We start from the raw sequence: 55400 nt of genomic DNA, 5'->3' as shown, positions 1-55400 counted from the left end.
AACTTTATTTTTTTGATTCAACGAATTGAGTTCTTGGTAAAGCTCTTGGCAAGTCGTCGGTTCAGCTGTGGGCAAAAGTGTGTAAAACGCGGGATTGTCGGAATTGGGTGAGTTATCCACAATTCATCAAAAGGAAATCCCGTCGTTTTTCCATACGTTATTCACCCCTTGATGGTCTGCAACAGCACATGCAGATCGTTGTTGAGCTGAGTATCCCGCGTACGTAAATCGATAATGGTACGGCAAGCGTGCAGCACTGTGGTGTGGTCGCGGCCGCCGAAGGCGTCGCCGATTTCCGGCAGGCTGTGGGCGGTCAGTTCGCGGCACAGCCACATCGCCACCTGGCGCGGCCGGGCGATGGCGCGGGTGCGCTTCTGGGAATACATTTCGGCGACCTTGATCTTGTAGAAATCGGCCACGGTCTTCTGGATCAGTTCCAGGGTCAGTTGGCGGTTGGTGGCGCCGATCACGTCCTTCAGGGCTTCCTTGGCCACGTCGATGGTAATGGCCTTGCCATGGAAGCGGGCGAAAGCCACCACGCGGTTCAGTGCTCCTTCCAGTTCCCGGACGTTGGAGCGCAGATTCTTGGCGATCAGGAAGGCGACGTCGTCGCAGACGTCGATGTGCGAAGCCTCGGCCTTTTTCTTGATGATGGCCACCCGCATTTCCAGTTCGGGCGGTTCGATCTGCACGGTCAGGCCCCAGTCGAAGCGGGAAATCAGGCGGTCTTCCAGGCCCTGGATGTCTTTCGGGTAGGTATCGCAGGTGATGACGATCTGCTTCTTGGCTTCCACCAGCGCGTTGAAGGCATAGAAGAACTGTTCCTGGGTGCTGTTCTTGCCATTGAAGAACTGGATGTCATCGATCAGCAGCAGGTCCAGGGTACGGTAGTAGCGCTTGAAGGCGTCGAACGACTTGTTCTGGTAGGCACGCACCACGTCGGAGACGAAATCCTCGGCGTGAAGGTAGCGCACCACGGCGCCAGGGTTGGCGGCGATCACGGCGTTGCCGATGGCGTGGATCAGGTGGGTCTTGCCCAGGCCGACGCCGCCATAGACGAACAAGGGGTTGTAGGAAACGCCGGGATTGATCGCCACCTGCTGGGCGGCGGCGCGGGCCAGATCGTTGGCCCGCCCGGTGACCAGGTTGTCGAAAGTGAAATCGGGATTGAGCCGGGTCTTGTCGTAGGCCGGATCGGACAGGTGGACGAGGGTGGCGCCGCCGGAGACTGGGGTGACGGGGATTGCGGCCGCCGGTTCGGCGACGACTTTTTTGCCTTGGGTCGAGGCTGCGCCATCGGCGCGCAACACTTCGCTGACGGGGGGGGTGTTGCTGTAGATGTTGAGGCTGACATTGACCTCTTCGCCGAAGAATTCCTTGCCGAGGGCTTCGATCTGATCCAGATAGCGGTCGCGCACCCACTGCAACACGAAGCGGTTCGGCGCGTACAGGCGCAGCTTCCCTGTCGAGGCGCCTTCATCCTCAATGCGGAGTGCCTTGATCCAGGTGTTGAATTGCTGAGCGGAAAGCTCATGTTCAAACCGGCTCAGACAAGTCGCCCAGAAATCGCTCATAAATCCAGATAGGTCGGAGTCCCCTGTGTTCCGGGGGAATCGTTGTTTTCGAATCGTTGATGGCCCCGAGAGAAGCACCGCGGGGGGCGGCTTGGAGAAGAAGCATTGTAGCCACTAAACGGCAGGTTATCCACAGCCGGGATCGCATCCCGAATCATCGCGCGGAATAACCCCTGACTTGACAGAAAAGACCGGAAAATATCTAATCACGCGTTTAACTTCTGCCGAAGGTAGTCTCCAATGAAACGCACATACCAACCGTCCGTCGTGCGCCGCAAGCGTACCCATGGTTTCCTCGTTCGCATGCGCACCCGCGGTGGTCGTGCGGTGATTCGTGCTCGCCGCGCCAAAGGCCGTCATCGTCTGAGCGTCTAAGGAGTCTGTCGGGTGGCGGGAGAATATCGCTTCCGCCCCGAGCACAGGTTGCGTCAGGCCGGAGAGTTCGGGGCGGTGTTTGCCTACCGTCGCGTATTGCGGGGCGTCCGGTTTGATTTGCACTATCGTCCCAACCTGCTGGATTCGCCGCGGTTGGGATTGGTGGTACCCAAACGGAATGCTCGCCGCGCCGTGCAGCGCAATGCCATCAAGCGGGTGGTGCGCGAGCTTTTCCGATCCCAGCGTTCCCGTTTGCCCGCTTACGATTTGATTTTCCGGTTGGCTCGGCCAAGCCAGACGCCCGACGACCGGGTGCTCTGGAAGGACGAGATTGAAGCTCTCCTGGGGCGGCTCCCCAGGAATGGTTCGACATGAGAACCCTGTCGGCTATTTTGACGACCTCCCTGGTAGCGCTGGTTCGTGCCTATCAGTGGGGCTTGAGTCCGTTTCTCGGGCAGAATTGCCGATTTCACCCCAGTTGCTCCGAATACGCCGTGGAAGCCTTGCGCCGGCACGGGCCGGTCAAAGGACTCGGCCTGGCTTTGCGGAGGGTAGGGTGCTGTCATCCCTGGCATCCCGGGGGGACTGACCCTGTTCCGTAGACTTATCAAGCTATTGAGAAATATTGAGCGCAATGGATAACCGACGCCTGATCCTTCTGCTGATTTTCAGCTTTTCCATTCTGATGCTTTGGGATGCTTGGCAAAAGCACACCATGCCCAAACCGCAGGCGGGCAGTACGGTGGCCGCCAACTCCGCTGCCGCAGTCCCGGTGCCGTCGGCGTCCAAGCCGACACCCGGTGTCGTGCCGCAGGGGGCGACAGCGGCGGCGAGCGCCAATGTGGCCAAGGTGACGGTGCGCACCGATCTGTTCGTCGCCGAGATTTCCGCCCAAGGCGGTGACTTGACCCATCTGGAATTGAGCAAGCACCTGGCGACCGATGATCCCACCCGGCATTTCGTGTTGTTCGATTCGGACGGTCAGCATACCTATCTGGGGCAGGGCGGTTTGATCGGCGAGGGCCTGCCCAACCACAAGAGCCTGTGGCAATTGAAGCCCGGACCGGTGGAACTGGCGCCCGGCCAGGATACTTTGCAGGTCAGTCTGGAAGCGCCGGCGAGCGAGGGGACGGTGGTCAAGACCTACACTTTCCATCGCGGCAGCTATCTGATCGACGTGGCCTACCAGATCAGCGGCGATGCCCGCGCCGACCACGCCTATTTCCAGACCGTGCGCGACGACAAGCCGGCGGAGGCGAGCAGCAAGGCCATGGGGGTCAGCACCTTCACCGGTCCGGCGATCTACACGGAAGAAGGAAAGTTCCAGAAGGCCAGTTTCGAGGATATTGCCAAGGGCAAGAACAAGCATGTGGCCAAGGCCAACGACGGTTGGATCGCGATGGTCCAGCACTATTTCGTTTCGGCCTGGCTGCCGGAAGGAAATGGCGAGCGCGAGTTCTATACCCGCAAGCTGGAGGGTTCCCTCTACGCCGCCGGCGTGATCGTCCCGGTCAGCGGCGGCAAGGCCGAGGTCAAGCTGTATGCCGGCCCCCAGGAGCAGGACAAGTTGAAGCGGATCGCACCGGGCCTGGAACTGGTGGTCGACTACGGCTGGCTGACGGTGATCGCCTCGCCGATCTTCTGGCTGTTGGGCATGCTGCACAAGGTGATCGGCAACTGGGGCTGGTCCATCATCGCCCTGACGGTGCTGATCAAGCTGGCCTTCTTCCCGCTTTCCGCCGCCAGCTACAAGTCCATGGCCAAGATGAAGGTGGTGACGCCCAAGCTGATGCGCCTGAAGGAGCTGTATGGCGACGACCGGGCGCGCCTCAATCAGGAAATGATGGAGCTGTACAAGAAGGAAAAGATCAATCCCCTGGGGGGCTGCCTGCCGATCCTGATCCAGATCCCGGTTTTCATCGCCCTTTACTGGGTGCTGCTGGGGGTGGTCGAGATGCGCAACGCCCCGTGGCTGGGTTGGATCGTGGATTTGTCGACGAAGGACCCGTACTACGTGCTGCCCTTGATCATGGGCGCCACGATGCTGATCCAGACCAAGCTCAATCCGACGCCGCCCGATCCGATGCAGGCCAAGGTGATGATGATCATGCCCATCGTGTTCACCGGCATGTTCCTGTTCTTCCCCTCCGGCCTGGTGCTCTACTGGATCGTCAATAACGTGCTGTCCATCGCCCAGCAGTGGCAGATCACCCGGATGATCGCGGGCAGTGAAAAGAAGGACGGCTAGCGACGTCATCGCCGCCATCGCCACCGCACCGGGGCGGGGCGGCATCGGGGTGGTCCGGGTCAGCGGCCCGGATCTGCTCTCCTTCGCCGAAGTTCTTTGCGGCCGCAGGCCAGCCGCGCGCCAGGCGACGTTGGCCAATTTCCATGACGCGCAGGGCGCGCTCATCGACCAGGGCATCCTGCTGTTCTTTCCGGCGCCGCATTCCTTCACCGGCGAGGACGTGCTGGAGCTCCAGGGTCACGGCGGCCCGCTGGTGATGCAGTTGCTGTTGGGTCGTTGTCTGGAGCTCGGCGCCCGGCTGGCGGAGCCGGGGGAGTTCTCGCGGCGCGCCTTTCTCAACGAGAAACTCGATCTGGCCCAGGCCGAAGCGGTCGCCGATCTGATCGAGGCCAGCACCGCCGCCGCCGCCCGTTCCGCGATGCGGTCGCTGAGCGGAGAGTTTTCCCGGGCGATTCATGCCTTGGTGGAGCGCCTGATCGAGTTGCGCCTGCTGGTCGAGGCGACCCTGGATTTTCCCGACGAGGAAATCGACGTCATCCGAGATACCGATGCGGCACAGCGCCTGGAAGCGTTGCGCGAACAGCTTGCGGCGCTGCGCGCGCGCGCCCATCAAGGCAGCCTGTTGCGCACCGGATTGCATGTGGTTCTCGCCGGCCTGCCCAATGCCGGCAAGTCCTCGCTGCTCAACCGGCTGACCGGCGAGGAGCGGGCCATCGTCACCGAAGTCGCGGGAACCACGCGCGACGCTCTGCGCGAGACGATCCAGATCGAAGGTATCCCTTTGCATGTGATCGATACCGCCGGCCTGCGTGAAACCGACGATCCGGTGGAACGGATCGGCATCGAGCGCAGCTGGCAGGAGATCGAGCGCGCCGACGCGGTGCTGTTGCTGGTCGATGCGCGCGCCGGGGTGACGCCCGCCGATCAGCACGTGGCCCAGCGCTTGCCGTCCGGCAGGCGTCGTTTGGTGGTGCATAACAAGTGCGATCTGGCGCAGTCGACACCGGCGCGTTGGGAAGAGGGGGACAGCGTTCATCTGCGGCTGTCGGCCAAGACCGGTGCCGGCATCGAATTGCTGCACGACGAATTGCTGCGTATGGCGGGCTGGCAGGGACACGGCGAGGATGTCATCCTGGCGCGCGAACGGCATCTGGAAGCATTGGTCGACGCGCAGGCGCATCTGGATGCGGCGGCCGCCCAACTGCAGCAGATCGAGTTCTGCGCGGAAGAACTGCGCCTCGCTCAATCCGCGCTGTCCCGCATCACCGGCGAGTTCACCGCCGATGATCTGTTGGGAGCCATCTTTTCAAGGTTTTGCATCGGTAAATAGTTTCACGTGAAACAGGAGGGTGCTGGTTTCACGTGAAACACGATTTTGCTGATGGGAGGCGTATGATTGCGCCTCTTTTTTGCGGTCCCTCAAATGCTGTATCCCACCCGTTTCGATGTGATTGTGGTCGGCGGCGGCCATGCCGGTACCGAGGCCGCTTTGGCCGCGGCGCGCGCCGGCGCCAGTACCTTGCTGTTGACGCACAACATTGAGACGCTCGGCCAGATGTCCTGCAATCCGTCGATTGGCGGCATCGGCAAGGGCCACTTGGTCAAGGAGGTGGATGCCCTGGGGGGCGCCATGGCGGCGGCGACCGACGAGGCCGGCATTCAGTTCCGCATCCTCAATGCCTCCAAGGGGCCGGCGGTGCGTGCCACCCGCGCCCAGGCCGACCGCCAGTTGTACAAGCAGGCGATCCGCTCCCGTCTGGAGAATCAGTCCAATCTGACCCTGTTCCAGCAGGCGGTGGATGACCTGACCCTGAACGGCGACCAGGTGAGCGGAGTGGTGACCCAGATCGGCATCCGTTTCGAGGCGAGGGCGGTGGTACTCACCGCCGGCACATTCTTGAATGGCTTGGTGCATGTCGGGCTGGAAAACTTCCGCGCCGGGCGCTTCGGCGATCCGCCGTCACTCTCCCTGGCCCAGCGCCTGCGGGAATTGAAGCTGCCGGTGGGCCGGCTCAAAACCGGCACGCCGCCGCGCCTCGATGGCCGCACCATCGATTATTCGGTGATGGAGCGTCAGCCCGGCGACGACCCGGTGCCGGTGTTTTCCTTCCTCGGTTCCGCTGTCCAGCATCCGCGCCAGGTGCCGTGCTGGATTACCCACACCAATCCACGCACCCACGAGATCATTCGCGCCGGCCTCGACCGCTCGCCGATGTTCACCGGCGTGATCGAGGGCGTGGGGCCGCGCTACTGCCCATCGATCGAGGACAAGATCCACCGCTTTGCCGGCAAGGACAGCCATCAGGTATTCATGGAGCCGGAGGGCCTGAATACCCACGAGATCTATCCCCAGGGCGTATCCACCAGCCTGCCCTTCGATGTGCAGCTGGCATTGGTGCGTTCCATCCGCGGCCTGGAAAACGTCCACATCCTGCGCCCGGGTTACGCCATCGAGTACGACTACTTCGATCCCCGCAACCTGAAGGCCTCGCTGGAGACCAAGTCCATCGCCGGCCTGTTCTTCGCCGGCCAGATCAACGGCACCACCGGCTACGAGGAGGCCGCCGCCCAGGGTCTGCTGGCCGGCGTGAATGCCGTCCGCTATTGCCGGGAGTCGCCGGCGTGGTGTCCGCGCCGCGATCAGGCCTACCTCGGCGTGCTGGCCGACGATCTGATCACCCGTGGCGTCTCCGAGCCGTACCGGATGTTCACCAGTCGCGCCGAATACCGGCTGTCGCTGCGGGAGGACAACGCTGATCTGCGCCTGACCGAGATCGGCCGCGAACTGGGTCTGGTGGATGACGTTCGTTGGGATGCCTTCAACCGCAAGCGCGACGCCATCGGCCGCGAGGTGGAGCGGCTCAAGTCGGTCTGGGTCAATCCGCGCCTGCTGCCCGAGAGCGAGGCGCGGCGGGTGCTGGGCAAGCCCATGGAACGCGAATACCGCCTGTTCGACCTGCTGCGCCGGCCCGAGGTGTCCTATGCCAGTCTGTTGACCCTGCCTGGTGCCGGAACGCCCTTGTCCGACGCCCAGGTGGTGGAGCAGGTCACCATCCAGGCCAAATACCAGGGCTATATCGATCGTCAGCAGGGTGAGGTGGAAAAGGCCCAGGCCAACGAAACCCTGGCACTGCCGGCCGACCTCGACTATCGGGAGGTGAAGGGCCTCTCCATCGAGGTGCAGCAGAAGCTCAATCAGCATCGGCCGCAAACCCTGGGACAGGCGTCGCGCATCCAGGGGGTGACCCCGGCGGCCATCTCCCTGCTGTTGGTTCACCTCAAGCGGTACTCGCTGCGGGAGGGACAGGCGTGAGTCTGGCTGCGATGCTGCACCAGGGGGTGGGCGCCTTGGGGCTGGAGTTGCCCGCCGACGCCGAGGCACGCCTGCTGACCTATCTGGCGTTGCTGAAAAAGTGGAATCGGGCCTACAACCTGACGGCGGTCAGGGACGAAGCCGCGATGGTGAGCCAGCATCTGCTCGATTCGCTGACCCTCGTGCCTCATCTGGCGGGTATCGCGAGCCTGGCCGACATCGGCAGCGGCGCCGGGTTGCCAGGCATTCCCCTGGCGATCGCCCGGCCCGCGCTGGCGATCACCTCGATCGAAACGGTACAGAAAAAGGCCGCCTTCCAGCAGCAGGCCCGGATCGAATTGAAGCTGGAAAATTTCACGGTCCATTGCGGCCGGGTGGAGGACTTTGCGGGACAATTCGATGCAGTGACGTCCCGCGCCTTTGCCGAACTGGCGGATTTCGTGCGTCTGGCCGGCCACCTGGCCGTGCCCGGGGGCCGCCTGCTGGCGATGAAAGGCGTGTTCCCGGCCGAGGAAATCGCCCGTCTGCCTGCCACCTGGCGGGTGGCGGCAAGCCATCCGCTGCGGGTGCCGGGGCTGGAGGCCCGAAGACATTTAATCGTACTGGAGAGAAGCTGACGATGCATATCTTCGCCATCGCCAACCAGAAGGGCGGGGTGGGCAAGACCACCACCAGTGTCAACCTGGCCGCGGCCCTGGCCCAGCAGGGGCAACGCACCCTGCTGGTGGATCTGGACCCGCAGGGCAATGCCACCATGGGCAGCGGGGTGGACAAGCGCAGCCTGGACTGCTCGGTCTATCAAGTGCTGCTGGGCCTGGCCGGGTTGGGCGACGCGCGTCAGCCGTCGCCTTCCGCCAAGTATGAGGCCCGCTTCGACGTGCTTCCCGCCAATCGGGACCTGGCCGGCGCCGAAGTGGAAATGGTGAGCCTGGAGCAGCGCGAAATGCGGCTGAAGCAGGCGCTCCACGCGCACCGCGACGATTACGACTTCGTCCTCATCGACTGCCCGCCCTCTTTGTCGATGCTGACCTTGAACGGCCTTTGTGCGGCGCATGGCGTGATCATTCCGATGCAGTGCGAGTATTACGCGCTGGAGGGCCTGTCCGATCTGGTGAATACCATCAAGAAGGTCCATGCCAATCTGAACCGGGATCTGAAGATCATCGGCCTGCTGCGGGTGATGTTCGACAACCGCAGCACGCTGTCCAAGCAGGTCTCCGACCAACTCGAGCAGCACTTCGGCGACAAGGTGTTCAAGACCCTGGTGCCGCGCAATGTGCGCCTGGCCGAGGCGCCCAGCTACGGCATGCCCGGCGTGGTGTTCGACAGGACCGCCAAAGGCGCCCAGGCTTACCTGGCCTTTGCCGAGGAAATGGTGGAACGCGTCAAATCTTGGAAGGAAGCTGGATGAATCCCCCGAAACTCAAAGGCCTCGGCCGCGGGCTGGATGCCTTGCTGGCCGCCAACAACAGCCCCGAAGGTAGCCGTCAGGACACGCTGCCGGTGGTTAGCCTGCAGCCGGGCAAGTACCAGCCGCGCACGCGCATGGACCCGGGTTCCCTGGAGGAACTGGCGGCCTCGATCAAGTCCCAGGGCCTGATCCAGCCGATCTCGGTGCGGCCCGTCGGCCTGGTCGGCGGCCAGGAGCGCTACGAGATCATCGCCGGCGAACGGCGCTGGCGCGCTTCGCAGATCGCCGGTATGGCCGAAGTGCCGGTGCTGATCCGGGATATTCCGGATGACGCGGCACTGGCCATGTCGCTGATCGAGAACATCCAGCGCGAGGACCTCAACCCGCTGGAAGAGGCGGCCGGCCTGCAACGCCTGATCGACGAGTTCGGCATGACCCATCAGCAGGCGGCCGATGCCGTCGGCCGTTCCCGTCCCGCGGCGACCAATCTTTTGCGTCTGCTGCACCTGGCCAAGCCGGCGCAGGACATGCTGATGGCGGGCGACATCGAGATGGGCCATGCCCGGGCGTTGCTGCCCCTGCCCAAGTCGGAGCAGGGTCGGGTCGCCTCCCTGGTGGTGGACAAGGGGTTCTCGGTGCGAGAAACCGAGCGCATCGTGAATCGGGAGTTGCATCCGGTGGAAAAAAAGCCGGCCGACCGCGGCGCCGACCGGGATCTGCTGCGCCTGGAAGAGGAGCTTTCCGACGGGCTGGGGGCGATGGTCAAGATCGCCGCCAACCGCAAGGGCGCCGGCAGCGTCACCATCCGTTTCGCCAGCCTGGATCAATTGGACGGAATTCTGTCGCGTCTGCGTTGAATCATTTCCATCAATCCTTGAAAAAGTGGTTCGAACCGGGGTTTTCAGGTCGATGCAGGTATTTGTCGAATGCCGTTGGCGGCATTCCAATTTGACTTTGGGTGCTGTAACCCGTATATTGCCGGGCTTTTAGCGTGGCAGGGCCTGCGCAAGGGGGGAAGGGGCGTGCATAAAGTCCTGTTCCTGCAATTGGGCGCTGTGGCACTGGTGACGGCAATAGCCGGTATGTGGGTCGGCGCGGTGGGAGCGGCGTCGGCCGCGGTCGGCGGCGGCGCCTACGTGTTGCCCAATCTGGTCTTTGTCCTGCGTCTGAAAATCGCGACCGCCAGCGGTCGCGCAAGCGCGGCGACCTTCTTTGCGGGTGAGTTTTTCAAGGTTGCCGCGACGATCGGAATTCTTGCCTTGGCGCAACGATATTTCGACGTGCATTGGCTGTCATTGCTCGTCGGGCTGTTCGCGGCGTTGAAGGCGAACTTATTTGCATTTTTGCTGAAGACTTGAATATGGCGACCGGTCACGAAGAAGCTGCCGCCCAGGCACCCAATGCGGGCGATTACATCGTCCACCACCTTACCCACCTCAATTCCACGGGCCACAAGCAGGCCAGCATCATCGACTTCTCGGTGATCAACGTCGATACCCTGTTCTACTCGGTAACCCTCGGCCTGATCACCGTGTTCGTGCTCTGGCTGGCGGCGCGCAAGGCCACTTCCGGCGTGCCTGGCCGTTTCCAGGCCGCGGTGGAGTTCCTGGTGGAAATGGTCGCCGATCAGGCCAAGGGCATCATCCATTCCGAGGAGTCGCGCAAATACGTGGCGCCCCTGGCGCTCACCGTGTTCGTCTGGGTGTTCCTGATGAACGCGATGGACTTCCTGCCACTCGACATGCTGCCCAACCTCTGGCAGGCCATCACCGGCGACCATCACGCCTACATGCGCGTGGTGCCCACCGCCGACCTCAACGCCACGCTCGGCATGTCCATCGGCGTGTTGCTGCTCTGCATCTACTACAACGTCAAGATCAAGGGTGTCGGCGGCTGGGTGCATGAGCTGTTCACCGCCCCCTTCGGCAGCCACCCGGTGCTGTATCCGATCAATTTCGCGATGCAGCTGATCGAGTTCGCCGCCAAGACCATTTCCCACGGCATGCGGTTGTTCGGCAACATGTATGCCGGCGAACTGGTCTTCATGCTGATCGCGCTGATGGGCGCCGCCTGGTCCGCCAACGGCACCGGCGTGGCGCTCTGGGTCGGCCACATACTGGCCGGCTCCATCTGGGCCATCTTCCACATTCTGATTGTCGTGCTGCAAGCCTTCATCTTCATGATGCTGACGCTGGTCTATATCGGCCAGGCTCACGAAGGTCATTGATTCGTTTTCGCAGTTCCCTTTTTTCACTTTGATTTTCAACTAAAGGAGTTGTCATGGAACACGTTCTGGGTTTTGTTGCTCTGGCCGCCGGTCTGATCATTGGTCTGGGTGCCATCGGCGCCTGTATCGGCATCGGCATCATGGGCTCCAAGTATCTCGAGGCTTCCGCCCGTCAGCCCGAGCTGATGAACGCCCTGCAAACCAAGATGTTCCTGCTGGCCGGTCTGATCGACGCCGCCTTCCTGATCGGCGTCGGTATCGCGATGATGTTCGCCTTCGCCAACCCGTTCATCCTCAAGTAATCGCCCACCCTTAGAACACGCTTTTAAGGAGCGAATACCGTGAATCTGAACGCAACGCTGTTTGCCCAGCTGGTTGTGTTCTTCGTGCTGGCCTGGGTCACGATGAAGTTCGTCTGGCCCCCCATCATGAAGGCGCTCGACGAGCGGGCACAGAAGATCGCCGACGGGCTCGCGGCTGCGGACAAGGCAAAAGCCGATCTGGTCCACGCGGAGAAAAAGGCCACCGACGAATTGCGCAAGGCGCGCGAATCCGCCGCCGACCTGCGCGTTGGTGCCGAAAAGCAATCCGCCCAGCTTCTGGACGAAGCCCGGGTCGAAGCCGCGCGCATTGTCGCTGCCGCCCGCGAAGCCGCCGAAACCGAAGCCGCCGCCGCTTCCCAGCGGGCCCGCGAAGCCCTGCGCGAGCACGTGGCCCAGTTGGCCGTGGCCGGCGCCGAGAAGATCCTCCGCAAGGAGATCAACGCCCAGGCCCACGCCGACCTGCTGGCTCAACTCAAGTCGGAGCTTTGATCCGCCATGGCCGAGAACGTCACCCTGGCGCGTCCCTACGCTGAAGCCGCTTTCCAGCTGGCCAAGGGCGCCGGCAACGGCGCCGTCCTGTCTGCCTGGTCCCAGTCCCTGGGACGCATGGCGGCGGTGGCCGCCACGGCCGAGATGGGCGAGTGCGTCGCCAATCCCCGCCTGACGCCCGATCAGCTGGCCAAGCTGTTTGCCGACGTGGTCGGCGAGGGACTTTCGGCCGAGCAGCGGAACTTCGTCCATGTCCTGGTGGATAACGAGCGTCTGTCCGTATTGCCGGAAATCGCCCAGCTCTTCGAAGAACTGAAGAACAGCCACGAAGGCAGCAAGGATGCCGACGTGGAATCGGCTTTCCCGATGGATGACGCTGCCGTGCAATCCCTCGTGGCCGACCTGGAGCGCAAGTTCAACTGCAAAATCAAGGCGACCGTCCGCGTCGTGCCGGAACTGATCGGCGGTGTACGCATCGCCATCGGCGACGAAGTCATCGACGCCTCCGTCCGCGGCAAGCTTGCTGCCATGGCCACCGCGCTAAAGAATTAGGAGCAATTCCATGAACCTCAATCCCTCTGAAATCAGCGACCTGATCAAGAGCCGGATCCAGAACATGCAGTTGGCCGCCACCGCCCGCAACGAGGGCACCGTGGTTTCGGTCACTGACGGCATTTGCCGCGTTCACGGTCTGGCCGATGTGATGCAGGGCGAAATGCTGGAGTTTCCCGGCAACACCTTCGGGCTGGCACTGAACCTGGAGCGCGACTCCGTCGGCGCCGTGGTCCTGGGTGAATACGAGCACATCTCCGAAGGCGACACCGTCAAGTGCACCGGCCGCATCCTGGAAGTCCCCGTCGGTCCGGAATTGCTCGGCCGCGTGGTGAATGCCCTGGGCGAGCCGATCGACGGCAAGGGTCCGCTGAACCACAAGATCACCGACAAGGTGGAAAAAGTGGCGCCGGGCGTGATCTGGCGCCAGTCCGTGTCCCAGCCCGTGCAGTCCGGTCTCAAGGCCATCGACGCCATGGTGCCGGTCGGCCGCGGCCAGCGCGAGCTGATCATCGGCGACCGCCAGACCGGCAAGACCGCCGTGGCGGTGGACACCATCATCAACCAGAAGGGTCAGGGCGTATTCTGCGTCTATGTCGCCATCGGCCAGAAGGCTTCCACCGTCGCCAACGTGGTGCGCAAGCTGGAAGAGCACGGCGCCATGGAATACACCGTGGTGGTGGCGGCTACCGCCTCCGAATCCGCCGCGATGCAGTACATCGCGCCGTACGCCGGCTGCACCATGGGCGAGTACTTCCGCGACCGCGGCCAGGATGCGCTGATCGTCTATGACGATCTGACCAAGCAGGCCTGGGCCTATCGCCAGATCTCCCTGTTGCTGCGCCGCCCGCCCGGCCGCGAAGCCTATCCCGGCGACGTGTTCTACATCCACTCCCGCCTGCTGGAGCGCGCTGCCCGCGTCTCCGCCGAGTACGTGGAAAAGGTCACCAATGGCGAAATCAAGGGCCAGACCGGTTCCTTGACCGCGCTGCCCGTGATCGAGACCCAGGCCGGCGACGTGTCCGCCTTCGTGCCGACCAACGTGATTTCGATTACCGACGGCCAGATCTTCCTCGAGACCGACCTGTTCAACGCCGGCATCCGTCCTGCCATGAACGCCGGTATCTCGGTGTCCCGCGTCGGCGGCGCCGCCCAGACCAAGGTCATCAAGAAGCTCGGCGGCGGCGTGCGCCTGGCGCTGGCCCAGTACCGCGAACTGGCGGCCTTCGCCCAGTTCGCCTCCGACCTGGACGAAGCCACCCGCAAGCAGCTGGAGCGCGGCCGGCGCGTGACCGAACTGATGAAGCAGCCCCAGTACGCCCCCCTCTCGGTGGCCGAAATGGCGATCTCCCTGTACGCCTCCAACGAAGGCTACATGGACGATGTGGATGTGGCCAAGATTCTGCCCTTCGAATCCGCCCTGCATCAGTTCGTCAAGCAGAAGCATGCGGCTCTGGTGAACAAGATCGAGACTTCCAAGGATCTGGACAAGGACGCCGAGGCGCAGTTGAAGGCCGCGGTCGAAGAGTTCAAGAAGTCCTGGGCGTAATCCTTAAACCCTTTTAAGGAGAGCGATCATGGCAGTCGGAAAAGAGATCCGCACCAAGATCAAGAGCGTCCAGAACACCAAGAAGATCACCAAGGCCATGGAGATGGTGGCCGCGTCCAAGATGCGCAAGGCGCAGGAGCGGATGCGGGCCGCCCGTCCCTACAGCGAGAAGATTCGCCGCCTGGCGGCGAATCTCTCGCAGGCCAACGTGACCGACTACCGTCATTCCTTCCTGATCAGGAGGGAACCGGTGAAGCGCGTCGGCGTGATCCTGGTGACCACGGACAAGGGCTTGTGCGGCGGCCTGAACACCAACATCCTGCGCCTGCTGGTGGGCAATATGCGCCAGTGGGAACAGGACGGCGTGACTGATATCCGCGCCACCTGCATCGGCAACAAGGGCCTCGGCTTCATCCAGCGCATGGGTGGCAAGGTCGTGTCCCACGTCACCCAGCTGGGCGACACGCCCCATCTGGAAAAGCTGATCGGACCGATCAAGGTCATGATCGACGCCTTCCAGAACGACGAGCTGGACGCCGTGTATGTGGCTTATACCCGCTTCATCAACACCATGAAGCAAGAACCGGTGATCGAGCAGCTGCTGCCCCTGACGGGCGAGCGTCTTGGTACTCCCGACGGTTCCTGGGACTACCTCTACGAGCCGGACGCCCAGACCGTGATCGACGATCTGCTGGTGCGCTATGTGGAAGCCCTGATCTATCAGGCCGTGGCCGAGAACATGGCTTCCGAGCAAAGCGCCCGGATGGTGGCCATGAAGTCCGCCACCGACAACGCCGGCAACGTGATCAAGGAACTGCAACTGGTTTACAACAAGGCTCGGCAGGCGGCGATCACCAAGGAGATTTCCGAGATCGTCGGCGGCGCGGCGGCTATTGCGGGCTGATCAGCGGGTTAACGGATTTTTAGCATTGAGGAAACAACCATGAGCAACGGAAACATCGTCCAGTGCATCGGCGCCGTGGTGGACATCAAGTTCCCCCGCGAAGCCATGCCCAAGGTCTATGACGCCCTGGTTCTCGACGACGCCAATACTGGCAACGCCGAGATCGGTCTGACCTTCGAAGTACAGCAGCAGCTCGGCGACGGCATCGTGCGTACCATCGCCCTGGGCTCCTCCGACGGCCTGCGCCGCGGCATGAGCGTGAAGAACACCGGCGCGGCCATCTCCATCCCCGTGGGCCATGGCACCCTGGGCCGGATCATGGACGTGCTGGGGCGTCCCATCGACGAAGCCGGCCCGATCCAGGCTGACGAACTGCGCCCGATCCATGCCGCAGCCCCCAAGTTCGACGAACTGTCCCCCACCACCGAACTGCTGGAAACCGGCATCAAGGTGATCGACCTGATCTGCCCGTTCGCCAAGGGCGGCAAGGTGGGTCTGTTCGGCGGCGCCGGCGTGGGCAAGACCGTGAACATGATGGAGCTGATCAACAACATCGCCAAGGCGCACAGCGGTCTGTCCGTGTTCGCCGGCGTGGGCGAGCGTACCCGCGAGGGCAACGACTTCTACCACGAGATGAAGGACTCCAACGTGCTCGACAAGGTGGGCATGGTGTTCGGCCAGATGAACGAGCCTCCCGGCAACCGTCTGCGCGTGGCGCTGACCGGCCTGACCATGGCCGAGAAGTTCCGCGACGAAGGCCGCGACATCCTGTTCTTCGTGGACAACATCTACCGCTACACCCTGGCCGGTACCGAAGTGTCCGCGCTCTTGGGCCGGATGCCTTCCGCCGTGGGTTATCAGCCCACCCTGGCCGAGGAAATGGGCCGCCTGCAGGAGCGCATCACCTCCACCAAGGTCGGCTCGATCACCTCCATCCAGGCCGTGTATGTGCCTGCGGACGACTTGACCGACCCGTCCCCCGCCACCACCTTCCTCCACCTGGACTCCACCGTCGTGCTGTCCCGGGACATCGCCGCGCTGGGCATCTACCCCGCCGTGGATCCCCTGGACTCCACCTCCCGCCAGCTCGATCCGCTGGTGGTGGGCGAGGAGCACTACTCCGTGGCCCGTGGCGTGCAGATGACCCTGCAACGCTACAAGGAACTGCGCGACATCATCGCGATTCTGGGCATGGACGAACTGGCGCCGGAAGACAAGCTGGCCGTGGGCCGCGCCCGCAAGATCCAGCGCTTCCTGTCGCAGCCCTTCCACGTGGCCGAAGTGTTCACCGGCTCTCCCGGCAAGTACGTCTCCCTCAAGGACACCATCAAGGGCTTCAAGATGATCGTCGAGGGTGAGTGCGACAGCCTGCCCGAGCAGGCCTTCTACATGGTGGGTGGCATCGAGGAAGCCTTCGAGAAGGCCAAGACGCTGCAATAAGTTAGCCGCGAGCCGGAGTTCCGGCCGGCTGCTTTGCCGGCCCGGAACGTCAGGCTGCTAGGAGCAAGATATGGCAATAACCATTCATGTAGATGTCGTCAGCGCGGAGGAGTCGATCTTCTCCGGCCTGGCTGAATTCGTCGCGCTGCCCGGCGAAGGCGGCGAGCTGGGGATTCTGCCCGGCCACATGCCGCTGATGACCCGCATCAAACCGGGTGCCGTGCGCTTGAAGCTGCCGCATGGTCAGGAAGAGCTGATCTTCGTCGCCGGCGGCATGCTGGAAGTGCAGCCGGGGCTGGTGACCGTGTTGGCGGACACCGCCATCCGTGGCCACGATCTGGACGAAGCCAAGGCCATGGAAGCCAAGAAGATGGCCGAGGAAGCCATGCGCGACCGCGGTTCCGAACTGGACTACGCCCGCGCCCAGGCCGAGCTGGCCGAAGCCGTGGCGCAACTGGCGGCGATCCAGCGGCTGCGCAAGCACGGCCACTGATGACCGGCGTCCGTCGGAGCCAGCGGAAAGGCAGCCTCGGCTGCCTTTTTTTTCGGTGCGCCCGCCGTGTGCGGCCGCCATGCTGACGGTCTGCGGGAATATCGTTTATAAATGGGGTTCGAAAATTTTCTGGAGCGTCAGTCCATGAATACTCTTGGATCCAGCCATACGTGGCGGTTCTTTCGTGCCGGCGGGTTCGACCAGGTGCGCATCGACAGTGCCGCCGACCTGCTTGCCATCGGGAAGCTGGACCAGAAGCTCTGGGTCGCCCTGTCCTGCCCAACCACCGGCATCGAGTTCGATCGCGAAACGCTGGCCCTGATCGACAGCGACGGCGACGGCCACATCCGCGCCCCGGAGTTGATCGCCGCCATCGCCTGGGCCGGACAACGCCTGAGCCGGCCCGAGGTGCTGGAGCAGAACCTGTCCGGCGTGCCGCTCGACGCGATTCGGGAGGAGGCCGACGCGACGCTGCATGCCGCCGCCCGGGCGATTGCCGCCGAACATGGGCACCCCGCCGACGCACCGATCGAGATCGACGAAATCGCCGCCGCCCAGGTCCGCTGGCTGGAGGCCGCCGAGGCGGCCTGGCTGGCGGCGGGGGTTTCGAGCCCGCTGGGGGAGGGCACGGCGGCAGCCCACGAGGCACTGCTCGCCGTCAGCGAGAAAATCGACGACTATTTCCTGCGCTGTCGCCTGGCGGCCTTCGACGAGCGGGCGGGCGACGCCCTGAACGCCGACGAGGCCACCTACAAGTCGCTCGCGGCGCCGCCGCTGATGACCGCCGACACGCTGGGCGGCCTGCCCCTGGGGCGGGTGGCGGCGGGGCGCCCGCTGCCCCTCGGCGACGGCTTGAATCCGGCCTGGCGCGCACCGCTGGAGACCTTGAAGGCCACCCTGCTGACGCCCCTTCTGGGACCCCTGGAGTCCCTGAGCGAGGCGCAATGGTGCGCGGCCAAGGATGCCCTCGCACCCTACGCCGCATGGCTGGCGGCCAAGCCGGTCGACGGCAACGGCTCGATCGATGCCGCCGCCCTGCGCGATCTGGCGCGGCTCGCCCGCTACGTTCGCGACCTGATGCCCCTGGCCAACAACTTCGTGGCTTTCCGCGATTTCTATACCCGCCGCGGCAAGGCCGTGTTCCAGTGCGGCACCCTGTATCTGGACGGCCGTGCCGCCGAGTTGTGCGTGGCCGTGACCGATCCGGCGCGTCATGCGAGTCTGGCGACGCTGTCCCGGATGTGTCTGGTGTATTGCGACTGCGTGCGCCATGGCGAGGCGGGAGAGGAGCGCACCGCCATCGCCGCAGCCTTCACCGCCGGCGACGCGGACCAGTTGCTGGTGGGGCGCAACGGGGTCTATTACGACCGCCAGGGACGCGACTGGGACGCCACCATCGCCAAGATCATCGATCACCCGATCAGCCTGCGCCAGGCGTTCTGGTCCCCCTACCGACGCCTGAGCCGCTTCGTCTCCGAGCAGGTGCAGAAAGTCGCGGCCAGCCGTGGCGGCGCGATGGAGGCGCGGATGAACGCATCCGCCCTGGAGCTGGCCCGCAAGGCCGCCGCCGCGCCCGGCGCTGCGGCGGGTGCGCCACCCGCGCCGCAGCCGCCTCCTTTCGATGTCGGCAAGTTCGCCGGTATTTTCGCCGCGATCGGCCTGGCGGTCGGTGCCCTGGGGACGGCGATCGCTTCCACCCTGACCGGAATGCTGGCGCTCAAGGCCTGGCAGTGGCCATTGGCGGTGCTGGGACTGATGCTGCTGATTTCGGGGCCGGCCATGGTCATCGCCTGGTTCAAGCTGCGCGCCCGCAACCTCGGGCCGCTGCTGGACGCCAACGGCTGGGCGGTGAATGCCCGGGCCCGGATCAACATCCCGTTCGGCACCTCGCTGACCGGCATCGCCCAATTGCCGCCCGGCGCCGAACGGGCGCTGACCGATCCCTATGCCGAAAAGCAGCCGCCCGGCTGGCTCTATCCCGTGCTGCTGCTGATTCTTGTCGGTTGTCTCTATGCGATTGCGAAGCTTGTGACATGAAATACGCCATCATCCCCGTGACCCCCTTCATGCAGAACTGCTCCCTGCTGGTCTGCGAAACGACTCGTCACGCCGCCCTGGTGGACCCCGGCGGCGATGTCGACCGCATCCTGGCGGCGGTGGACAAGGCCGGCGTGACCCTGGAAAAGATCTTTCTCACCCATGGCCACCTGGACCATGCCGGCGGCGCCGGCACCATCGCCCATCGCCTGGGCATCCCGATCGAAGGCCCGCAGCGCGCCGAGGCGGCGCTGATCCAGTCCCTGCCCGAGCAGGGGCGGCGTTTCGGGCTGGGTTTCAGCGGCGACGCCTTCGAGCCGGACCGCTGGCTGGAACAGGGCGACGTGGTGAGTTTCGGTGCGCAGACCCTGGAGGTAAGTCATTGTCCGGGCCATACGCCGGGCCACGTGATCTACTTCCATCGCGAGGACAAGATGGCCTGGGTGGGCGACGTGCTGTTCGCAGGCTCGGTCGGCCGCACCGATCTGCCGGGCGGCGACCATCGTGCCCTGATCCGTTCCATCCGCGAAAAGCTCTGGCCCCTGGGCGACGACGTCGAGTTCGTCTCCGGACATGGCCCCAACTCCACCTTCGGCCGCGAACGCAAGATCAATCCGTTCGTCGCCGACCACTTGTTCTGAAGCCGCGCCCGCGTCATCGGGAATTGAATGAACATGCCTAGCAGAAACCTGGAACACCTGTTCGAGAACAACCGGCGCTGGGCCGAGAAGATCAGCGCCGAAGACCCGCAATTTTTTGCCAAGCTGGCGGAGCTGCAAGCCCCCGAGTACCTCTGGATCGGCTGCTCGGACTCCCGCGTGCCGGCCAACCAGATCACCGGCCTGTTGCCGGGCGAAGTCTTCGTTCATCGCAATATCGCCAACGTGGTGGCGCACACCGACCTGAACTGCCTGTCGGTGGTCCAGTTCGCTGTGGACGTGCTGAAGGTGCGCCACATCATGGTGGTCGGCCATTACGGCTGCGGCGGCGTGTGCGCCGCCCTGGAGAACCAGCGTCTGGGCCTGATCGACAACTGGCTGCGGATGATCCAGGACGTGCGCGACAAGCACCAGGCCCTGCTGGACAGATTCTCCATGGAAGAACGCAACGACCGCCTGTGCGAACTGAACGTGATCGAACAGGTGGTCAATCTTTCCCAGAGCACCGTGGTGCGCGACGCCTGGATGCGGGGCCAGGACCTGACGCTCCACGGCTGGGTCTACCGTCTGACCGACGGCCTGGTGCAGGACACCGGCGCCACCGCTGCCAGCCCGGAAGACATGGCGGGCGCCTACCGTCAGTCACTGGCCGAGATTGCTACGGGCGGCTGCTGACCTCAAAGCTCCAGCGGATCGACGTCGAGATGCCAGCGCAGATCGCGCGGGGTCTTGAGGTCGTACAGGGCTGTGTTCCAGGTGGTGAGAAAGGCCTGCAGCGCCGGCCGGCTGGCGGATTCCACCAGCAGCTGGGCGCGCTCCAGGTTCTTCAGCCGGTACATCCGCATCGGCACCGGATCGTAGAGCATCACGCCGTCGCCGGTCAGCGCCAGGGCCGCTTCCCGGGCCGTGGCGAGAAAGGCCAGGGATTGCTCGACGCTCTTCGCCTCCGCCCGCAGCAGGGCCTGGTAGGCGTAGGGTGGGAAGCCCGCCTGCTCCCGTTCGTCGAGCTGCTCGCTGGCGAAGCGCGCGTAGTCGTGTTCGACCAGCGCCTGGTAGAGGGCATGGTCGGGATATTCGGTCTGGATCAGCACCTCGCCGGGCAGCTGGGCGCGGCCGCTGCGTCCGCCGACTTGCATCAGTTGTGCGAAGAGCCGCTCCGGCGCGCGGAAGTCGGCGGCGAACAGGGCGGCATCGGCGCCCACCGCGCCCACCAGGGTGAGGCGCGGGAAATCGTGGCCCTTGGCCAGCATCTGGGTGCCCACCAGGATGTCCGCCTCGCCGGCGTGAATCTGCGCCAGCAGGGCCTGCCATTTTTTCGGCGAGTTGGCCGAGTCGCGGTCGATGCGCAACACCCTGGCCTCGGGAAAGCACGCCTGCAGGGTCGCTTCCAGGCGCTGGGTGCCGCGGCCGAAGGGATGGATGTCCTGGTTGCCGCAATCCGGGCAGGTCCTGGGGATGCCCGCCTCCAGGCCGCAGTGGTGGCAGCGCAGGCGGCGGTCGGCGAGATGCACCACCAGGTTGGCGGCGCAGCGCCGGCAGCGCGAGATCCAGCCGCAGGCGGTGCATGCCAGTACCGGCGCAAACCCGCGCCGGTTGAGGAACACCAGGCTCTGTTCGCCCCGCGCCAGGCGCAGCCCCAGGGCGTCGAGCAACGCCTGGCTCATGCCGTCCTGGAGTTTTTCGCGTCGCGTGTCGACGATGCGCACCGTCGGCATGTTCGCCGCCAGCGCCCGCTGGGTCAGCGGCAGCAGCCGGTAGCGGCCGCTGCGGCCGTGGTGGAAGCTTTCCAGGGACGGCGTCGCCGAGCCCAGCACGATCGGCACGTCGCGCTGTTTGGCGCGAAAGATCGCGACATCCCGCGCCGAGTAGCGCAGGCCGTCCTGCTGCTTGAACGACGGGTCGTGCTCCTCGTCGACGACGATCAGGCCCAGGCGCGGCAACGGCATGAACACCGACAGCCGGGTGCCCAGCACGATGTCGGCGCGTCCCTCGAAAGCATCGAGAAAACCGCGCGCCCGTGCCGCGTCGGCCACGCCGCTGTGGGCGGAAACGATATGGGCGTCGGGAAAGCGCGCCGCGACGCGCTGCTCCAATTGCGGCGTGAGTGCGATTTCCGGCACCAGCATCAGCGCCTGTCGCCCCTGCGCCAGCGTCCGGGCGATGGCTTGCAGATAGACCTCGGTCTTGCCGCTGCCGGTCACGCCATGCAGCAGAAACGTCTCGAAGCCGGATGCTTCGCCGATGGCGGCCAGGGCGCCGGCCTGCTCGTCGGTGAGCGGCGGCGGCGAGCCGGCGGTGGCGCCGACCTTGGCGGCGGCGGCGCGGCGGCGCGGCAGTTTTCCGCGTCGCAGCAGCGGAGGCAGGGCGAAGCTGGTCACTGCGCCGAGCGGATGCTGGTAGTAGCGGGCGCAAAATTCGCAGAGGGCGATCCAGTCCGCGGGCAGCGGGGGGAGGTCGGTCAGCGGCGCATGGATCGGTTTGAGTTTTTCCTGCGGCTGGAGGCTTTCCTCCAGCACTGCGACGATCAGGCCCAGCTTTTCGCCCTTGCCGAACGGTACTCGGGCGAGGCGCCCGACGCAGGCATTGTCCGCATCCTCCGCCAGATAATCGAAAAGGCGGGGCAGGGGTACGTCAAGGGCGACGCGGACAATGATCATCTTGCGACATGAAGTTGAAAGGGAAATCTCGACTCCACTTTTGCTAAATCCGCTAATACCTTACGGGTAAAGGATAAATTTAAATTCCCCGCGGATTGTGGATAACTTTGTGAATATTTCATCCCGAAAAATCTTGACAGAAACCAAAGAATTCCATGGAACATATTTCCTGGCATCGGGTTCTGATTTTTCTCATTACGATTCAGTATGTTGCATTGCACACTCGCAGTCATGGCGGAAATCCCGGCAAGGGGATGGCGTGCTCCCTAATTCTGTGCATAAGTCAAGGCGCATGTTCGCATTTGCCATGCCTGAGGGGACGCGCCATGGGCGCGGGACGATTGGCGGGAAACCCTGGCGATGGGCTTCCCCAAACCCGAAGCGCGCCGAGCCGTGTGCCGGGCGCGCCGCTGATTCGATCAGCCGCCGCTGAGTTACTGGTTGAGTTGCCGGTTGAGTTGCCGGCTGTGCTGGTGCACGGTATCCACCACCGTTGTAACGGTGTCCGCCGGGGTGAATTGGTTGATGCCGTGTCCCAGGTTGAAGACATGGCCGGTACCGCCGCCGTAGGCGTCGACGATGCGGCGGACCTCCGCCGCTACCGCTGCCGGCGAGGCGAACAGGCTGATCGGGTCGAGATTGCCCTGCAGGGCCACCCGTTCGCCTACCCGGTGCCGCGCCGCGCCGATGTCGGTGGTCCAGTCCAGGCCCACGGCGTCGCAGCCGATGGCGGCGATGGCCTCAAGCCACTGGCCGCCGCCCTTGGTGAAGACGATCGAGGGAATGCGCTCGCCGTCGTGGGTCTTGGTCAGGCCCTCGATGATCTGCTGTAGGTAGGCCAGGGAAAATTCCTGATAGGCGCGATGGGACAAGACGCCGCCCCAGGTGTCGAAAATCATCACCGCCTGGGCGCCGGCCTCGATCTGGGCGTTGAGGTAACCGGTGACCGCGCGGGCATTGACGCTCAGGATATGGTGCAGCAGATCCGGGCGGTCGTAGAGCATGGTCTTGACCGTGCGGAAATCGGCGGAACCGCCGCCTTCGACCATGTAGCAGGCCAGCGTGAACGGACTGCCGGAAAAGCCGATCAGCGGCACCGAGTTGTCCAGCGCGCGCCGAATCTCGCTCACCGCGTCGATCACGTAGCCCAGATGGTCGTGGGGATCCGGCACCGCCAGATCGCGGATCGCCCATTCCTCGCGCAGCGGACGCTCGAAACGGGGACCTTCCCCTTCCGAGAAATACAGACCCAGGCCCATCGCATCGGGCACGGTGAGGATGTCGGAAAACAGGATCGCGGCATCCAGTTCGTAACGGGCCAGCGGCTGCAGGGTCACCTCGCAGGCCAGGCTGGGCGACTTGCACAGCTGCAGGAAACTGCCGGCCCGCTTGCGGGTTTCGCAATATTCGGGCAGATAGCGCCCGGCCTGACGCATCAGCCAGACCGGCGTGTACTCCACGGGTTCGCGCCGCAGCGCACGCAGGAAAGTGTCGTTCTTGGGTCGGGCCATGATCGCTGGACAGTCTCGTAAAAACCGCGATTTTACGCGCTTACGCCGCCAAACTCCCGCTTCTTCCGGGGAGCGAGCCGAAGAGACAGACCCCGATGGAGCTTTTCCGCCGGGTCGCCCCAAGGAAAAGTGGCACGCGGCGAAGCCGCAACCTATCGGCGCCCCCACAACGTTCCCCCAAACACCCGAGCGCAGCGAGCCGACTCGAACCCCCCGGAGGGGGGCGAAGGGGGGCGAGCCATCACCTCAACCCCAGATCCTTCAGCTTGCGATACAGATGGGTGCGTTCCAGTCCGGTCTTTTCGGCCAGGCGCGTCATGTTGGAGCCGTCGGTGGCCAGATGGTGCTCGAAGTAGCGGCGCTCGAAGATCTCCCGCGCTTCACGCAGGGGCAGTTTCATCAACTCCGCGAAAAAACCGTCCTTGACTTTGACGGTGGCCGTGTCGTGGCCCAGCAGGTCGGTGACGTCCTCCGCCTCCACTTCGTCGCGCAGGGCCGCCAGGGCCAGGGATTTGATCGTCGCCCGGAATTCGGCGTAACCCCCGGTCCAGTGATGCAGGCGCAACTGGTTGAGTGCCGCGGCGGAAAAGCGGCGCGTCGGGACTTCCTCGTTTTCGACCAGTTGCGCCAGCAGATGCGCGGCCAGATCCGGCAGGTCGTCCTTGATCTCCGCCAGCAGCGGCAGACTCAGGCGTCCCGGGAAGGTTCTTGCCAGCAGCTGTTCGTCCCAGCCGTGCGCGGCCAGGGTGATGGCATCCGCCTCGGTGCCCGCCACCAGTTTCAGGTTGTACTTTTCCAGGCGCTCGGCGGCGAACAGCAGATTCTTCTGCTGCAGGCGGGTCAGGCGCGCCAGTTCCTCCACGTAGAGCACGCCCCCCGCCGCGCTCTCCAGATCGTCCTGGCTGAGCGCATTGCTGTCGTGGCCCAGGTCGATCCAGGGACGATGGGTGTTTTGCAGGGTCCGCGCGGCCAATTCGACAAAACCGCCGGGCGCCGAGCGCAGCAGCAAAGCCGGGCTGCCGGCCGCCAGTTGATCGATGCGTTTCCTCAGGTCCCGCAACACGGTGGAACGGGGAAAGGCCGCCAGCGACAGGCTGTGGGCCGCCGGTCGCTGCCGATGATCCAGGGCCGTGCTGACCGAGGCCAGCAGCTTCTGCATGCCGATCGGCTTTTCCAGGAAGTCCAGCGCGCCGATGCGGGTGGCCTCCACGGCGGTGTCGATCGTGGCATGGCCCGACATCATCACCACCGGCATCGTCAAATGACCGCCGGCGGCCCACTCCTTGAGCAGCGTGACGCCGTCGGTGTCCGGCATCCAGATGTCCAGCAGCACCAGATCGGGCCGCTCCCGATCGCGATACGTCCGCGCCGCCGCCGCGTTTTCCGCCAGCAGCACGTCGTGCCCCTCGTCGCGCAGGATTTCCGAGAGCAGTTCCCGGATGCCGACTTCGTCATCTACCACGAGTATTTTCGCCATGACTCCTTACCTCCTTCACGCCGCCAGGGGCAGTTTGAGCGTCACTTCCGCGCCGCCGCCTTCCGGGTTTTGCAGCCGAATCTCGCCGTGGTGTTCGTCCACGATCTTTTTCACGATCGCCAGGCCCAGGCCGGTGCCCTTGGCCTTGCTGGTCACATAGGGTTCGAAGGCGCGCGCCAGGGTCTGCGGCGGAAAGCCCGGCCCGTTGTCGCTGACGCCGAGCAGCACGCGACCGGCCTCGACGCCGGTGACCAGCGTGGCCTGGGGTTTTTCGACCTCGGTCAGGGCGTCCTGGGCGTTGGCCAGCAGATTGTGGATCACCTGCCGCAACTGGTTGGCGTCCGCCAGCACCGGTGGCAGGTCGGCCGTCAGCCGGGTCGCGATGCGCATCCGGCCGGCCTCGTAGAGCGGCAGCATGTCCTCGATCAGCGCATTCAGGTCCACCGCCGCCAGCACCGGCGGCGGCAGCCGGGCGTAGTCGCGGAAATCATTGACCATGTTCTTCATCGCCTCCACCTGGTTGACGATGGTGCGGGTGGCGCGGTCGAGCATCTCCCGCTCGCCGTTCTCCAGCTTGTCCGCCAGCTTGCGCTGCAGGCGCTCGGCGGAGAGCTGGATCGGCGTCAGCGGATTCTTGATTTCATGCGCCAGGCGGCGCGCCACCTCGCCCCAGGCCGCGGAGCGCTGGGCGGAGATGAGCTGGCTGATGTCGTCGAACACCACCACGTAGCCGCCGCGGATGGGCAGGGTGGAGCCCCGCATCAGCAGGGTTTGCGGAACGCCCTGGGCGCTTTCGAGTTCCAGCTGTTGCTGCCACTCGGTGGCGCCCTGCTCGAAACCCGCCTGCACGGCCTTGGCGAACACCTGCTGGCGGGGCCATTGGTCCAGCGGCAGTTCTTCGAACTTGGCCAGGTTGTCGCCCAGGATGTTGATCGCCCCGCGATTGGCGGCGCGCAGGCGGAATTTCGCGTCGAAGGCCAGCACGCCGGCGGAAAGGTTGGCCAGCACGCTTTCCAGGTAGGTGCGCGCGGATTCCAGTTCGCGGCGGTGGCGCTCGGTGTCTTGCCGTGCTTCGTCGAGCTGCTGGGTCATGCGGCTGAAGGACTGGGTCAGCACCCCCAGTTCGTCCCGCGTGGTCAGCGTGGCCCGCGGCGTGAAGTCGCCGGCGGCCACCGCCTGGGTGCCTTCGGCCAGGATCGCCAGCGGCTCGGCCAGGCGCCGGGCCAGGAAAAAGGCCAGCGCCACGGCGGCGAACAGTCCCAGCAGCAGGGTCAGGGTCAGGGTCAGGGTATAGATGCGTTTGAGGCCGCCGCGCCCCAGTTGCAGGCTCTGGTAATCCCGGTAGGCGGCCTCGACGCTCGCCGCGCTGCGGGTGATGTTCCGCGACACCTTCTGGGTCAGTTGCAGCATCGGCTCCTCGCCGAAGTCGTTGCCCAGCACCGGTGCCAGGGCGTAGAGGATGAAGCCGTTCTCGGCATCGCCTTCCAGCCAGGATTGTCCCTGGCTGCCGCGGGCCTGGCGCAACTGCGAGAGCGAGGGCAGGGGCGGTATCAGGCTGCCGATGTCGCCGGAACTGCTCAGCAGCACCTGGCCGTTGGTGCCGATCAGCGTGGCGGAGCCCACCCCCGCCTGCTCCCGCAGCCGGTTGAGACGCTGGTTGGTCGGGTGCTCGCCCAGATCCAGGGCCATGGTGCGGCCCCGTTGCAGCAACTCCGCCTGCTGGGTGTCGAGCACCGCGCGGGCCAGGTTGAGACCGCCGTCGAGGGCGCTGTCCACCCGCACGTCGAACCAGGATTCGATACTGGTGACGGCGAACTGCATCGACACCCCATACACCAGCACCCCCGGCAGCACCGCCATCAGCGCCAGCATGCCCAGCAGCCGGGACTTGAGCCGGGAGCCGAAGACGCCGCTCTTCAATTCGCGCCACAGCTGGCGCAACTGCACTCCGACCAGCACCAGCAGCGCCAGCGCCACCGCGCCGTTGATGCCCAGCAACAGGGGGTAATGGCGGGCGAACAGGTCGGTATTGGCGCTGGCGGCGCTGAGCAGGAACAGCAGGATCGCCGCCGCCGCCGTCGCCACGATGGCCAGCACTCTCATTTGCCGGCCTCCGCCGCCTGGAACTGCCAGTGCAGGACCTTGGCATCCACCTGCCAGTCGCGGCTGGCCAGGGCGTCGAGTTGAAAGGGCTTGGGCAACAGGCTGCGGTCCAGCGCCAGGCGCAGGCTGGCCTGATAGGTTTCCCCGGTCTTGAGGCGGCCCTTTTCCAGCACCGGCAGCGCCGCGATGCGGCCGAGCGCGCGCAGGGCCTGTTCCAGGGTGGGAAAGTTGGTCTGCTGCAGCGGGCCGGTCGACAGGCGGTACTGCCGCATCAACGGATTGTAGGAGAGCCGGTAGGTCAGGGAATGGCCGCCGATGTGCTCGTCCAGCCAGTATTTGCGCGGCCGGTTCAGTTCCAGTTCGAGGTTGAAGTACAGGGCGATGCCGTGGCTGAGCGCTTCCTCGATGCGCGGCCCCAGGTCGATGGCGAATTCCGCCGACAGCGCATAGCCTTCGTCCGTCGGCAAGAGCGCGGCCTTCATCGGCTCGATGCTGCCGGCCCTGGCCAGGGCCAGATACAGGCACAGCGCCAGCGCCAGGCAGATGCGCAGGCCGGTCGCGAGCCAATCACGCTCAGGGCGCTCAGGCGGCGGCCTTGGAGAGCAGCGCGTAATAAAAGCCGTCATGTTCGGCGGTGGGCAATAGTTGTAGTTCTGGCTCGGTTCCGGCGGTGGGCAGCCGTCGCGCATCGGCATGGCGCGCGGCGAAGGCTCGCATCTGCGCTCCGTTTTCCTCCTCGAACACGGAACAGGTGCAATACAGCATTCTGCCACCGGGGGCCAGCACCCGCCACAGGGCATCCAGAATCTGCGCCTGGGTGGCGGCGAACCCGGCCACGTCGGCCCGGCGCCGCAGCCACTTGATGTCCGGATGGCGCCGCGCCACCCCCGAGGCCGAGCAGGGCACGTCGGCCAGGATGCGCTCGAACGGCCGTCCGTCCCACCATTGATCCACGGCCCGGCAGTCGGCGGCCTCGACCCGCGCCGCCAGCCCCAGCCGCGCCAGATTGTCGTCGATGCGGCGTGCTCGTTCCGACGCGGCGTCCAGCGCCAGCAGATCCAGGTCCGCCAGTTCCAGCAGATGGGCGGTCTTGCCGCCCGGCGCGGCGCAGGCGTCGAGCACCCGCATCCCCGCCGCCGCTTCGAGCAGCGGCGCCGCGCGCTGGGCGCCCCAGTCCTGCACCGAGACCTCGCCGTCGAAAAATCCCGGCAGCCGATCCACCGGCTGCGGCCGCGCCAGCAACAGCGCCCGCTCGTCCAGCGCGCGCGCCTCGATCCCGGCATCGCGCAGCCGCGCCAGGTAGGCCGCGCCGTCGGTGCGCCGGCGATTGACGCGCAGAGTCATCGGCGGATGGCCGTTGCCGGCCGTCAGCACCGCCTGCCAGTCGCGGGGATGGGCCGCCCGCAGCGCGGCGATCCACCAGTGCGGATGCCGCCAGCGCGCTTCCGCGTTGTTCATCGCGGCCTGGAGCAGCTCTTCCCGGCGCCGCAGGAAATTGCGCAGCACCGCGTTGACCAGGCCCTTGCAGCGGCCCTTGGCCAGTTGCGCGGCGGCGGACACGGCCTGATCGACCGTGGTGTGCGCGTCCTCGGGGCGCGCTTCGAGGCGATACAGCGCCGCCAGCAGCAGTGCGCGTACTTCGGGCTCCTGCGAGGGCCTGGCGAGCAGGCGCGCGAGCAGGAAGTCGCCGTGGCCGTAGCGCCGCAACGCGCCGTAGGCCAGATCCTGCGCGGCGGGACGCTGGGCGGGCGGGGTGCCGGCCAGCGCCTGGTCGAGATTGCGCCCCGCGATCACCGCGGCAATCGCCCCCGCCGCCTGCAGCAGCGCGGCGGCGAGGGAGTCGGTGGGCAGGGCGTGGGATGGGCGGGAGGATGGAGATGCGGCCATGAGGGGATTCTACGAGACGCCCGGCGGGGGATAATCCCGGCGATGAAATACATCGACGAATTCCGCGACGGCGAACTGGCCCGGGGCTTGGCCGCGGCCATCGCCGCCGAGGTGGAGGCCGGGCGGACCTATCGGTTCATGGAATTCTGCGGCGGCCACACCCATGCGCTGTCCCGCTACGGCGTCACCGACCTGCTGCCGGACAACGTGCGGATGATCCACGGCCCCGGCTGCCCGGTCTGCGTGCTGCCCATCGGCCGCATCGACATGGCGATCGAGCTGGCGCTCGCGCGTGACGTGATCCTCTGCAGCTACGGCGATACCCTGCGGGTGCCGGCCTCCGGCGGGCTGTCGCTGCTGAAGGCGCGCGCACGGGGCGGCGACGTGCGCATGGTGTATGCGACCACCGACGCGCTGGCCATCGCCCGCGCCCAGCCGCGGCGGCAGGTGGTGTTCCTCGCCATCGGCTTCGAGACCACCACGCCGCCCACCGCGCTGGCCCTGCGCCAGGCGCGCGACGAGGGCCTGGCGAATTTCAGCGTGCTGTGCAACCACGTGCTGACCCCTTCGGCGATCACCCACATCCTCCAGTCGCCCGAGGTGCGGCGCTACGGCAGCGTGCCGCTCGACGGCTTCATCGGCCCGGCCCACGTCAGCATGGTGATCGGCAGCCGGCCCTACGAGCACTTCGCCGAGGAGTATCGCAAGCCGGTGGTGATCGCCGGCTTCGAGCCGCTGGACGTGATGCAGGCGATCCTGATGCTGCTGCGCCAGGTCAATCAGGGCCGCGCCGAGGTGGAGAACGAGTTTTCCCGCGCCGTGACCCGCGAGGGCAACCGCAAGGCCCAGGCCCTGGTGGCCGAGGTGTTCGAGCTGCGCCGCGGCTTCGACTGGCGCGGCCTGGGCGAGGTGCCCTATTCGGCGCTGCGCCTGCGCCGGGAATACGCCGAGTTCGACGCCGAGCGGCGCTTCGGCCTCGCCTACCGGCCGGTGCCGGACCACAAGGCCTGCGAATGCGGCGCCATCCTGCGCGGCGTCAGGACGCCGCGCGACTGCAAGCTGTTCGGCACCGTGTGCACCCCGGAAAATCCGGTGGGATCCTGCATGGTCAGTTCCGAAGGCGCCTGCGCGGCGCATTACAGCTACGGCCGCTTCCGCGATGAAACGCTCTCGTCATCGCCGTCCCCGGCCCCTCTCCCGCAAGGAGAGAGGGGCGCTATTGGTTGACTGACTGAATGCGCATCCTGTTCCTCGCCCACAGCTTCAACAGCCTCACCCAGCGCCTCTGGGACGAACTCTGCGCCCGCGGCCACGCGCTTTCGCTGGAACTGGACATCGCCGATTCGGTGGCCGAGGAAGCGGTGGAACTGTTCCGTCCCGACGCGATCGTCGCGCCCTTCCTCAAGCGCGCGATTCCGCAATCCGTCTGGTCGCGGCTGCCCTGCCTGGTGGTGCATCCGGGCATTCCCGGCGACCGTGGCCCCTCGGCGCTGGACTGGGCGATTCAGGAGGGCGCGGCGCAGTGGGGCCAGTGGGGCGTCACCGTGCTCCAGGCCGAAGCGGAGATGGATGCCGGCCCGATCTGGGCCCATGCCGAATTCCCCATGCGGCTGGCGAGGAAGTCCAGCCTCTATCGGCGCGAAGTCACCGAGGCCGCCTGCATCGCGGTGCTGGCGGCCCTGGAGCGCCTGGCGGGCGGCGCGCGTCCGCCGCCGCCCGCCTGTCGGGGCCGCGCGCGGCCCCTGATGACTCAGGCGGACCGGGCCGTGGATTGGGAACGGGACGACAGCGCGACGATCCTGGCCCGGATCCATGCCGCCGACGGTTTCCCCGGCCTCGCCGACACGCTGTTCGGCGTCCCTTGCCGGCTGTTTGACGCCTGGCCCGAGGATCGGTTGCGGGGGGCGCCGGGCGCCCTGCTGGCGCGGCGCGAGACGGCGCTGTGCCGCGCCACCCGCGACGGCGCGCTGTGGATCGGCCACGTCCGGCGGGACGGCGATGCGGGAAGCGGCATCAAGCTGCCTGCCACCGTCGCCTTCGCCGCCGAGGCCGCCGCCCTGCCCGAGGCGCCGCTGCCCGGCTGGTGGACCGCCGATCACGCCACCTGGCAGGACATCCGCTACGAGGAGGCGGCCGGCGTCGGCATCCTGCATTTCGAGTTCTATAACGGCGCCATGGGTACGGATCAGTGCCGCCGCCTGGAAGCGGCCTTCCGCTGGACCGCCACCCGTCCGACGCGGGTGATCGTGCTGGCCGGCGGCGAGGAGTTCTGGTCCAACGGCATCCACCTCAACCTGATCGAGGCGGCCAGCGAGAGCGACAGCCCCGCCGACGAATCCTGGGCCAACATCAACGCCATGAACGATCTGGCCGAAGCCATCCTGCGCTGCGAGAGCCATCTCACCGTCGCCGCCCTGGCCGGCAACGCCGGCGCCGGCGGCTGCTTCCTGGCCCGCTGCGCCGACCGGGTGTGGCTGCGGCAGGGCGTGATGCTGAACCCCCATTACAAGAACATGGGCAACCTCTACGGCTCGGAGTTCTGGACTTACCTGCTGCCGCCGCGGGTGGGCGCAGAGGGTGCTCGCCGCCTGATGCGGCAGCGCCTGCCGCTATCGGCGCGCGACGCGGTGGCGCTGGGTTTCTACGACACCTGCCTGGCGGCCGATCACGCGCAGTTCGGGGAAGAGGTGCGGCGCCAGGCTGCCGCCCTGGCCGCCGCGCCCGACCTGGCGGCGCAGCTTGCCGCCAAGGCCGCCCGTCGCGCCGCCGACGAGGCGGTCAAACCCCTGACGCAGTGGCGGGCCGAGGAACTGGCGGAAATGCGGCGCAACTTCTACGGTTTCGACCCGAGCTACCACTACGCCCGCCACCAGTTCGTGCACAAGACGCCCCAGGCCTGGACGCCGCGCCACCTGGCGCGGCACCGGGGGCGCTTCAGCCCTTGAACACCGCTTCCAGCGTCTTCAAGAATTCCTCGGGCCCCTGGTAGCCGGTGACCCGCAGGTCTTCGCGCTCCTGTTCGGGATTGGGGAAGAAGGCGATGCCGGGCGGACCGAAGAAGCCGAAGCGGGCCAGCAGCGCCTTGTCCTCGTCGCTGTTGGCGGTGACGTCGGCGCGCAGCAGCAGCATCCGGTCGAGGCGGGCGCGCACGGCCGGGTCGCTGAAGGTGTTGCGTTCCATTTCCTTGCAGCTCACGCACCAGTCGGCATAGAAGTCGACCAGCATGGGACGGTCGGCCGCTTTGAGCGCGGCGTCGAGTTCGCGCACGTTCCGCACCGGCGTGAAATGCGGGACTTCCATGGTGGCGGCGTTGGCGCTGCCGGAACGCTGGAGAAAACCCAGCGGCTGCAACGGATCGCGGGCGCCGCCGAGGACGCCGATCACCATCGAGCTGCCGGCCAGCAGCAGCAGCACGCCGACCCCCTTCCAGAAACGCGTCCAGCCCTTGGCCTGGGGCGGCAGCGGGTCGAGGGTGTGGAGGTAGATGGCGGGCACGATCAGCAGCGCGGCCCAGCCCAGCATCGCCAGCCAGGCCGGCAGCACCGGCGCGACCAGCCACAGCGCGGTGGCCAGCAGCACCACGCCGAAGAATTTCTTCACCGAATCCATCCAGGGGCCGGTCCTGGGCAGCAGGGAACGGGAGAACAGGCCCACGGCCAAGAGCGGCGCGCCCATGCCCAGCGCCATGGCGAACAGGGCCGCGCCGCCCAGCGCGGCGTTGCCGGTCTTGGCGATGTAGAGCAGGGCGCCGGCCAGCGGAGCGGCCACGCAGGGGCCGATGATCAGCGCCGAGAGGGCGCCCATCGCGAACAGCGCGGGGAGCGAGCCGCCGCGCCGGTTGGCGGTGACGGACAGGCGGCTTTGCAGGGCGGAGGGCAGTTGCAGTTCGTAGAAGCCGAACATCGACAGCGCCAACGCCACGAATACCAGCGCGAAACCGCCCAGCACCCAGGCGTTCTGCAACGCGGACGAGAGCAGCGTGCCGGTGTGGCCGGCCGCCACGCCGGCCGCGGCGTAGGTCAGGGCCATGCCCAGCACGTAGGCCAGGGAGAGGACGAAGGCGCGGCCGTGGGTCACCGCGTGGCCGTGATTGACGATGATGCCGGAGAGGATCGGCACCATCGGCAGCACGCAGGGCGTGAAGGCGAGCAGCAGGCCGAAGCCGAAGAAGCTGGAGAGCACCAGCCAGAAGCTGCCGTGGCTGAGCAGCCGGGCGATGCGGGAGGTCTCGTTGAGCGGGGCGGCAGTGGGAATGGCGCTGGCGGATGCCTGGCCGGCGTTGCCCAGATCGAGGCGGGCCTCGTGGTTCTGCGGTGGATAGCAGATGCCCATGTCGGCGCAGCCCTGCGACACGGCCTTGAGGACGACGTTGGCCGCGGCACCCTCTACCGGCAGGCGCGCCACCACCTGGCGGTGATAGACCTCCACGCGGCCGAAGCCGGGATCGTCCTTCATTTCGCCGGCGGGCAATTGGGGCGTGCCCAGCCTGGCATCGGCGGGCTCCAGGCTGAACTTGAAACGGTCGCGGTAGAGGTAGTAGCCGTCGGCGATCAGCCAGCGCGCCTCGATGGTCCGGGCGTCCACGGCGACGGCGGAGAACCGGAACGCCTGCTCGGGCGGCAGGGGCTCGGCGGCCCGCAGGGCGGGGGCGAGCAGCAAGGAGAGCAGGATGGGGAAGAGGAAGCGGATCAGCATGATGAAAGGGGAAGGTCGGTGGCGTCGGCGACCCACGCCAGATAGCCGGGCAGGCCCCGTGTCACAGGGACCGCGATGATCTCGGGAAGTTCATAGGGATGGGCGCCGCGTATCGCCGCCTCCAGGGCCGCATAGCGCGCGCTGGTGGTCTTGATCAGCAGCGGGATTTCCTGCGCCGCCTCCACCTGGCCTTGCCAGCGATACACGGAGGCGCACGGCGCCAGGATGTTGACGCAGGCCGCCAGGCGCTGCTCGACCAGCAGCGCGGCCAAGGCGCGGGCCTGGTCCTGGTCGGGGAGGTTGGTGAGCACCAGCAGGGTATCCATGATCAACGTGAAATGGCGAATTGAAGCGGTAACCTTCTTGGTTCAGGCTTGGCCGGTTCGTGGGATTGTAAGCCGGCGCGGGAAATAGGTGCCTGTTGCCGCCTTATCGTTCCCTTGGCGCCGCCGCAGGTATTCCTAGAATGGGCGCCTGAGTGTCGTAGTGGACAGGGGGGGTTGGGCATGGAGGCACAGCCGGGAAGCGCAGTGGAGGGCGCCGTGGCCGGGGCGCAGACAGAGGCCGAGGCGCTGGCCGCAGCCCAGCGCGGTCTGGCGCTGGAGCAGGAGGCGCTGGAGCAGGCCAACCGCCGTCTCGCCGCCGAATCCCGCGCCCGCCAGTATGCGGTGGAGCGGGCGCGCGCCGAGGCGGAGGCGGAGTTGCTGGCGCAGCAGCGCCTCGATGCCAGCCGCCTGGCGCGGGAGGAGGCCCGCGCCAAGAAGTTGGCCGAGGAGGAGGCGCTGTCCCTGGTCCAGATCCGCATCCGTACCGAGCAGACGCTGGCTGCTCAGGCCGAGGCCCAGGCCGAGGCGGAGCGGGCGGCGGAGATGGCCGCCATCCGGCGGCGCAGCGCCGAACTCGAAGCGACCCAGGCGGCGACGCGTCGCGCCGAGGCGGACGTCGCCGCGACCCAGCGGGCACAGGCGCGCGCCGTGGCCGAGCAGCAACTGGCCGTCGCCAGCCGCGGGCGGGAGGAGGCCGAGGTGCGGGCGGCAGCGGCGGCCCGTGAGCGGGCGGAGGCCGAACGGCAGGCCGGGCGCCAGGCTGGCGTCAGCCGGCGCGCGCACTGGCGGGCGTTCTGGGCCGGCAGCCGCCTGCCGCCGCTGGCGCTGGTGGCCGGTCTGGCGCTGCTGACGGGCCTGGTCGGCGGCGCCGGTCTGACCCTGCGGCTGGCGGACGAACCAGGCCAGGCGGGCCGGACCGCACCGGCGACGTCAGCGGAGCCCGCGCTGAAACTGACGCCGCGACTGGAGCATGCCGACGCGCCGCGATAGCGGGGAAAACGAGCTTTTCCGCCGCGCCGCTCAGGACAACAGGCGCCGCCGTGCCAGACCCAGCACCACGGCGAAGCCGGCCAACGCCGTGGCGGCCAGCACCGCCAGGTGCAGGGCGACGTGCTCGGGCATCTGGCCGAGCGCCAGGGGCCGCGCCAGCGCCACGGCATGGGTCAGCGGCAGGACCTGGGCGGCCGCCTGGACGGCTTCCGGCAATTGCCGCAGGGGGAAGAACACGCCGGAGAGCAGGGTCATCGGCGTGATCAGCAGCGTGAAGTAGTACATGAAGAAGTCGTAGGAGGGCGCCAGGGTGGTGACGATCAGTCCCAGCGCGGCGAAGCACAGGCCCACCAGCAACAGCAGCGGCAGTGTCCACAGCACCAGGGGCGAGGAGAGCAGGCCGAGGGCGCCCATCACCGCGATGATCGCCAGGCCGGAGAGCACGGCCTTGCTGGCCGCCCAGATCCATTCGCCCAGCAGCACGTCCTCCAGCGCCACGGGCGCGTTCAGGATGGCGTCCCAGGTGCGCTGGATCTGCATGCGCGAGAAGGCGGAATAGAGGGCTTCGAAGGTGGCGCCGTTCATGGTGCTGGCGCAGATCGAGCCGGTGGCGATGAAGACGATGTAGGACACGCCGTCCACCTCGTTCACCAGGCTGCCCAGGCCGTAGCCGAGGCCGAGCATGTAGATCAGCGGGTCGGCCAGGTTGCCCAGCACCGAGGTGAAGGCCATCTTGCGCCAGACCAGGAAATTGCGGCGCCAGACGGTGAGCCAGCGCAAGGACAGAAGGCTCGCCCCCCTTCGCCCCCCTCCGGGGGGGGCGATAGGGCTCGCTGCGCTCGAAGTTACGGGGAGCGCTGTAGCGGCATCGATAGGTTGCGGCTGGCGCCGCGTGCCGCTTTTCCCCATCGTGGGGAATGCGGCCCGGCGGAAAAGCTTCATTTTCACGCTAGTTCAGCTTGAAGCTGCCCACCGCGTCCACCAGGCCCCGCGCCTGCTCCTCGAGGCTCGCGGCGGCGGCGGCGCCTTCCTCGACCAGGGCGGCGTTGCGCTGGGTGGTGTCGTCCATCTGCTCCACGGCGCGCGCCACCTGCGCGATGCCGACGCTCTGCTCCTGGCTGGCATGGGCGATCTCCGCCATCAGCGCGGCGACCTGCCGCACGCTGGCGACGACTTCGTGCATGGCGCGTCCCGCGTCCCGCGCCTGGCGGACGCCGTCCTCGACCCGGGCCACCGAGTCGGCGATCAGGAGCTTGATCTCCTTGGCCGAGGCGGCGCTGCGCTGCGACAGATTGCGCACCTCGCTGGCCACCACGGCGAAGCCGCGCCCCTGCTCGCCGGCGCGGGCGGCCTCCACCGCGGCGTTCAGCGCCAGGATGTTGGTCTGGAAGGCGATGCTGTCGATCAGGCTGACGATGTCGGCGATCTTCTTCGAGCTGCCCTGAATTTCGCCCATGGCGTCGACCACCTGTTGCACGACGTCGCCGCCGCGCCCCGCGAGGTCATTGGAGTTGTGCGCCAGTTCGCTGGCTTGCCGCGCATGGTCGGCGTTCTGGTGCACCGTGCGGTTCAGTTCCTCCATCGCGGCGGTGGTTTCCTCCAGGCTTGCGGCCTGTTGTTCGGTACGCGACGACAAGTCCTGGTGGCCGGCGGCGATCTCCTTCGCGGCGATGTCGACGGCGTCGCTGGCGGTCTTGATCTGGCCCACCACCTCGCGCAAGCGCAGCTGCATGGTCTTCATCGCCGCCATCAGGCTGCCAGGGTCGTTGCGCCGGGTCTCGATTGGGACGATGAGGTTGCCGTCGGCGATATCGCGGGCGACACGCAGCGCGACCGTGGGGTCGCCGCCCAGTTGATGCAGGATGCCGCGGATGATGAAAACGGCCATCGTCAGACTGAGCAGCAGGCAGATCAGGGCAAAGACGGCAAAACTCAGCATGTTCCGGTAGGCGCCGTGACGGGCGTTGGCGGCGGCATCCAGCAGGTCCGCCGCGAACCGGTCCTCCAGCGTCTTCAGCAAGTCGATGCGCACGGACGCCATCTGGAACCAGCGGCCGGGGTCGCCGCCGAGGCTGGCGCCGTGGCCGCGGCCGAGCGCCAGGGCGCGCATCCGTTCCACTTCCGCCACCGCCTCGCCCTTCATCGTCTTCTCGAACAGGGCGCGCTGCGGCGGCGGCGCATGGTCGAGGAAAACCCGGGTGTATGCCTGGTGCCTGGCGACGACGGAAACGAAGCGGTTGTAGGCATCCAGGGTGAAGCGGTCGGCGCTGAAGGCGTTGTTCAGGTGCGCGCGTTCCTGGCCCGCGCTTTCCTTGATCTGGAGCAGGGCGCCATAGGCGGTGGCGATTTCGGCGCTGGCCTCGTCCGTGGCGGGATTGTCGAGCCCGGACGAAATGCTCAGCAGGTCGGCGATGGTGGCGCTGTAGTAGGCGAAAGCCTCGCTGCCGTTTTGCGCCAGTTTCGAAATCGCCTCGCGGCGGCTGTCCAGTTCGTCGAGAATGCGCGTCAGATCCTGGCCGGACGCGGTCTGCCCGTGGCTCCGGGCGGCCTGGTGGAATTCCTGGATGTGCTGATCGGTCGCCTCGCGCTGGGCGGTCAGTTCGCTGCCGAAGCGGTTGCCGCCGCTGCCGAGGAAGCCCGTCGACAAGCCGCGCTCCTTCTGCAGTTCATGCACGACGGCGCCCATCCGCACCGACAGATTGACCGAGGCCTCCAGGCGATCCATCGCGTCGGCCAGGCGGGCCTTTTCCCAGCATGTATCGGCCACGAGATAGAACAAAAAAACCAGGGGCAAGGCAATCAACAGGAACAGCTTGCTGCGCAGGCCCATATTGTTCAGCAAATTCATGTTGCTTTCTCCGTCCCGGATTTGTTCTGGATGCCTTCCCGGGTAATCCGCCCGTATTCACCGCTGCTCCGGTTCCGGTCGAAACCGGAGCAGCGGCCGTGCCGTCGTCCTCAGTCGTGACGCGATGGGAACATGACCGTGGCCTCGCCCTCGATCACCACGTTGCCGCGCACGGTGCAGGTGGTGTCCAGGATCACCCGCTTCTTGTCCAACTGCACTTCCTTGATGGTGACGCGCGCGGTGACGGTGTCCTCGGGGCGCACCGGAGCGCGGAAGCGCATGTTCTGGCCCATGTAGATGGTGCCGGGACCGGGCAGCTTGTTGGCCAGCACCGCGGAAATCAGACTGGCGGAAAGCATGCCGTGGGCGACCCGGCCCTTGAAGATGGTTTCGGACGCATAGTCCTCGTCCAGGTGCAGCGGATTCACGTCGGTGGAGACGCCCGAGTAGAGAATGATGTCCGCTTCCGTGATGGTCTTGGAGATGCTCGCTGTCATGCCGGGGGCGAGGTCTTCGACGAAGCGTTGCTGAGGTGTTCCCATGCTGCGATCTCCTGAGTGTTGAGCGGGGATCATGTTAGCGTAATGGGCGTGGCATGGGCGCGACATGAGCCGATGCAGTCACAGCGCGTGCAGCCGATCTCCCTGGCTGAAGCCCAGCAAGGGTGAGGTCAGGTCGCGGCCGAGGGCGATGACCTTGAACAGTTCCCCCATTTCGTTGGGCGAGAGCAGCACATTCACGGCGCCCCCGGCGCGCAGCGCGGCCGCGCCCCCGGCGCCATCGTGATAAGTGCGGCGGGCTTCGAGCAGGCCGGCGATGCCGCAGTTGAGCAGGAAGGTCGCCTGGCTGGTATAGCCCAGCACGTCGAGACCGGCGCCGTGGCCGGCCTCGGCGACGGCGGTGAAATCCACGTGGCTGGTGATGTCGGACAGACCGGGCCACCAGAAGGGATCGTCGTGGCTGCGGTGGCGGTAGTGGCAGCGCACCGTGCCGCCGTCGCGCTGGGGATGGTAGAGCTCGTGGCCGGGCAGGCCGTAGTCGATCAGCAGCAGCGCACCCTGCGTCAGGCGGCGGCCCCATTCCGCGGTCCAGGCGCGCGCCGCCAGGCTCACTTCGCCGCGATAGGGCGGCGTCACCGGCAGCTCGCGGACCGCCTCCTGCAATGCCGGCGCGGCGGGCCGCGCTTGCCAGGCGAAATGCCCGTCGGCATCCACGCCGACGCCCCGCTCCAGGAGCCCGTCCGCCGACCATTCCAGCGTATGGACCGGCATCGCGTCGAGCACTTCGTTGCCCACCACGCAGCCGGAGAATTGGTCCGGCAGGGCGTCCAGCCAGTGCACCCGTTCCAGCAGATGGGGCACGGCGCCGGCCAGGGTTTCGTGCTGGCGCGCGCGCAGCTCGCCCGACAGTTCCAGGATCAGGTAGCGTTCCGGCGTCAGACCCTGCCGCTCCAGGACCAGCAGCAGGTCCGCGGCCAGGCGGCCGCTGCCGGCGCCGGCCTCCAGCACCTGCGGCGCGGACGCCGCCAGCACCTGCGCCACCTGCGACGCCAGCGCCTGGCCGAACAGCGGCGTCAGTTCCGGGGCGGTGACGAAGTCGCCCTCCGCGCCGAACTTCGTCGAGCCGCCGGCGTAATAGCCCAGGCCGGGCGCGTAGAGCGCCAGTTCCATGTAGCGGGCGAAGGAGATCCAGCCGCCGCTGGCGTCGATCTCGGCGGCGATCAGGGCGCACAGCGCGCGGCTGGCGTCCTGGGCGTCGGCCGAGGGCTCGGGGAGTTGGGTGCGGAGTTGGGTGGCCATAGGGGCGGCATTGTAAGATGCACGGCCATATATCTGTGCCCCCTCCCGGCCTCCCCCTCGGGGGAGGTGACTGGTTGGCTCGCTGCGCTCGATGGCTTGATTTGCTGTTCCGCTGACAAATGTCCTTCCCGACGTCCCTCCCGACACCGATGAATCCGTCCTGCGACGCGGACCGCCGTTTCGGCGGCGTCAACCGCCTCTACGGCGCCGGCACCCTGGAACGCCTCGCCGCCGCCCATGTCTGCGTGATCGGCATCGGCGGCGTCGGCTCCTGGGCGGCGGAGGCCCTGGCCCGCTCTGGCGTGGGCCGGCTGACCCTGATCGACCTGGACCACGTGGCGGAGTCCAACGTGAATCGCCAGCTCCATGCGCTGACGGCGACCCTGGGCCAGGCCAAGGTGGCGGCGATGGCGGAGCGCATCGCCGGCATCAACCCGGGCTGCGTGGTGCGTACCGTCGACGACTTCGTCACTCCGGAGAACGTCGCGGCCCTGCTGCCGGCCTGCGACGGCGTGGTGGATGCGATCGACCAGGTGCGCGCCAAGGCGGCCCTGATCGCCCATTGCCGGCGCCTCGGCATCCCGGTGGTGACCACCGGCGGCGCCGGGGGACGCACCGATCCGAGCCGGTTGAAGGTGGACGACCTGTCCCGCACCACCCAGGACGCCCTGGCCGCGAAGGTCCGCGCCCGCCTGCGCAAGGAGTACGGTTTTCCGCGCGATCCGAAGAAGAAGTTCGGCGTCGACTGCGTCTATTCCGACGAGCCCATTCAACGCCCGCAGGCCCTGGCCTGCGACGTCGAGCCGGGAGCGCCGCACGGCGCCAGCGACGCCGCCCTGCACGGGCTGAACTGCGCCGGCTACGGCTCCTCGGTCTGCGTCACCGCCCCCTTCGGCTTCGCCGCCGCGGCGCGCATCCTGGGGCGACTGACGACCGGGCGGGAAGCCCAATAGGCGGCCAACGGTATACTTGGCGCCCCATGGATACCCTCCCAGATCAGGCCCCCGTTGTACTGGTGACCGGCGCGGCGCGCCGGGTCGGTGCCGAGATCGCCCGCCTGCTCCACGCCGCCGGTGCCCGGCTGGTGCTGCACTATCGCCGTTCGGCGCCGGAAGCCGAGGCCCTGGCCGCGACACTGAACCGGAGCCGATCCAACTCGGCCGCCACGGTGCAGGCCGACCTCTGCGACAGCGCGGCGCTGGAGCGGACCGTCGCCGTCGCGCTGGAACGCTTCGGGCGCCTCGACGGCCTGGTGAATAACGCCTCCAGCTTCTTCCGTACCCCGCTGGGAAGCATCGATCAGGCCGCCTGGCAGGAGCTGGTGGGCAGCAATTTCCAGGGGCCGCTGTTCCTGGCCCAGGCGGCGGCGCCCCATCTGCGGGCGAGCGGCGGCGCCATCGTCAATATCACCGACGTCCATGCCGAGCGGCCCCTGCGGGGCTACCCGGTGTACAGCGCGGCCAAGGCCGGGCTGCTCGGCCTGACCCGCGCCCTGGCGATCGAACTGGCGCCGCGCGTGCGGGTCAACGCCGTGGCGCCGGGCGCCGTCGACTGGCCCGAGAACGACCAGGACTTCCCGCCCGAGGAACGGCAGGCCATCATCGCCCATACCCTGCTCCAGCGCATCGGCACGCCCATGGACATCGCCCGCACCGTCCGTTTTCTTCTTTTCGACGCCCCCTACATCACCGGTCAGGTGATCAATGTGGATGGGGGGCGGACCGCCCAGTTATGAACCAGAATCAACCATTGACCGCCAAGCAGGCCGACAAGGCGCGCTTCGAAACCAACAAGCTGGCCAAGCGCCTGCGCCGCAACGTCGGCCAGGCGATCGCCGATTTCAACATGATCGAGGAGGGCGACCGGGTGATGGTCTGCCTCTCCGGCGGCAAGGACTCCTACGGCCTGCTCGACATCCTGCTCCATCTGCGCGAGCACGCGCCGATCCGCTTCGACGTGGTGGCGGTGAATCTGGACCAGAAGCAGCCGGGCTTTCCCGAGCACGTGCTGCCCGATTATCTGAAGAGCGTCGGCGTGCCGTTCCACATCGAGGAGGAGGACACCTATTCCATCGTCAAGCGGGTGATCCCCGAGGGCAAGACCACCTGCTCGCTGTGCTCGCGCCTGCGGCGCGGCATCCTCTACCGCGTCGCCGACGAGTTGAAAGCCACCAAGATCGCCCTGGGCCATCACCGCGACGACATCCTCGCCACGCTGTTTCTCAACATGTTCTTCGGCGGCAAGCTGAAGGCGATGCCGCCCAAGCTGGTCTCCGACGACGGCAGGCACATCGTGATCCGGCCGCTGGCCTATTGCCGCGAGGCGGATCTGGCGGCCTGGGCCGAGGCGCACCAGTTCCCGATCATTCCCTGCAACCTCTGCGGCAGCCAGGAGAATCTGCAACGCAAGCAGGTGCGGGCGATGCTGGACGACTGGGAAAAGCGCTTCCCCGGCCGCATCAAGACCATGTTCAGCAGCCTGACCCGGGTGGTGCCCTCGCACCTGATGGACCGCGATCTCTTCGATTTCCGCAATCTGCAGGCCAGCGGCGTGCCCGATCCCGAGGGCGACCGCGCCTTCGACCCCGAGACCTATACCGACGACAGCGTCATCCCTTTGCAACCCCTGGACGAATAAAGTACGCGAACCCGCCATGACCATCGACCTCAATGCCATCCAGCCCTTCCATCCTCCCCGCCGCGCGCTGATGGGGCCCGGCCCCTCCGACATGCATCCGCGCGTGCTGACCGCGCTGGGCCAGCCGGTGATCGGCCATCTCGACCCGGCCTTCGCCGACATGATGGAGGAACTGAAGGTGCTGCTGCGCTACGCCTTCCAGACCGACAACGCGCTGACCTTTCCGGTCTCCGGCCCCGGCTCGGTGGGCATGGAGACCTGCTTCGTGAATCTGGTGGAGCCCGGCGACAAGGTGATCGTCTGCCGCAACGGCGTGTTCGGCGGCCGCATGATCGAGAACGTCGAGCGCTGTGGCGGCGTGGCCGTGGTGGTCGAGGACGCCTGGGGCGAGGCGGTGGACCCGCAGAAACTGGCCGACGCGTTGAAGGCCCATCCGGATGCCAAGGTGGTGGCCTTCGTCCAGGCCGAAACCTCGACCGGCGCGCTGTCCGACGCCAGGATATTGATCGACGTGGCGCACCAGGCCGGCTGCCTGACCATCGTGGACGCGGTGACCTCGCTCGGCGGCGTCGCGCTCGAGGTCGATGAATGGGGCGCCGACGCGGTCTATTCCGGCAGCCAGAAATGCCTGTCCTGCACGCCCGGACTGTCGCCGGTGACCTTCGGCGAGCGCGCCGTGGAGCGGGTGAAAAACCGCCAGCGCAAGGTGCAAAGCTGGTTCATGGACCTGAACCTGGTGCTGGGCTACTGGGACGCGGCCAAGCGCACCTACCACCACACCGCGCCGATCAACAGTCTCTATGCGCTGCACGAGTCGCTGCTGATGCTGAAGGAGGAAGGCATCGAGAATGCCTGGGCCCGCCATCAGCGCCATCACCTGGCGCTGCGCGCCGGCTTCGAGGCGCTGGGCCTGAGTTTCGTGGTCAAGCCCGAGGCGCGCCTGCCCCAGCTCAACGCGGTACACGTGCCGGACGGCATCGACGAGGCCGCGGTGCGCCGCTCCTTGCTGACGGATTTCAATCTGGAGATCGGCGCCGGCCTGGGGCCGCTGGCCGGCAAGATCTGGCGTTTCGGCCTGATGGGCCATTCATGCCGCGAAGAGAACGTGTTGCTGTGCCTCGACGCGCTGGCCCGGACGTTCGCCGCCCAGGGTCGCGCGGCGGATGGCGCCGGCGCCATCGAGGCCGCCCGCGCCGCCTACGGCCGCTGTTAAGTTCGTTCGTTTGCCTGAGCCCCGCTGCGGGGCTCAGGCAAACTTGTCCTAGACCCGACGGAGCTTTCCCGCCGGGCAGCCCCAAGGAAAACCACGGCGATACGGCGAAAGCATGAATGGCCGTGACCAGCGCATCGTCACCCACCGATTCGCGGGCATGGCCCGCTCCTACACGACAGAGCTTTTCCGCCGCGCTGCCGCAAGGAAAAGCGGCACGCGGCGAAGCCGCAACCTATCGGTGCTGCTACAGCGCTCCCCGTAACTTCGAGCGCAGCGAGCAGTATCGAACCCCCCGGAGGGGGGCGAAGGGGGCGAGTCTAGTCCTTCTTCCCGCATTTCTTGATGAAGGAGCCCTTGGCGGCGCCCGCCAGTTTCTTCTCCTCGGCCATCTTTTCGCAGTTCGCGTTCGCGGCCTTGGGTTCTTCCTTCGTGCTGGCGCTTCCACCGCTGGACAGGCAGTCCTTCATGAAGGACTTGCGCGCATCGCCCTTCAGGGCCTTGGTCTTGGCCTCGGCGTTGCAGGTCTTCATCTTTTCCTGTTGCGCCTTCTGGGCTTCGCTGGCGGCCTGGGCGGACAGGCAGAGCAGCGCGGTGCACGCGAGAACGATCAGCTTTTTCATGGCGAAACTCCTTGTGTGAGGAAAGGGAAGGATCTGTCCGACCCGGGGAAGCGCGACGACACGTTTCCGACAGTCGGAAAATCCAAATCGCATATTACTCCCGCCACCAGTATTCGGTATAGATATTTTTCAGGGCAACGCTTATCAAGTCCGTTCGCACCGAGTCCTGCGGCGAGGCTCAGGACAGACTGCGACGGCCCGGACGGATGAGCGTTTCCTCAGATATCGCCGGAGCCGGCTTCCAGCGCCCGCTGCTGGCGGTCGAGGAATTCCTGCATGCAGTCGATGCCGCGCAGTTGCAGGATGGTGGAGCGAACCGCGGTTTCCACCAGGACCGCGAGATTGCGGCCGGCAGCCACGGGCACGGTGACGCGGCGCACCGGCACTCCCAGGATGGTCTCGTTCTGCGCGTCCAGGGGCAGGCGCGCCGCCTGGGGCACGCCGGGCTGGGGCCGCTGCAGGTGGCAGATCAGGCGCAGGCGCATCTTGCGCCGGCAGGCGGTCTCGCCGAAGACGGTGCGGATGTTCAAGAGCCCCAGGCCGCGCACCTCGATGAAGTCCTTCAGCAACTCGGGGCAATGGCCTTCCAGGGCCTCGGGCGAGAGACGGGAGACTTCCACCACGTCGTCGGCCACCAGGCCGTGGCCGCGGGTGATCAACTCCAGCGCCAGTTCGCTCTTGCCCACGCCGGAATCGCCGGTGAGCAGCACCCCCACGCCCAGCACGTCCATGAACACGCCGTGGAGCGAAATGGTCTCGGCGAATTCCCGCGACAGGTAGAGCCGCAGGGCGTCGATCACCATCGCCGCCGGGTGGGGCGTCGAGAACAGCGGTGTGCGGCCCCGCTCGCATTCCTCCAGGACGAAATGAGGGACTTCGCAGCCGTCGGCGACGATCACGCCGGGGCTGTTGGCGGCGATGAAGTCGCGCATCTGCTGACGCATTTTTTCTTCGGGGATGCGCTGCGACCAGGCGACCTCGGGGGCGCCGAAGACCTGGATGCGCTCCGGGTGGATGACGTTGACGTGGCCGACCAGGTCGGCGGGAGAAATGTCGTCCCGGGTCACCCGGATGGGCAGGTTCAGGTCGCCGCAGATGCGGGTCAGGCCCAAGCGTTCGCGCTTGGTCTCGAACAGTTCGGCGATGGTCAGCTTGCGCGCCATTGGGCGATCCGCTCGCGCAGCGTCGCGGCATCCGGAGTGCTGAGCAGCGTCTCGCGGAAGGTCTTGTCCGAGAACATCTGCGCCAGCTCGGACAGCAGTTGCAGGTGCCGCTCCGTGGCGGCTTCCGGCACCATCAGGACGAACATCAGATCGACGGGCTGGCCGTCGGGGGAATCGAAGGGGACCGGCGTGGCCAGGCGGAAGAACGCGCCCAGCGCCTCCTTGATGCCCTTGATGCGGCCGTGGGGGATGGCGACGCCCTGCCCCAGGCCGGTGGAGCCCAGCTTCTCGCGGGCGAAGAGGGCGTCATAGACCGTGGCACGGGCGATCCCATGACGGTTTTCGAACAGCAGTCCGGCCTGTTCGAAAACCCGCTTCTTGCTGCTGGCATCCAGGTCGAGCAGGATGTTGTCGACCGGCAGGATTTTGGCGATTTGGTTCATCAGGATCAAAGGCGGCGATCAGGCGATGCGGCAAAAAGCACGTTACAGGGAAATCCCGCTATTTGAGCGGGGTAAAGGACCGCTTATGGAGTGCTTTTCACCGCTTCGCCTTCGGGTTCAACAACTCATTCGACCGGGTGGTGCTTGTCGCGGGCATGCTCGGTGATCCGCTCCTTGTGGCGCAGCACTTGGCGGTCGAGCTTGTCCACCACGGCGTCGATGGCGGCGTAGAGGTCGTCGTTGGTGGCGTCGGCGTAGATGTCCTTCCCCTTCACGTGCAGCGTGATTTCCGCTTTTTGACGCAGTTTTTCCACGGAAAGGATGACGTGGACGCTGGTCACGTGGTCGAAATGCCGGATCACGCGGTCGAGCTTGCCTGTGGCATAGTCATGAATGGCGGGCGTGACCTCCACGTGATGGCCGGTGATGTTCAAATTCATGGTGTCTCCTTTCAGAGCGTCTTTCTCAGGTTGACCGGCGGAATGCTCAGGGATTCGCGGTACTTGGCGACGGTGCGCCGCGCCACCACGATACCCTGCTCGCCGAGGATTTCCGCGAGCCGGCTGTCGGAGAGCGGTTTCTTGCCGTTCTCGGCGCCGACCAACTGCCTGATCAGCGCCCGGATCGCGGTGCTGGAGGCCGCGCCGCCCGTGTCGGTGGCGACGTGGCTGCCAAAGAAGTATTTGAGTTCGAAAATGCCGCGCGGGCTGGCCAGGTATTTCTGCGTGGTCACGCGCGAGATGGTGGATTCGTGCAGGCTCACGGTGTCGGCGATCTCGCGCAGGGTCAGCGGCCGCATCGCCACTTCGCCATGGTCGAAAAAAGCCCGCTGCCGGTCCACGATGGCTTGGCTGACCCGCAGGATGGTGTCGAAACGCTGCTGCACGTTCTTGATCAGCCACCTGGCTTCCTGCAGGTGGCCGGCCAGGCTGCTGCCCCGGTTCTGGCGCAGGATGTCGGCGTAGAGCCGGTTGATGCGCAGGCGCGGCATCGCCTCGCCGTTGAGGCTGGCGAGCCACTGGCCGCGCAGCTTGCGCACCACCACGTCCGGCACCACGTAGCGGGTGTCGAGCGCCGCATATTGCGCGCCGGGCCGCGGATTCAGGCTCAGGATCAGGTTCTGGGCGTCGCGCAGGGCGTCGTCGGTGCAATTCAGGGCTTTCCTGAGGCGGACGAAATCCCGCGCCGCCAATTGTTCCAGATGGCCGCGGACGATGGCGCAGGCCAGTTCCCGCGTCGCGGTCGCGGGGCGCGCCAGCAGTTGCAACTCCAGACACTCCTGCGGACTGCGGGCGCCGATGCCGACCGGATCGAAATGCTGCAGATGACGCAGGGCGATCCGCAATTCCTCCAGCCGCGACTCCGGGTCGCCGCCGAAATCCTCCGGCAGCAGATCGAGCAGGTCGTCCAGCGGCTGCGCCAGATAGCCGTCCTCGTCCAGCGCTTCGATCAGGAAGGCGACCAGCGCCCGCTCGCGGCTGGAAATCTGGGTCAGCGCCAGTTGCGCCAGCAAATGATCGCGCAGGCTGGTGGCGGATGCCTGGATGTCGCCGGCGTCGTTGTCCTCGTCCGGGTCCTTGCTGCCCGGACCGGACGGCAGTTCCGCGCCCCAGCCCAGCTCTTCGTCCTCGCGCGGCGCTGGCGCCTCGTCCGCCGCGGCCGGCTCCGGGGCGGAAGCCTGGGGCAGGTCGCCGGCCGGGGGCGCGAAAGTGGCGCCATCGTCGCCTGGCTCCTCGCGTTCCAGCAGCGGATTTTCCTGGAGGAACTGCTCGATCTCCTGATTCAGCTCCAACGTCGACAACTGCAGCAGCCGGATCGACTGCTGCAACTGCGGCGTCAACGCCAAGTGCTGGGAGAGCTTGAGCTGGAGCGTCTGTTTCATGACTACATGCGGAAGTTCTCGCCGAGGTACACGCGCCGCACGCTTTCATTATGAACGATTTCCTCGGGGCGGCCAGAGGCCAGCACCTCGCCCTCGTTGATGATCGTCGCCCGGTCGCAGATGCCCAGGGTTTCCCGCACGTTGTGGTCGGTGATGAGGATGCCGATGCCCCGCTCCTTGAGGAAGCCGATGATTTTCTGGATGTCGATCACCGCGATCGGGTCGACGCCGGCGAAGGGCTCGTCGAGCAGGATGAAGTGCGGCTCGGTGGCCAGGGCGCGGGCGATCTCCACCCGGCGCCGCTCGCCGCCGGAGAGGGAAATGGCGGCGCTGTCCTGGATGTGGGAGATGTGCAGTTCCTGCAACAGATTGTCCAGCCGGCCTTCCACCTGCTGCTCGTCCAGGTCCTGCAGTTCCAGCACCGCCCGGATGTTGTCGGCGACGCTGAGACGGCGGAACACCGAATTCTCCTGGGGCAGGTAGGACAGCCCCAGCCGCGCCCGCTTGTGGATGGGCATGTGGGTCAGGGTCTTGTCGCCCAGCTGGATGCTGCCGCCGTCCGAGGCCACCAGGCCGACGATCATGTAGAAGCAAGTGGTCTTGCCGGCGCCGTTCGGGCCCAGCAGGCCCACCACTTCGCCGCCGTTGACGTCGAAGGAGACGTCCTTCACCACGGTGCGGGACTTGTATTTCTTGCGCAGGTTCTGCGCGGCGAGCTTGGTCATGGGGTCCCCACCCTCGAGGTGGCTCCCCGGAGGGTGTTCATTCTGCGAGCTCCTTCAATACTTTGCGAATCACGTCGGTGCCAAAGCCGCGGGACTGGAGGAAACGCGCCTGGCGCGCCCACTCGCGCGCATCCGTCGGCGCCGAGCCGAATTTGCGCGCCCAGAGGGTCCGTACCCGCTCCAGTTCGTCGGGCAGGTCGGCGGCGGCCAGGCGCGCGGCGATGGTCTCCTCGGCCACGCCCTTGCCGCGCAGGGTCTGGCGCAGCTTGGCCGCCCCCAGGCGCGCGCCCTGGCTGCGCAGGTAGCTGTCGGCGAAACGGGCGTCGGAGAGCAGGTTGGCGTTTTGCAGTTCGGTCAGCACGGTGTCCACTTCCTCGGGGCTGCCGTGGGGGGAAAGCTTGCGTGCCAGCTCCGCCCGGCTGTGTTCCCGCCGGGCCAGGAGCCGGATGGCGCGAGGCTTCAGATCATTCACGCGGCGTCCGCGCCGCTGCCGGCAGGCAGCACGCTGACCCCCAGGGCGGTGCGGACCTTGTTTTCGATCTCCTGCGCGAGCTCGGGGCGCTCGCGCAGGAATTCGCGGGCGTTGTCCTTGCCCTGGCCGATCTTCTCGCCGTTGTAGGCGTACCAGGCGCCGGACTTGTCCACGATCTTGTGCTCCACGCCCAGGTCGATGATCTCGCCCTCGCGGGAAATGCCCTCGCCGTAGAGGATGTCGAAATGGGCTTCCCTGAAGGGGGGCGCCACCTTGTTCTTGACCACCTTGACCCGGGTCTCGTTGCCCACCACCTCGTCGCCCTTCTTGATCGCGCCGGTGCGGCGGATGTCCATGCGCACCGAGGAGTAGAACTTCAGCGCGTTGCCGCCGGTGGTGGTCTCGGGGTTGCCGAACATCACGCCGATCTTCATTCGGATCTGGTTGATGAAGATCACCAGGGTGTTGGTGCGCTTGATGTTGGCGGTCAGCTTGCGCAGCGCCTGGCTCATCAGGCGCGCCTGCAGACCCGGCAACTGGTCGCCCATCTCGCCCTCGATTTCGGCCTTGGGCACCAGGGCGGCGACGGAGTCGATGACGATCAGATCCACGCCGCCGGAGCGCACCAGCATGTCGGTGATCTCCAGGCCCTGCTCGCCGGTATCCGGTTGCGAGATCAGCAGGTCGGGCACGTTGACCCCCAGCTTGCCGGCATAGACCGGATCGAGCGCGTTTTCCGCGTCGATGTAGGCGGCGGTGCCGCCCAGCTTCTGGACCTCGGCCACCACTTGCAGGCACAGGGTGGTCTTGCCCGAGGATTCCGGGCCGTAGACCTCGACCACCCGGCCGCGCGGCAAGCCGCCGACGCCCAGGGCGATGTCCAGGCCGAGGGAGCCGGTGGAGACCACCTGCAGATCGTTCTCGATCTGGCCCTCGCCCATTTTCATGATGGAGCCCTTGCCGAATTGCTTCTCGATCTGGGCCAGCGCGGCTTGCAGTGCTTTTGCCTTGTTGTCGTCCATGGTCATTACCTTCTGCGATTGAGTTAATTATGGCACAGTTCTTGCCATGATCAGTTCCAGCAATTGCTCCAATGCGTGGATCACCGACTGGCGCCGGACCGTTTCCCGGTCGCCGCCGAAACGGCGCCGTTGCGCCCTGGGTGTTTCGCCCCGCCAGCACCAGGCGAAGCATACGGTGCCCACTGGCTTATCCGGTGAGCCACCGGTGGGCCCGGCGATGCCGGTAATCGCCAGTGCAATCATGGCGTTGGAGTTGGCGAGCGCGCCTTGCGCCATTTCCCTTGCGGTCTCCAGGCTCACCGCCCCCTCCCGTGCCAGGGTGCCGGGGCTCACGCCCAGTTGCCGCTCCTTGGCGCTGTTGGAATAGGTGACGAAGCCGTCGCCGAACCAGTCGGAACTGCCCGTCGTATGGGTGACCACCTGGGCGACCCAGCCGCCGGTGCAGGACTCCGCAGTGGCCAGGCGCAGGCCCCGCTCCTTGAGCGCGGCGCCCACCCGGGCCGACAGTTCGCTCAGTTGCGCGTCCATCACAGCAGCCGGTCCGCCACGTTCTTGAGCGCCGCCAGCGCCAGCAGGGTGTAGCCGGCGGCGACCAGGTCGTCCATCATCACGCCGAAGCCGTTTTTCACCTGGGTGTCGAACCAGCGCGCCGGCGGCGGCTTGACGATGTCGAAAAAACGGAAGGCGAGGAAGGCCAGCAGTTGCCAGCCCAGCCCGGCGGGGGCGAGGGCCAGCACCAGCCAGAAGGGGACGATCTCGTCCCAGACGATGGCGCCGTGGTCGGTGACGCCCAGATGGCGGCCGGTGATGTCGCAGACGATCACCCCCAGCGCGAACAGCACCGCCAGCGCCGCCAGGAACAGCAGGTCGGTGGGGAACAGGGGCCGCAGCAGCGGATAGCAGGCCCAGGCGAAGGCGGTGCCGGCCGTGCCCGGAGCGAAGCGGGAGAGGCCGCTGCCGAAGCCGCAGGCGATCAGATGGGCCGGGTCCTGGAACAGGAACTTGAGCGGTGGAACGGGATGTTTGGCCATGATGACGAGAGCGGGTCGGGTTGCGTGATCTGCTGGCGGCGCGCCGGCAGGCGGGATTCATTGGGCATCGGCGATTCCCCGTGTGGACGGGAAGTGGTCGTAGCCCTTGCATTCTATTGTCATTTCACGGCCGGCGGTGTCGAGTACCCGGAGGCTGCCGGGACGCGCCGCGCCGATTGCGCCGATGCGGCTGAGGGCCGGGCCGTGCGCGACCAGGCTGGCGATGGCGGCGCGGCGCGCCGGCGGCGCGGTAAACAGCAGCTCGTAGTCGTCGCCCCCCGCCAGCAGGCAGTTTTGCGCCAGGGCGCGGTCCGGGCAAGCCGCCAGGGCGGCGTCGGGCAGGCGCTCGAATTCGAGGACGGCGGAGACCGCGGACTGCTCCAGGATGTGGCCCAGGTCGGCCAGCAGGCCGTCGGAGACGTCGATCGCGGCGCTGGCCAGATCCCGCAACGCCAGGCCCAGATCCACCCGCGGCTGCGGGCGTTGCAGCGCGGCCAGGCAACCGGCTTGCCAGTCCGTCGCCAGGCGCGCGCGGCCCTGCAGCAGGGCCAGGCCCAGTGCCGCCAGACCGGGACGGCCGGAGACCCAGATGTCGTCGCCCGGACGCGCGCCGGAACGACGCAGGGCTTTCCCCGCCGGCACCTCGCCGCCGATGGTGACGCACAGGTTGCGCGGCCCGCGCGTGGTGTCGCCGCCGATCAGATCGATGCCGAAGCGGTCGGCGCAGGCGAACAGCCCCCGCGCGAACGCGGCGATCCACGCTTCCTCGGCGGCGGGCAGGGCCAGGGCCAGCAAGGCCCAGCGCGGCCGTGCGCCCATCGCCGCGAGGTCGGAAACATTCACGGCCAGGGTTTTCCAGCCCAGATCCTCGGGGTCCGCGCCGGGCAGGAAATGGGTGCCTTCCACCAGCATGTCGGTGGAAACCACCAACTCCGTGTCCGGCGTCGGCCGCAGGATGGCCGCGTCGTCCCCCACGCCCAGCACGGCGCCGGGCGCGGGGCGGGTGAAGTAACGGCCGATCAGATCGAACTCGGAGGGCATGAGGTGGCGCGCCCCTGCCGGCCTAGCGGTTGCGCGTCGCTTCCTGGGGACGCAGCACCGGCGCCAGCTTGTCCAGCACGCCGTTGACGAATTTGTGGCCGTCGGTGCCGCCGAAGGTCTTGGCCAGTTCGATCGCCTCGTTGATGATCACCCGGTAGGGCGTCTCCGGATGGAAGCGCAGTTCGCAGGCCGCCAGCAGCAGCACGCTGCGCTCGATGGGGGAGACTTCGTTCCAGTTGCGGGCGATGTGCGGCACCAGCAGTTCCCGCAGCGCGGCGTCCTGCGCCATCACGCCGCCGATCAGGGCCTTGAACAGCTCGCCGTCGGCCTTGTCGAAACCGGGCGCCGATTCGGACTGGACCAGCACCGCGGCCTCGTCCTGGCCGCCCACCTGCCATTGATAGAGACCCTGGATGGCCAGCTCGCGTGCGCGCCGACGTGGGTTGATTGGCTTTCCCCCCAGCCCCCTTCCCGAGGAAGGGGGTGACGATGGTTCGCCGCTTTGCGGCTCCGTGCGGTGGCTGCGCCGCCCTTGGGGCGGCCCGGCGGGCGGCGCTTCCTTCTCGTTCCCGGAAGCGGAGGTTCCGCGGGCTTCCTCCTCGCGGTCCGGCGGCAGGGCGCTCATTTGACGGCCTTCAGCAGATGGCACATTTCCAGGGCCGCCTGCGCCGCCTCGGTGCCTTTTTGCACCATGCGCACCAGCGCCTGATCGTCGTCCTCGGTGGTCAGCACCGCGTTCGCGATGGGCGTGCCGGTGGCCAGTTGCACCTCGGTGATGCCGCGCGCCGACTCGTTGGAGACGATCTCGAAATGGTAGGTCTCGCCGCGGATCACGCAGCCCAGCGCCACCAGGGCGTCGTACTTGCCGCTCTGGGCCATGGTCTTCAGCACCAGCGGGATTTCCAGGGCGCCGGGCACGGTGGCCAGGGTGATGCGCTCGGCGGCCACGCCCAGGCGCAGCAGCTCCGCGCAGCAGCCGGAGAGCAGGCCGTCGCCGATGTCCTCGTTGAAGCGGCTCATCACCAGGCCGATGGACAGGCCGGCGCCGGCGAGATTGGGTTCGAGTTCGCGAATGTCGTTGCGGCGGGGCATGGTTCAGTCCTTGCGGAAGGCGTCTTCGGGCAGCAGGTGGCCCACCACGTGAAGGTCGAAGCCCTCCATGCTGGGAATGCGCTGGGGGCGGGAAAGCAGGCGGATGTTGCGGGCGCCGAGGTCGCGCAGGATCTGCGCGCCGATGCCGTTGGTGCGCGGGTCCCACTTGAACTTGGGCGGCGGATCGCTGGCCTGGCGCTGCAAGGCCGAGACGAGTTTTTCCTGCACGTCGCGGTGGTTGAGCAGCACGATCACGCCCTTGCCGCGCCGCACGATGATTTCCATCGCCTGATCGATGCTGTAGGACTGGAAGCGGGACGGAGTTTCCAGCAGGTCCAGCACCGAACCCGGGGCATGGACCCGCACCAGGGTTTCCTCCTCGGCGCTGATCTCGCCGTGGGTCAGGGCCAGGTGGGTTTCGCCGCTGGTCTTCTCGACATAGGCCAGCGCGCGGAAGGGGCCGTGGCGGGTCTGGATCACGTTCTCCGCCACCCGCTCCACCAGCTTCTCGTTTTCGCTGCGGTAGTGGATCAGGTCGCGGATGGTGCCGATCTTCAGGCCGTGCAGGGGGGCGAATTCCAGCAGGTCGGGCAGCCGCGCCATGGTGCCGTCGTCCTTGAGGATCTCGCAGATCACGGCGGCGGGCTCCAGCCCCGCCAGGGCGGCGAAATCGCAGCCGGCCTCGGTGTGGCCGGCGCGCACCAGGACGCCGCCGTTCCTCGCCATCAGCGGGAAGATGTGCCCCGGCTGGACCAGGTCGCTGGGCGCGGCGTTGCGCTTGACGGCCGCCTGCACGGTCAGCGCCCGGTCATAGGCGGAAATGCCGGTGGTGACGCCTTCGGCCGCCTCGATCGACATGGTGAACGCGGTGCCGTGCGGGGTGCGGTTGTCGGTGACCATCAGGGGCAGGTCCAACTGGGCGCAGCGGGCCTGGGTCAGGGTCAGGCAGATCAGGCCGCGGCCGAACTTGGCCATGAAGTTGATGGCTTCGGGAGTGACGTGTTCGGCGGCCATCACCAGGTCGCCCTCGTTCTCCCGATCCTCTTCGTCGACGAGGATCACCATGCGTCCGGCGCGGATGTCGGCGATGATTTCCTCGGTGGAGGCGATGCTCATGATGGGGGTCTTTGCTAGGGGAAGGGGCGCATTTTACGCTGGAAACGGACCCGCCCCCCTTCGCCCCCCTCGCGGGGGGTTCTCATCGGCTCGCTGCGCTCGGGCTGTTTGGGGGAGCCTGGCGTTTGGGCATTGTGCTGTTCGCGGCTGGCGCCGCGTGCCGCTTTTCCTTGCGGCGGCGCGGCGGAAAAGCTCGGGTTCATGCCCGCTCCGTTTCGGCCCTCCCCTTTCGTCTCCCGGAAAAGGGTACGTCTATCCCGGGCGAAAGGGGATGAGCCAGAGATCCCGACAGAGCTTTCCCGCCGGGCCGTCCCAAGGGAAAGCGGCGCGCGCCGGAGGCGCAACGCATCGGTGCCGCTACAGCGTTCCCCGTAACATCGAGCGCAGCGAGCAGTATCGCCCCCCCCGGAGGGGGGCGAAGGGGGGCGGGCGTCTATCTACCCAAGCGGCGGATAGAAACTCTCGCCGCGCGCCGCTTTCGCCTGGAGCCAGGCGGAGGGCGCGAAGTGGGCGCCGTGCCGTTCCGCCAGATATCGGCATTCGGCGACGAAGACCGGCAGTCCCAGGGTGTCGATCAGCGACAGGGCGCCGCCGGTCCAGGACGGGAAGCCCCAGCCCAGCAGTGAGCCCAGGTCCGCGTCCGCCATGTGGGTCACCACGCCGTTCTCGACGCAGCGCGCGGCCTCCAGCGCCTGGGCGTAGAGCAGGCGCTGCTTCACCTCGGCGACGGCGGGCTGGACCGGCGCCGGCGGATAGAGACCGGCCAGGCCGGACCAGAGCTGCTTGGGCGCACCCGCCGGATAGTCGTAGAAGCCGCCGCCGGACTTGCGCCCGGCGCGGCGCGCTTCGCCCACCATCCGCTCCAGCACGGCGGCGCAGCCGTGGCCGGCGGCATCGCCCGCCACCTCGCGGGCGATGCGCAGGCCCAGGTCCAGGCTCACTTCGTCGGCCAGGGCCAGCGGCCCCACCGGCATCCCGGCCTGGCGCGCGGCGTCCTCGATCAGCGCCGGGGCGACGCCCTGGCGCAGCAGTTGCAGGCCCTCGTTGATGTAGGCG

56 protein-coding genes (1 of these 56 running past the window's edge) are annotated in these 55400 nt (G+C 66.7%); 28 read left to right on the top strand and 28 right to left on the bottom strand.

Features of this window, described 5'->3' with window-relative positions; translation table 11 throughout:
- Window positions 1-161 precede the first annotated feature (161 nt).
- Complete coding sequence (dnaA, locus tag B9N43_RS12290) at window positions 162-1574, bottom strand: chromosomal replication initiator protein DnaA (RefSeq protein WP_145842475.1); 1413 nt, start codon at window positions 1572-1574, stop codon at window positions 162-164.
- Between the two features lie 240 nt (window positions 1575-1814).
- Between dnaA and rpmH the strand changes: the two genes are divergently transcribed.
- The 21 genes from rpmH to can all read left to right on the top strand — a co-directional run bounded on the left by rpmH (window position 1815) and on the right by can (window position 20269).
- Complete coding sequence (rpmH, locus tag B9N43_RS12285; protein WP_145842474.1) at window positions 1815-1949, top strand: 50S ribosomal protein L34; 135 nt, start codon at window positions 1815-1817, stop codon at window positions 1947-1949.
- Window positions 1950-1961: 12 nt separating this feature from the next.
- Window positions 1962-2324: a ribonuclease P protein component gene (gene rnpA / locus B9N43_RS12280; RefSeq protein ID WP_145842473.1), complete on the top strand. Its 363-nt coding sequence runs from the start codon at window positions 1962-1964 to the stop codon at window positions 2322-2324.
- Window positions 2321-2551, top strand: coding sequence for a membrane protein insertion efficiency factor YidD (yidD, locus tag B9N43_RS12275; protein WP_145842472.1), 231 nt, complete (start codon window positions 2321-2323; stop codon window positions 2549-2551). Before rnpA ends, yidD begins: the two co-directional genes overlap by 4 nt.
- A 32-nt stretch (window positions 2552-2583) precedes the next feature.
- Window positions 2584-4197: a membrane protein insertase YidC gene (gene yidC / locus B9N43_RS12270; RefSeq protein ID WP_145842471.1), complete on the top strand. Its 1614-nt coding sequence runs from the start codon at window positions 2584-2586 to the stop codon at window positions 4195-4197.
- The gene (gene mnmE, locus B9N43_RS12265) at window positions 4178-5527 is read left to right on the top strand and encodes a tRNA uridine-5-carboxymethylaminomethyl(34) synthesis GTPase MnmE (protein WP_145842470.1); all 1350 of its coding nucleotides are present in this window, start codon (window positions 4178-4180) and stop codon (window positions 5525-5527) included. Before yidC ends, mnmE begins: the two co-directional genes overlap by 20 nt.
- Before the next feature lie 93 nt (window positions 5528-5620).
- Window positions 5621-7510: a tRNA uridine-5-carboxymethylaminomethyl(34) synthesis enzyme MnmG gene (mnmG, locus tag B9N43_RS12260; protein WP_145842469.1), complete on the top strand. Its 1890-nt coding sequence runs from the start codon at window positions 5621-5623 to the stop codon at window positions 7508-7510.
- Window positions 7507-8127, top strand: coding sequence for a 16S rRNA (guanine(527)-N(7))-methyltransferase RsmG (gene rsmG, locus B9N43_RS12255; protein WP_315904546.1), 621 nt, complete (start codon window positions 7507-7509; stop codon window positions 8125-8127). Before mnmG ends, rsmG begins: the two co-directional genes overlap by 4 nt.
- A 2-nt stretch (window positions 8128-8129) precedes the next feature.
- The gene (locus tag B9N43_RS12250; RefSeq protein WP_145842468.1) at window positions 8130-8921 is read left to right on the top strand and encodes a ParA family protein; all 792 of its coding nucleotides are present in this window, start codon (window positions 8130-8132) and stop codon (window positions 8919-8921) included.
- Complete coding sequence (locus tag B9N43_RS12245) at window positions 8918-9778, top strand: ParB/RepB/Spo0J family partition protein (RefSeq protein ID WP_145842467.1); 861 nt, start codon at window positions 8918-8920, stop codon at window positions 9776-9778. The genes B9N43_RS12250 and B9N43_RS12245 overlap by 4 nt, the downstream gene beginning before the upstream one ends.
- A 165-nt stretch (window positions 9779-9943) precedes the next feature.
- Window positions 9944-10279 (top strand): ATP synthase subunit I, encoded by a 336-nt coding sequence (locus tag B9N43_RS12240; protein WP_145842466.1) that lies wholly within the window; start codon window positions 9944-9946, stop codon window positions 10277-10279.
- A gap of 2 nt (window positions 10280-10281) precedes the next feature.
- Window positions 10282-11148 (top strand): F0F1 ATP synthase subunit A, encoded by an 867-nt coding sequence (atpB, locus tag B9N43_RS12235; protein WP_145842465.1) that lies wholly within the window; start codon window positions 10282-10284, stop codon window positions 11146-11148.
- Window positions 11149-11201: 53 nt separating this feature from the next.
- Window positions 11202-11450, top strand: a complete 249-nt coding sequence (gene atpE, locus B9N43_RS12230; protein ID WP_145770385.1) for a F0F1 ATP synthase subunit C — start codon at window positions 11202-11204, stop codon at window positions 11448-11450.
- A 39-nt stretch (window positions 11451-11489) separates the two neighbouring features.
- Window positions 11490-11960, top strand: a complete 471-nt coding sequence (locus B9N43_RS12225) for a F0F1 ATP synthase subunit B (RefSeq protein WP_145842464.1) — start codon at window positions 11490-11492, stop codon at window positions 11958-11960.
- Window positions 11961-11966: 6 nt separating this feature from the next.
- On the top strand, window positions 11967-12512 hold the full coding sequence (locus B9N43_RS12220; RefSeq protein ID WP_145842463.1) for a F0F1 ATP synthase subunit delta: 546 nt from the start codon (window positions 11967-11969) through the stop codon (window positions 12510-12512).
- Between the two features lie 10 nt (window positions 12513-12522).
- The gene (gene atpA, locus B9N43_RS12215; RefSeq protein ID WP_145842462.1) at window positions 12523-14061 is read left to right on the top strand and encodes a F0F1 ATP synthase subunit alpha; all 1539 of its coding nucleotides are present in this window, start codon (window positions 12523-12525) and stop codon (window positions 14059-14061) included.
- A gap of 28 nt (window positions 14062-14089) precedes the next feature.
- Window positions 14090-14965 (top strand): F0F1 ATP synthase subunit gamma, encoded by an 876-nt coding sequence (gene atpG, locus B9N43_RS12210; RefSeq protein ID WP_145842461.1) that lies wholly within the window; start codon window positions 14090-14092, stop codon window positions 14963-14965.
- Window positions 14966-15004: 39 nt separating this feature from the next.
- Entirely contained in the window at window positions 15005-16405 is a 1401-nt protein-coding gene (atpD, locus tag B9N43_RS12205) for a F0F1 ATP synthase subunit beta (protein ID WP_145842460.1), read from the top strand.
- Between the two features lie 70 nt (window positions 16406-16475).
- On the top strand, window positions 16476-16898 hold the full coding sequence (locus B9N43_RS12200) for a F0F1 ATP synthase subunit epsilon (RefSeq protein ID WP_145842459.1): 423 nt from the start codon (window positions 16476-16478) through the stop codon (window positions 16896-16898).
- Between the two features lie 144 nt (window positions 16899-17042).
- Window positions 17043-18935: a hypothetical protein gene (locus B9N43_RS12195; protein WP_145842458.1), complete on the top strand. Its 1893-nt coding sequence runs from the start codon at window positions 17043-17045 to the stop codon at window positions 18933-18935.
- Window positions 18932-19576 carry an MBL fold metallo-hydrolase gene (locus B9N43_RS12190; protein WP_145842457.1) on the top strand — a complete coding sequence of 215 codons (645 nt, stop codon included), beginning with the start codon at window positions 18932-18934 and terminating at the stop codon, window positions 19574-19576. The genes B9N43_RS12195 and B9N43_RS12190 overlap by 4 nt, the downstream gene beginning before the upstream one ends.
- A 33-nt stretch (window positions 19577-19609) precedes the next feature.
- The gene (gene can, locus B9N43_RS12185) at window positions 19610-20269 is read left to right on the top strand and encodes a carbonate dehydratase (protein WP_145842456.1); all 660 of its coding nucleotides are present in this window, start codon (window positions 19610-19612) and stop codon (window positions 20267-20269) included.
- A 2-nt stretch (window positions 20270-20271) separates the two neighbouring features.
- On the opposite strand, the gene B9N43_RS12180 is transcribed toward can, so the two are convergent.
- The 6 genes from B9N43_RS12180 to rsmB all read right to left on the bottom strand — a co-directional run bounded on the left by B9N43_RS12180 (window position 20272) and on the right by rsmB (window position 29229).
- Window positions 20272-22251, bottom strand: a complete 1980-nt coding sequence (locus B9N43_RS12180; RefSeq protein ID WP_145842455.1) for a primosomal protein N' — start codon at window positions 22249-22251, stop codon at window positions 20272-20274.
- Between the two features lie 434 nt (window positions 22252-22685).
- On the bottom strand, window positions 22686-23762 hold the full coding sequence (gene hemE, locus B9N43_RS12175; RefSeq protein ID WP_145842454.1) for a uroporphyrinogen decarboxylase: 1077 nt from the start codon (window positions 23760-23762) through the stop codon (window positions 22686-22688).
- Between the two features lie 241 nt (window positions 23763-24003).
- Complete coding sequence (locus B9N43_RS12170; RefSeq protein WP_145842453.1) at window positions 24004-25239, bottom strand: sigma-54-dependent transcriptional regulator; 1236 nt, start codon at window positions 25237-25239, stop codon at window positions 24004-24006.
- 15 nt (window positions 25240-25254) lie between these two features.
- The gene (locus tag B9N43_RS12165) at window positions 25255-27342 is read right to left on the bottom strand and encodes a sensor histidine kinase (protein WP_145842452.1); all 2088 of its coding nucleotides are present in this window, start codon (window positions 27340-27342) and stop codon (window positions 25255-25257) included.
- On the bottom strand, window positions 27339-27968 hold the full coding sequence (locus B9N43_RS12160; protein ID WP_145842451.1) for a DUF4390 domain-containing protein: 630 nt from the start codon (window positions 27966-27968) through the stop codon (window positions 27339-27341). The genes B9N43_RS12165 and B9N43_RS12160 overlap by 4 nt, the downstream gene beginning before the upstream one ends.
- A complete protein-coding gene (gene rsmB, locus B9N43_RS12155) occupies window positions 27925-29229 on the bottom strand; it encodes a 16S rRNA (cytosine(967)-C(5))-methyltransferase RsmB (protein WP_145842450.1) in 1305 nt (434 codons plus the stop codon). The genes B9N43_RS12160 and rsmB overlap by 44 nt, the downstream gene beginning before the upstream one ends.
- 42 nt (window positions 29230-29271) lie before the next feature.
- Here rsmB and hypD point away from each other — a divergent pair, with 42 nt between their 5' ends.
- Window positions 29272-30456 (top strand): hydrogenase formation protein HypD, encoded by a 1185-nt coding sequence (gene hypD, locus B9N43_RS12150; protein ID WP_145842449.1) that lies wholly within the window; start codon window positions 29272-29274, stop codon window positions 30454-30456.
- A gap of 8 nt (window positions 30457-30464) precedes the next feature.
- The gene (locus B9N43_RS12145) at window positions 30465-32174 is read left to right on the top strand and encodes a hydrogenase maturation protein (RefSeq protein WP_145842448.1); all 1710 of its coding nucleotides are present in this window, start codon (window positions 30465-30467) and stop codon (window positions 32172-32174) included.
- Here the strand turns inward: B9N43_RS12145 and dsbD are convergent.
- Window positions 32164-33924 carry a protein-disulfide reductase DsbD gene (gene dsbD, locus B9N43_RS12140; RefSeq protein WP_145842447.1) on the bottom strand — a complete coding sequence of 587 codons (1761 nt, stop codon included), beginning with the start codon at window positions 33922-33924 and terminating at the stop codon, window positions 32164-32166. The genes B9N43_RS12145 and dsbD overlap by 11 nt on opposite strands.
- A complete protein-coding gene (cutA, locus tag B9N43_RS12135) occupies window positions 33918-34250 on the bottom strand; it encodes a divalent-cation tolerance protein CutA (protein WP_145842446.1) in 333 nt (110 codons plus the stop codon). Before cutA ends, dsbD begins: the two co-directional genes overlap by 7 nt.
- A gap of 180 nt (window positions 34251-34430) precedes the next feature.
- Here cutA and B9N43_RS12130 point away from each other — a divergent pair, with 180 nt between their 5' ends.
- Complete coding sequence (locus B9N43_RS12130) at window positions 34431-35240, top strand: hypothetical protein (protein WP_145842445.1); 810 nt, start codon at window positions 34431-34433, stop codon at window positions 35238-35240.
- A gap of 30 nt (window positions 35241-35270) precedes the next feature.
- Here B9N43_RS12130 and B9N43_RS12125 read toward each other — a convergent pair whose 3' ends face one another.
- The 4 genes from B9N43_RS12125 to B9N43_RS12110 all read right to left on the bottom strand — a co-directional run bounded on the left by B9N43_RS12125 (window position 35271) and on the right by B9N43_RS12110 (window position 39887).
- The gene (locus B9N43_RS12125) at window positions 35271-36020 is read right to left on the bottom strand and encodes an ABC transporter permease (protein ID WP_261379321.1); all 750 of its coding nucleotides are present in this window, start codon (window positions 36018-36020) and stop codon (window positions 35271-35273) included.
- Between the two features lie 169 nt (window positions 36021-36189).
- Window positions 36190-38088 (bottom strand): methyl-accepting chemotaxis protein, encoded by a 1899-nt coding sequence (locus B9N43_RS17710; RefSeq protein ID WP_145842444.1) that lies wholly within the window; start codon window positions 38086-38088, stop codon window positions 36190-36192.
- Window positions 38089-38198: 110 nt separating this feature from the next.
- The gene (locus tag B9N43_RS12115; RefSeq protein ID WP_145842443.1) at window positions 38199-38630 is read right to left on the bottom strand and encodes a MaoC family dehydratase; all 432 of its coding nucleotides are present in this window, start codon (window positions 38628-38630) and stop codon (window positions 38199-38201) included.
- A 78-nt stretch (window positions 38631-38708) separates the two neighbouring features.
- A complete protein-coding gene (locus tag B9N43_RS12110) occupies window positions 38709-39887 on the bottom strand; it encodes a class I SAM-dependent methyltransferase (RefSeq protein WP_145842442.1) in 1179 nt (392 codons plus the stop codon).
- A 149-nt stretch (window positions 39888-40036) separates the two neighbouring features.
- Here B9N43_RS12110 and B9N43_RS12105 point away from each other — a divergent pair, with 149 nt between their 5' ends.
- Genes B9N43_RS12105 through B9N43_RS12090 form a run of 4 tightly spaced genes read left to right on the top strand, consistent with a single transcriptional unit; the run spans window position 40037 to window position 43737 of the window.
- Complete coding sequence (locus B9N43_RS12105; protein ID WP_222428724.1) at window positions 40037-40840, top strand: ThiF family adenylyltransferase; 804 nt, start codon at window positions 40037-40039, stop codon at window positions 40838-40840.
- Window positions 40841-40866: 26 nt separating this feature from the next.
- Window positions 40867-41622: a pteridine reductase gene (locus tag B9N43_RS12100; RefSeq protein ID WP_145842440.1), complete on the top strand. Its 756-nt coding sequence runs from the start codon at window positions 40867-40869 to the stop codon at window positions 41620-41622.
- A complete protein-coding gene (ttcA, locus tag B9N43_RS12095; RefSeq protein WP_145842439.1) occupies window positions 41619-42524 on the top strand; it encodes a tRNA 2-thiocytidine(32) synthetase TtcA in 906 nt (301 codons plus the stop codon). Before B9N43_RS12100 ends, ttcA begins: the two co-directional genes overlap by 4 nt.
- Before the next feature lie 16 nt (window positions 42525-42540).
- Window positions 42541-43737 carry a pyridoxal-phosphate-dependent aminotransferase family protein gene (locus tag B9N43_RS12090; RefSeq protein ID WP_222428723.1) on the top strand — a complete coding sequence of 399 codons (1197 nt, stop codon included), beginning with the start codon at window positions 42541-42543 and terminating at the stop codon, window positions 43735-43737.
- Between the two features lie 317 nt (window positions 43738-44054).
- Here B9N43_RS12090 and B9N43_RS12085 read toward each other — a convergent pair whose 3' ends face one another.
- The 15 genes from B9N43_RS12085 to B9N43_RS12015 form a co-directional block, all read right to left on the bottom strand.
- Window positions 44055-44357 (bottom strand): PsiF family protein, encoded by a 303-nt coding sequence (locus B9N43_RS12085; RefSeq protein WP_145842438.1) that lies wholly within the window; start codon window positions 44355-44357, stop codon window positions 44055-44057.
- 218 nt (window positions 44358-44575) lie between these two features.
- Window positions 44576-45520 carry an HPr(Ser) kinase/phosphatase gene (hprK, locus tag B9N43_RS12080; RefSeq protein WP_145842437.1) on the bottom strand — a complete coding sequence of 315 codons (945 nt, stop codon included), beginning with the start codon at window positions 45518-45520 and terminating at the stop codon, window positions 44576-44578.
- Window positions 45505-45963, bottom strand: coding sequence for a PTS IIA-like nitrogen regulatory protein PtsN (ptsN, locus tag B9N43_RS12075; protein WP_145842436.1), 459 nt, complete (start codon window positions 45961-45963; stop codon window positions 45505-45507). Before ptsN ends, hprK begins: the two co-directional genes overlap by 16 nt.
- Before the next feature lie 125 nt (window positions 45964-46088).
- Entirely contained in the window at window positions 46089-46403 is a 315-nt protein-coding gene (gene hpf / locus B9N43_RS12070) for a ribosome hibernation-promoting factor, HPF/YfiA family (RefSeq protein ID WP_145842435.1), read from the bottom strand.
- A gap of 11 nt (window positions 46404-46414) precedes the next feature.
- Entirely contained in the window at window positions 46415-47845 is a 1431-nt protein-coding gene (locus tag B9N43_RS12065; protein ID WP_145842434.1) for an RNA polymerase factor sigma-54, read from the bottom strand.
- Between the two features lie 2 nt (window positions 47846-47847).
- Window positions 47848-48570 carry an LPS export ABC transporter ATP-binding protein gene (gene lptB, locus B9N43_RS12060; RefSeq protein ID WP_145842433.1) on the bottom strand — a complete coding sequence of 241 codons (723 nt, stop codon included), beginning with the start codon at window positions 48568-48570 and terminating at the stop codon, window positions 47848-47850.
- Window positions 48571-48607: 37 nt separating this feature from the next.
- Window positions 48608-49042: a recombination regulator RecX gene (recX, locus tag B9N43_RS12055; RefSeq protein WP_145842432.1), complete on the bottom strand. Its 435-nt coding sequence runs from the start codon at window positions 49040-49042 to the stop codon at window positions 48608-48610.
- Window positions 49039-50064 (bottom strand): recombinase RecA, encoded by a 1026-nt coding sequence (gene recA / locus B9N43_RS12050; protein WP_145842431.1) that lies wholly within the window; start codon window positions 50062-50064, stop codon window positions 49039-49041. Before recA ends, recX begins: the two co-directional genes overlap by 4 nt.
- Window positions 50065-50091: 27 nt before the next feature.
- A complete protein-coding gene (locus B9N43_RS12045; protein WP_145842430.1) occupies window positions 50092-50592 on the bottom strand; it encodes a CinA family protein in 501 nt (166 codons plus the stop codon).
- A complete protein-coding gene (locus B9N43_RS12040; RefSeq protein ID WP_186453805.1) occupies window positions 50592-51095 on the bottom strand; it encodes a phosphatidylglycerophosphatase A in 504 nt (167 codons plus the stop codon). Before B9N43_RS12040 ends, B9N43_RS12045 begins: the two co-directional genes overlap by 1 nt.
- Window positions 51096-51152: 57 nt before the next feature.
- Complete coding sequence (gene thiL, locus B9N43_RS12035) at window positions 51153-52136, bottom strand: thiamine-phosphate kinase (RefSeq protein ID WP_145842429.1); 984 nt, start codon at window positions 52134-52136, stop codon at window positions 51153-51155.
- A gap of 22 nt (window positions 52137-52158) precedes the next feature.
- Window positions 52159-52761, bottom strand: a complete 603-nt coding sequence (gene nusB, locus B9N43_RS12030; RefSeq protein WP_145842428.1) for a transcription antitermination factor NusB — start codon at window positions 52759-52761, stop codon at window positions 52159-52161.
- A complete protein-coding gene (gene ribH / locus B9N43_RS12025) occupies window positions 52758-53228 on the bottom strand; it encodes a 6,7-dimethyl-8-ribityllumazine synthase (protein WP_145842427.1) in 471 nt (156 codons plus the stop codon). Before ribH ends, nusB begins: the two co-directional genes overlap by 4 nt.
- A gap of 3 nt (window positions 53229-53231) precedes the next feature.
- Window positions 53232-54344, bottom strand: coding sequence for a bifunctional 3,4-dihydroxy-2-butanone-4-phosphate synthase/GTP cyclohydrolase II (gene ribBA, locus B9N43_RS12020; RefSeq protein WP_145842426.1), 1113 nt, complete (start codon window positions 54342-54344; stop codon window positions 53232-53234).
- Between the two features lie 437 nt (window positions 54345-54781).
- Window positions 54782-55400, bottom strand: the 3' portion of a protein-coding gene (locus tag B9N43_RS12015) for a 3-hydroxyacyl-CoA dehydrogenase NAD-binding domain-containing protein (RefSeq protein WP_145842425.1). It continues 1499 nt past the right edge of the window; 619 of the gene's 2118 nt are visible here — the last part of the coding sequence; its start codon lies off the right edge, out of view; the stop codon is at window positions 54782-54784.

The sequence above is a fragment of the Denitratisoma sp. DHT3 genome, from assembly GCF_007833355.1.
Taxonomy (GTDB): domain Bacteria; phylum Pseudomonadota; class Gammaproteobacteria; order Burkholderiales; family Rhodocyclaceae; genus Denitratisoma.
The sequence above is the reverse complement of the archived record's forward strand: the minus strand, read 5'-3'. Positions and strand labels throughout refer to the sequence as shown.

Bases quoted from the DNA above. Each gene is read 5' to 3' on its own strand.
- B9N43_RS12170 (WP_145842453.1), bottom strand. From the start codon at position 25,239: ATGGCGAAAATACTCGTGGTAGATGACGAAGTCGGCATCCGGGAACTG.
- B9N43_RS12085 (WP_145842438.1), bottom strand. From the start codon at position 44,357: ATGAAAAAGCTGATCGTTCTCGCGTGCACCGCGCTGCTCTGCCTGTCC.
- hprK (WP_145842437.1), bottom strand. From the start codon at position 45,520: ATGGCGCGCAAGCTGACCATCGCCGAACTGTTCGAGACCAAGCGCGAA.
- B9N43_RS12245 (WP_145842467.1), top strand. From the start codon at position 8,918: ATGAATCCCCCGAAACTCAAAGGCCTCGGCCGCGGGCTGGATGCCTTG.
- B9N43_RS12180 (WP_145842455.1), bottom strand. From the start codon at position 22,251: ATGATCATTGTCCGCGTCGCCCTTGACGTACCCCTGCCCCGCCTTTTC.
- B9N43_RS12115 (WP_145842443.1), bottom strand. From the start codon at position 38,630: ATGGGAACACCTCAGCAACGCTTCGTCGAAGACCTCGCCCCCGGCATG.
- B9N43_RS12110 (WP_145842442.1), bottom strand. From the start codon at position 39,887: ATGGCCACCCAACTCCGCACCCAACTCCCCGAGCCCTCGGCCGACGCC.
- B9N43_RS12190 (WP_145842457.1), top strand. From the start codon at position 18,932: ATGAAATACGCCATCATCCCCGTGACCCCCTTCATGCAGAACTGCTCC.
- yidD (WP_145842472.1), top strand. From the start codon at position 2,321: ATGAGAACCCTGTCGGCTATTTTGACGACCTCCCTGGTAGCGCTGGTT.
- can (WP_145842456.1), top strand. From the start codon at position 19,610: ATGCCTAGCAGAAACCTGGAACACCTGTTCGAGAACAACCGGCGCTGG.
- B9N43_RS12100 (WP_145842440.1), top strand. From the start codon at position 40,867: ATGGATACCCTCCCAGATCAGGCCCCCGTTGTACTGGTGACCGGCGCG.
- hemE (WP_145842454.1), bottom strand. From the start codon at position 23,762: ATGGCCCGACCCAAGAACGACACTTTCCTGCGTGCGCTGCGGCGCGAA.
- mnmG (WP_145842469.1), top strand. From the start codon at position 5,621: ATGCTGTATCCCACCCGTTTCGATGTGATTGTGGTCGGCGGCGGCCAT.
- atpA (WP_145842462.1), top strand. From the start codon at position 12,523: ATGAACCTCAATCCCTCTGAAATCAGCGACCTGATCAAGAGCCGGATC.
- B9N43_RS12090 (WP_222428723.1), top strand. From the start codon at position 42,541: ATGACCATCGACCTCAATGCCATCCAGCCCTTCCATCCTCCCCGCCGC.
- dsbD (WP_145842447.1), bottom strand. From the start codon at position 33,924: ATGCTGATCCGCTTCCTCTTCCCCATCCTGCTCTCCTTGCTGCTCGCC.
- atpE (WP_145770385.1), top strand. From the start codon at position 11,202: ATGGAACACGTTCTGGGTTTTGTTGCTCTGGCCGCCGGTCTGATCATT.
- B9N43_RS12200 (WP_145842459.1), top strand. From the start codon at position 16,476: ATGGCAATAACCATTCATGTAGATGTCGTCAGCGCGGAGGAGTCGATC.
- rsmB (WP_145842450.1), bottom strand. From the start codon at position 29,229: ATGGCCGCATCTCCATCCTCCCGCCCATCCCACGCCCTGCCCACCGAC.
- thiL (WP_145842429.1), bottom strand. From the start codon at position 52,136: ATGCCCTCCGAGTTCGATCTGATCGGCCGTTACTTCACCCGCCCCGCG.
- B9N43_RS12220 (WP_145842463.1), top strand. From the start codon at position 11,967: ATGGCCGAGAACGTCACCCTGGCGCGTCCCTACGCTGAAGCCGCTTTC.
- ptsN (WP_145842436.1), bottom strand. From the start codon at position 45,963: ATGAACCAAATCGCCAAAATCCTGCCGGTCGACAACATCCTGCTCGAC.
- lptB (WP_145842433.1), bottom strand. From the start codon at position 48,570: ATGACCAAGCTCGCCGCGCAGAACCTGCGCAAGAAATACAAGTCCCGC.
- B9N43_RS12040 (WP_186453805.1), bottom strand. From the start codon at position 51,095: ATGGCCAAACATCCCGTTCCACCGCTCAAGTTCCTGTTCCAGGACCCG.
- recA (WP_145842431.1), bottom strand. From the start codon at position 50,064: ATGGACGACAACAAGGCAAAAGCACTGCAAGCCGCGCTGGCCCAGATC.
- atpB (WP_145842465.1), top strand. From the start codon at position 10,282: ATGGCGACCGGTCACGAAGAAGCTGCCGCCCAGGCACCCAATGCGGGC.
- B9N43_RS12145 (WP_145842448.1), top strand. From the start codon at position 30,465: ATGCGCATCCTGTTCCTCGCCCACAGCTTCAACAGCCTCACCCAGCGC.
- B9N43_RS12165 (WP_145842452.1), bottom strand. From the start codon at position 27,342: ATGAGAGTGCTGGCCATCGTGGCGACGGCGGCGGCGGCGATCCTGCTG.
- dnaA (WP_145842475.1), bottom strand. From the start codon at position 1,574: ATGAGCGATTTCTGGGCGACTTGTCTGAGCCGGTTTGAACATGAGCTT.
- nusB (WP_145842428.1), bottom strand. From the start codon at position 52,761: ATGAGCGCCCTGCCGCCGGACCGCGAGGAGGAAGCCCGCGGAACCTCC.
- atpG (WP_145842461.1), top strand. From the start codon at position 14,090: ATGGCAGTCGGAAAAGAGATCCGCACCAAGATCAAGAGCGTCCAGAAC.
- hpf (WP_145842435.1), bottom strand. From the start codon at position 46,403: ATGAATTTGAACATCACCGGCCATCACGTGGAGGTCACGCCCGCCATT.
- B9N43_RS12130 (WP_145842445.1), top strand. From the start codon at position 34,431: ATGGAGGCACAGCCGGGAAGCGCAGTGGAGGGCGCCGTGGCCGGGGCG.
- B9N43_RS12195 (WP_145842458.1), top strand. From the start codon at position 17,043: ATGAATACTCTTGGATCCAGCCATACGTGGCGGTTCTTTCGTGCCGGC.
- ribBA (WP_145842426.1), bottom strand. From the start codon at position 54,344: ATGAGCATCGCCTCCACCGAGGAAATCATCGCCGACATCCGCGCCGGA.
- B9N43_RS12250 (WP_145842468.1), top strand. From the start codon at position 8,130: ATGCATATCTTCGCCATCGCCAACCAGAAGGGCGGGGTGGGCAAGACC.
- cutA (WP_145842446.1), bottom strand. From the start codon at position 34,250: ATGGATACCCTGCTGGTGCTCACCAACCTCCCCGACCAGGACCAGGCC.
- rpmH (WP_145842474.1), top strand. From the start codon at position 1,815: ATGAAACGCACATACCAACCGTCCGTCGTGCGCCGCAAGCGTACCCAT.
- B9N43_RS17710 (WP_145842444.1), bottom strand. From the start codon at position 38,088: ATGAATTTGCTGAACAATATGGGCCTGCGCAGCAAGCTGTTCCTGTTG.
- B9N43_RS12105 (WP_222428724.1), top strand. From the start codon at position 40,037: ATGAATCCGTCCTGCGACGCGGACCGCCGTTTCGGCGGCGTCAACCGC.
- ttcA (WP_145842439.1), top strand. From the start codon at position 41,619: ATGAACCAGAATCAACCATTGACCGCCAAGCAGGCCGACAAGGCGCGC.
- yidC (WP_145842471.1), top strand. From the start codon at position 2,584: ATGGATAACCGACGCCTGATCCTTCTGCTGATTTTCAGCTTTTCCATT.
- ribH (WP_145842427.1), bottom strand. From the start codon at position 53,228: ATGCCCCGCCGCAACGACATTCGCGAACTCGAACCCAATCTCGCCGGC.
- B9N43_RS12045 (WP_145842430.1), bottom strand. From the start codon at position 50,592: ATGGACGCGCAACTGAGCGAACTGTCGGCCCGGGTGGGCGCCGCGCTC.
- hypD (WP_145842449.1), top strand. From the start codon at position 29,272: ATGAAATACATCGACGAATTCCGCGACGGCGAACTGGCCCGGGGCTTG.
- B9N43_RS12065 (WP_145842434.1), bottom strand. From the start codon at position 47,845: ATGAAACAGACGCTCCAGCTCAAGCTCTCCCAGCACTTGGCGTTGACG.
- atpD (WP_145842460.1), top strand. From the start codon at position 15,005: ATGAGCAACGGAAACATCGTCCAGTGCATCGGCGCCGTGGTGGACATC.
- B9N43_RS12160 (WP_145842451.1), bottom strand. From the start codon at position 27,968: ATGACGGCTTTTATTACGCGCTGCTCTCCAAGGCCGCCGCCTGAGCGC.